This is a genomic window from Microbispora sp. NPDC049633, from assembly GCF_040675265.1.
Classification (GTDB): domain Bacteria; phylum Actinomycetota; class Actinomycetes; order Streptosporangiales; family Streptosporangiaceae; genus Microbispora; species Microbispora maris.
The window spans coordinates 1-57671 of the sequence record NZ_JBFAOO010000011.1 but is presented as its reverse complement, the minus strand read 5'-3'; the positions used below and the strand labels follow the sequence as shown (position 1 = coordinate 57671).

Below are 57671 nucleotides of genomic sequence, written 5' to 3'. Positions count from 1 at the left end.
GGCGTTCCGATGGGCGGTGGAGCCCGACGTCTCCTGGGCCTTCACCAGACTGCGCCGGCCGGTGAAGAGGGAGCCCGCCGCGACGTAGTGGAACTTTGCGCAACGACCCTCCGTTGGCCGAAGTGATGGTGCAGAGTTGGGCGAATCGCACATCCGACGGGGCGGGCCACCGAAAACGGCTCTGTCACGGCACGGTGATACGGGGTAACGTGCGCATTCGCGGTGCAGCCAGGAGCGGTGGAAACGACGGGGTGACGCGGGTGGTCGGCAGACAGGGCAGGGTCACGGGCAAGATCGGGCCCGGCCTTGTCGGCGAGGTGATGGTGCCCATCCGCGGGGGTGTCGAGGCGTTCTACGCCTATCCAAGCCTCCCGGACGAGGAGATCCCGGTGGGGTCGATCGTCGTCGTCGTGGAGTATTCGCCCCCGCGCACCGTCTACGTCGCTCGTGCGGTCGTCTGACTCGCTCCCTCGCTCTTATCTCCCCCCACTACACGGAGGCTCCCATGTCCCCGGAGATCCTGGTCGTGGGCGGTGTGGCCGTTGTCGCCTTCATCGTCCTCATCCTCCTGTTCAAGGCCATCTGGCGGGTGGCCGAGCCCAACGAGGCGCTCATCATCTCGGGCCTCGGCGCCCACACGAAGAACGAGCTGGCCGACAGTCTCGGCTTCAAGATCGTGACTGGCAAGGGCACCGCGGTGCTGCCCGGCTTCCAGACCGCCCGCCGGCTGCGGCTCGACAGCCGGGCCACGAACCTGCAGGTCAACTGCGTGACGCAGCAGGGCATCCCGGTCCAGGTGCGCGGCGTCATCATCTACAAGGTGGGTGACGACTTCACCAGCATCGCGAACGCGGCGCGGCGCTTCCTCGACCAGCAGGACTCGATGAACGGCGCGATCCACGAGCTGTTCACCGGTCACCTGCGCTCGATCATCGGCAACCTGACCGTCGAGGACCTCATTCTCAACCGCGAGCGGCTCACCAGCGAGACCCGCAGCTCCGCGGCCGACGAGATGAGCAAGCTCGGCCTCGTGGTCGACTCGCTGCAGATCCAGGAGATCGAGGACGAGACCGGCTACATCACGAACCTCGGCAAGCCGCACGCCGCGAAGATCGCCGCCGCCGCGCGTATCGCCGAGGCGCAGCGCGACCAGGAGGCCACCGAGGCCGAGCAGGTCGCGGCCGCCAAGAAGGCCTCGGCCATCCGCGAGTCGCAGATCCAGCAGGCCGGCTACCAGGCGGAGGTGGACCAGGCGGCGGCCAAGGCCCGGCAGGCCGGCCCGCTGTCGGAGGCCACCGCGCGCCAGGAGGTCGTCGTCCAGGAGACCAGGGCCGCGGAGCTGGAGGCCCAGCTCGCCGAGCAGCGGCTCCAGTCGCAGGTTCGCAAGCCCGCCGACGCCAAGGCGTACGAGACCGTCACGCTGTCCCAGGCGGAGCGCGACGCGCGCATCGCCCAGGCCGAGGCGGAGGCCAGGGAGACCGAGCTGCGCGCCGCCGCTCAGGCGTCCCAGGTGAAGCAGGCGGCGGCGGCCGACGCCGAGTCGGTGCGGGTGCGCGGCGAGGCCGCCGCGTCGGCGACCAAGGCGACCGGTCTGGGCGAGGCGGAGGCCGCCAAGGCGCGGGGTCTCGCGGAGGCCGAGGCGGCCAGGGCGAAGGGTCTCGCGGAGGCGGAGGCCGCCAAGGCCAAGGGCCTGGCCGAGGCCGACGCGATCAGGGCCCGGTCCGAGGCGCTGCGCGAGAACCAGGAGGCCGTCATCGCCCAGCAGCTCGCCGAGAACTGGCCGCAGATCGTGGAGGCCGGCTCGAAGGCGTTCGGCAACGTCGACCACATGGTGGTCCTCAACGGCGCCCAGGGCATCGAGGAGATGCTGGCCAAGGCGCTCACGCTCGGCGGCACCGGCCTCGGCCTGGCCCGCTCCCTGCTGGCCGGCGGCTCCGCGCCCGCGGACTCCGGCGCGAGCGTGAACGGCGCCGAGCCCCCGGCCGCGAGGAACGCCATCGACACCACGTCCTGATCCCACGGCCCGCGTTCGTCCCCGTCCCGCCGGGACGGGGACGAACGCGTGTATGGAGGGAACATTCGTCGTGAGAGCCGGAGCGGTGTCGCCGCTGCGGGCGGTGGCGGTGGACGACTCGGCCGCTCAGCCGCGGGTGAGGTCCTGGAGGCCCACCACGCGCAGCAACTCCAACCGCTCGCGAGACCGGCTGCCCGGGCGGGCGGTGTAGACGACCAGCCGCTGGTCGTGCTCCGGGCTCAGCAGCACCTCGCAGTCCAGCTCCAGCAGGCCGACGACCGGATGCAGGAAGCGCTTGACGTCGGAGCGGCGTACGGCGATGTCGTGGGCGTCCCACAGTGCCGCGAACTCCTCGCTGTGGGCGCGGAGCCGGCGTACGAGTCCTGCCAGCCGCGTGTCGTCCGGGCGGCGGGCGAGCGTGGCGCGCAGATCCGCCACCGCCGCGCGGGCGGCGCGGTCACGGTCCCCGGGCGGGAAGAGTTCCCGCGCGGCCGGGTCCGTGAAGTAGCGCCAGACGACGTTGTGCTCCGCCTCGGGCCGGGCGGACACGTCACCGTGCAGCGCCCTGGCCATCGCGTTCCGCGCGAGTACGTCGCCGCGGTCGCTCACCACCTGGGCGGGAGTGTCCGTCAGCCGATCGAGGACGAGCAGCAGGCCGGGGCGGACATGCTCCGTGGCCGGTCGCCGGTCCCGCGGCGGCTCCTCGCCGGCCAGATGGAAGAGGTGGTCCCGTTCGTCGCCGGTCAGCCGCAGCGCGCGGGCGACGGCGGCGAGCATCTGGCGGGACGGGCGTGAGCCCCTGGCCTGCTCCAGCCGCGTGTAGTGGTCGGCGGACATGCCCGCCAGCTGCGCGACCTCCTCGCGGCGCAGTCCCGGGGTGCGCCGCCGCGCGCCCTGCGACAGCCCCACGTCGGCAGGGGTGAGCCGGGCACGGCGGCGACGCAGGAAGTCGGCCAGTTCGGTTCTGTCCACATCCCCACCATGCCCGGGACGCCGGGAGGCAGCCAGGGACCGCCCGTCCCCGGATGAGGGCGTCTCTCCCGCCGGCACCCGCGCCGTCGCACGCTGGGAGCCGGCTCGGCGGACCGCGCGGCTCCCCCACGGGGCGCGCACCTGCGGGAAAGCCCGTTACGCGGGTTCGCCGGCGCCACGAACGACCCGGATCCCTCGACGAAGGAAGCATGGTTCGCATGCAGTACCGCACGCTCGGCCGCACCGGTATCAAGGTCAGCCCATACGCGCTCGGCGCGTTGATGTTCGCCACGTCCGTCGGCAACCCCGACCCCGGCGACTCGGCCCGCATCATCCACAAGGCGCTGGACGCGGGAATCAACCTCATCGACACCGCCGACGCCTACGGCGACTCGGAGGAGGTCGTCGGCAGGGCGCTCATGGGGCGGCGGGACGACGTCGTCCTCGCGACCAAGGTGAGCCGCCCCATGGGTGACGATCCCAATCGGCAGGGCGCCTCACGGCGCTGGATCATGACCGCCGTAGAGAACTCGCTGCGCCGCCTGCGGACCGACCACATCGACCTCTACCAGATCCACCGGCCGGACCCCGCCACGGACGTCGAGGAAACACTCTCCGCGCTCTCGGACCTGATCCACAGCGGGAAGGTACGCGCGATCGGGACGTCCGCCATGCCGGCGGGCGACATCGTCGAGGCCCAGTGGGTCGCCGAGCGGCGCGGCCTGGAGCGGTTCCGCACCGAGCAGCCGCCCTACTCGCTGCTCAACCGCGGTGTCGAACGCGAGGTGTTGCCGGCCGCGCAGCGCTACGGAATGGGCACGCTCGTGTGGGGCCCGCTCGGGCAGGGACTGCTCACCGGACAGGTCCGCAAGGGGCAGCGGAACGAGCTCCGCCGCGCCGGCTTCCTCAAGCATGTCAACGACGAGCACCGCATCGAGGCCGTAGAGCGGTTCATCTCGCTCGCCCGGGAGGTGGGTCTGCCGCTGACCCACCTCGCCATGGCGTTCGCCATCGCCCATCCCGGCGTGACCAGCGCCATCATGGGGCCGCGCACCATGAGCCACCTCGACGACCTGCTCGCCGGCGTCGACGTCGCGCTCACCGACGACGTCCTCGACCGGATCGACGAGATCGTCCCGCCCGGCACCGACGTCGGCACACTCGACCAGGCCTACGTGCCGCCGGCTCTCCAGCGGGCGAGCCTGCGCCGCCGCCCCCTCGGCGAACGCACCGCCGCCTGACACCCGGCCACGACCGGGTGGGAGCGCCCGGTCAGTCGAACGACAACTCGGTCGTACGGCGGGGCATGAGCAGCAGCGCGGCGACGCTGAGCACGGCCACGACGACGAGCGCGAGGAAGATGTGGTGGACGGCGTCGTACAGCGCGCCCCGGACGAAGGACGCGGCGGCCGAATGGGCCTGCGCGCCCTGCGCCTTCAGCACCAGGCTGGTGGCGTCGAGGCTGTCCGGCAGCTGTCCCGTGACGCCGGCGGGCGGGTGGGCGAAGCGGTCCGACAGCGTCGCGTTGGAGACGGCGCCGAGCACCGCGGCCCCGACCGTGCTGCCGATCGAGCGGAAGAACATGTTGGTCGCGGTCACCACGCCGCGGCGCTCCCAGCCGACGACCGACTGCACGGCGACCATGGTGGGGCTGGCGGACAGGCCGAGGCCGACGCCGACGACGAAACAGGCGGCCGCGACCTGCCAGATCATCGCGTTCTGCCCGAGCAGCGCGCACAGCACGGTGCCGGCCACCACGACGACGATGCCGATCAGGGCGGTGTCGCGGAACCCGATGCGCATGTAGAAACGGCCGGACAGCGTCGCCGCGAGAGGCCAGCCGACGGTGAGCGCGGCCAGCGCGAAGCCCGCCACCAGCGCGCCCGTGCCCAGCACGCCCTGCGCGTACGTCGGGACGTACGAGGTGAGTCCGATGGTGAGGGCGCCGACGCCGAGAGAGGTCAGGTTGCCGCCGGTCAGCGTGCGGCGGCGGAAGACCCACAGCGGCAGCACCGGCTCGGCCGCGCGGCGCTCCACGAGCACGAAGGCGACGATCATGAGCAGGCCCGCCGCGAAGATCAGCAGGCTGGGCGCGGAGTTCCAGCCCCAGGCGACGCCGCCCTCCAGCAGGCCGAGGATGAGCAGCGAGGAAGCGCCGGTGAGCAGCGCGGCGCCCGTGTAGTCGATCCGGTGGGAGCCCCGCTTCACCTGCTCCTTGAACCGGCGGGCGAGCATCCAGGCGGCCACCGCGCCGAGCGGCAGGTTGATGAAGAAGATCCAGCGCCAGGAGACGTACTCGGAGAAGACCCCGCCGAGCGTCGGGCCGACGACGGCCGACATGCCCCACACGCTGGCGAGGTAGCCCTGGACGCGGGCCCGTTCCTCGACCGTGTAAAGGTCGCCGGCCATCGTCATGCTGATCGGCTGCACCGCCCCGGCCCCGATGCCCTGGATCGCTCGGAAGGCGATCAGCGCGGGCATGCTCCAGGCGATCCCGCACAGCACCGACCCGAGCAGGAACGCCCCGATGCCGAAGAACATCACCGGCTTGCGTCCGAACACGTCGGCGAGCTTGCCGTAGATGGGGACGGTCACGGCCTGCGTGAGCAGGTAGATCGAGAAAAGCCACGGGAACTGGGAGAACCCGCCGAGGTCGGTGACGACCGAGGGAACCGCGGTCGCGATGATCGTGCTGTCCAGCGCCACCAGAGCGGTGCAGAGCATGATGGCGCCGAGCACGGGACCGCGTTCTGACCGCAGGCCGATGCCCTTCGATGTCGTCGTCGTGGTCACGTGGAAGGCTCCCCTGGACGTTCGTGCACGTACGCGGGACCTCCCCACATGAGCGGAAAGGTCCCGGAACAGGGCAACTATCGCAAACCGTCCGGCATTCCTTGCCGAGCGTCGGCCCCACGGTGTCAGCCGCGGCGCTGGGTCTCCTCCAGGTAGCGCAGGACGGCCGTGACCCTGCGGTCCGCCCGGTCGGTGGGCGCGAGGTCGAGTTTGGCGAAGATGCTGCGGATGTGCTTGTGGACGGCGCCTTCGCTGACGACCAGCCGTTCGGAGATGGCGGTGTTGCCCAGTCCCTCGGCCATCAGGGCGAGCACGTCGCGTTCCCGGACGGTCAGCCGTTCCAGCCCGCTGTCGGAGCGGGTGCGCGTGAGCAGTTGCGCGACGACCTCGGGGTCGATGGCCGTGCCTCCGGCGGCCACCCGGTGCAGGGCGTCGAGGAACTCGCCGACGCGGCCGACTCTCTCCTTGAGCAGATATCCGAGCCGGTCGGTTCCGGCGGCGAGCAGTTCGGTGGCGAACGCCTGCTCGACGTAGGCGGACAGCACGAGCACCGCCAGCCCGGGCTGACGGCGCCTGGCCTCCACGGCCGCGGCGATGCCCTCGGTGGTGTGGGTCGGCGGCATCCGGACGTCGACGATGGCCACGTCCGGCCGGTGGGCGTCGACGGCCGCCAGGAAGGTGTCCGGCGAGTCGGTCGTGGCCACCACGTCCAGGGACTCCGCGCGCAGCAGCAGCGCGACCCCTTCACGCAGCAGCGGGTCGTCCTCGGCTATCACTATCCGCACGGCAACTCCACGTCGAGGGTGGTCGGCCCACCGGGTGGGCTGGTCAGGGTGAGACGCCCGTCGTGCGCCTCGATCCGGCTGCGCATGCCGGTGAGCCCGGAGCCGTGCCGTTCGTCCGCGCCGCCGACGCCGTCGTCCTCGATGCGCAGGGACAACCGGCCGCCCGCACGCCGTACGGTCACCGTGGCGTGCCGGGCCCGGCTGTGCCTGGAGATGTTGGTGAGCGCCTCGGCGCTCACGAAGTAGGCGGTGGCCTCGATGGAGGCGGCGCACCTGCCGAGCGCGTCGACGTCCACCCGGCAGGGCACCGCGCAGTTCGCCGCGAGCCCGGAGAGCGCGTCGGCGAGCCCCCGGTCGGCCAGCACGGGCGGCAGGATGCTGCGGACGACCGTACGGAGCTCGGCCAGCGCCTGCTCGGCGGTCTCCTGGGCGCGTTCGAGCATGTCCTCGGCACCCGGCCGGTTCTGGGCCAGCGCGCGGCGGGCCGCGCCGAGCAGCACGGTGACGGCGACCAGCCGGTTCTGCGCCCCGTCGTGCAGGGAGCGTTCGATCCGCCGCAGCTCCGCGGCGTGGGCGTCCAGCGCCGCCGCGCGGGTGGCCGACAGCTGTGCGATGCGCAGGGACAGGTCCATGTCCGCGGTGGGCGCCAGGAGCCGGCGTCCCGGCCACGCCTGCAACCGGGCCATCCCGCTTCCGAGGACCAGGAAGCAGACGGCGAGCCCCAGGCCGAGGAGCGCGACCGCCCAGGCGTCGGCGTCGTCGTGCACGTCCCAGAACACCAGGGTCGGGGCGGGGTCCTCCACGGGCAGCGCCCGCCACCACAGCGGGTACGTGATGTCCTGCACGGCGTCCACAACCAGGGTCAACGCCGCCAGGCCGAGGAACAGGCCGAGCGTGGCGTGCACGAGGAGCCAGCACAGCTCCCGCCGTACGGCCGGATCGGCGAGGGCGGCGCGTACGCCGGCCGGCGCGGGTCCCAGATTTGGGATCTCCGGCCCCCAGCGGGACAACCGGTTGCGCTCCCGCTCGGCGACGGACCGCACGACACGCGGCACGGTGGGCGCCAGGAGCAGGCCCAGACCGATCACGCAGGTGAGCGCGACCAGGACGAGCCACAGCAGACCTGCGAGCGCCAGCAGCGCGGTGCCGAGACCGCCTACGAGGTGTTCGAAGGCGTCGAAGAGGCCACGGGCGCGTGCGGCGACACCCTTCCGGCCGTCTCGCCGGCCGTCTTGCCGGCCGTTTTGCCGGCCGTCTCGCCGGGTGCCGGCCGGCTTCCGCTGGCGCGCCGCCACGATGCACACCCCCTCGGGCCCACGAGCTTAGATCATCCTTCTCGCGGCGGTTGTTCACCGCTGCGGGGCGAGCTCCGGCGCCGGTTCCTCGGCCGGGCGGTAGCCGAGGCGGCCGCGGGTCCCGACGAGCACCAGCACCGCCGCCGTGGTGGCCGCGAGCAGGGTGACGTGGCTCGCGTGCTCGGGGGTGTCGATCGTCGGGAACATGCCCGAGTAGATGATCGACATGAAGTTGTTGACGCTGACGTGCAGCAGCATGACCAGCGGCAGGCTCTGGCCGGTCCGGTTGAACACCCAGGTGACGACCACGCTGAAGACGGTGGCGAAGGCGACGAACTCGCCGATCCTCATCCAGGTGACGTCCGGCCACCCGCCCCACTGGCTCAGGAACAGCGGCAGGTGCCAGACGCCCCACAGCGGGCCGAGGATGGCGGTGGCGCCCAGGGGGCCGAACTTCCGCTGCATGCGGGGCAGGGCGAAGTCACGCCAGCCGGGCTCTTCGGCCAGACCCGTGGTCACCATCTGGAGCACCAGGCTGGGCACGTAGGCGACCAGCGCGGCGACGGGCGGCATGTGGAAGTCCTCGCCGGAGAGCGCGAAACCGGTGACGACGATGGCGGCGGGGACGCCGAGGGCGGCCACGAGGTACCAGACCCAGCCGACCCGCCACTTGGTCATCCGCCGGACCCACCGGCGGACGCCCTCCTTGCCGTCCGCGACCCTGGTCACGATGTACGCGGCGAAGATGGGGCCGAGGTAGGCGCCGGGGAGGACACCGGAGAACTGGGTCGTGCCGAGCAGCGAGGGGAAGTCGAAGTCCCAGACCCCCAGGCCGTTGTTCGACAGGACGTAGGGTAACCAGGCCGCCCAGCTCATGAGGTTGGCCAGGACGAAGAAACTGATCAGCGGGCGGCGGCGGATGAGGCCCCGGATCCCGGTCTCGCTCGTGTGGTGCCCGGCCAGCGGCCGGCTGTCGACTGCCATTTCACTGTCTCCTGTGGAGTGCTCGACTGACAGTGATCAGCACACCAGCCGCGGACCCTCCCGGTCGCTCCCGCGGGCTGCCCAATGGAGGTACAGCCAGGGGTACCAAGCGGAGAACGACCAGGTCAGAGTGGGGAAAAGCCGGAGGCGGTCGTACAGGGCCGCGACGGGCCCCGGACGACCGCCTCCCAGAGGAGCACCAGGGTCAGATGAGGACGTGTGCCTCGGGGTTGCCGGCGAAGCAGAACTGCGCGTTGCGGGTCAGCTTGTAGTCCGCGGCCTGCCAGGTGTGGGCGGTGGCGTCCGAGCCGCGCATGTAGATGAAGTTGTACCGGTCGGCCGAGTAGATCCGGACGCCCTCCTCCTTGCAGCGCCGTACGAGCCGGGTGTCCTCGCCCGCGTTGACCGGCTCGAACGGGAACGCCCGCAGCAGGTCGGCCTTGGCCAGGATCGTCGCCCCCTGGATGAGGTGGGCGTAGCGGTGCTCCAGCCCGGGCAGCCGGAAGATCGTGACGTCCTGCTCGGGGAAGTACGTGTAGTGCGCGCCCTTGCCGACCATCTCGGCGTCGGCGTAGTCGAAGGAGCGGACCAGGTCGGACAGGTAGTGCTCGCCGTAGATGTTGTCGTCGTCCATCTTCGAGATCAGCTCGCCCTCGGCGTGGGCGATGCCGTGGTTGAGCACCTCGCCGAGCGTCCAGGACGGGTCGGCGGTCAGCACCTTCACGGCCGGGATGCCCGCCGCGAGGGCCTTGTCGCGCACGACCGCCGGGTCCTCGGACAGGCCGTGCATGACCAGCACCAGCTCCAGGTTGCGGTGCCGCTGCCGCGCCACCTGGCTGATCGCGTGTTCGAGCTGGCCCGCGCGGTTGGTCGGCAGCACCACGGAGATCGACCGCGACCGGGAGACGACCGGCAGGCCGAGGTCGCCGAGGATCTGGTCGACCCGGTGGGAGAACAGGTGCTTGTCGAACACCTCGCGCATCGCCAGGTGGCCCTGGCGCGCCCGCAGCTCGGGGCTGTTGATCAGGTAGATCGCCCGGTTGTACGCCTCCTCCTGGGAGTGCGCGACCGGGATGAGCGGCCCGAAGGTCTCCTCGATGGCCCGCGACCACCCCGACAGCACCGTGGTCGAGCAGGCCGACAGCTCGAAGACCCGGCGCGCGCACATGGTCGGCGAGTCGATCACCGAGTTCACGTTCAGGAAGACCTTGTACATCTTGTACGCGGCCAGCATCTGCTCGTACGGCAGCTCGCCGACGATGTGCGGGCGGTACTCCTCCGGCCAGGCGTACTTGTCGGCCACGGAGGCGTTCCTGGCGAAGATGTGCAGGCCGAGCGGGCGTACGGGCGCGAGGATCGTCTCCATCTGCTCGCGCCGCTCGGGGTGCTTGTCGCGGAAGTACATCCCCGCGAAGACGATGTCGTACGGCCGGCCCTGCTTGGTCTGGATCGGGTTGTGGATCCGGGGCTGGGCGGCGAACTGCAGCGCGCCGACACGGTCATGACCCAGAACCTCGCGATATTTCGGGATCATGTCGCCGTCGCACGTGTACACGTAGTCGAACAGCTTGGCCGTCTCGATGAAGAAGTCGAAGTTGGGCGGGTCCTCCTTGTTCCAGAAGACCGTGGGGATGCCCTCCTCGCGGCACCAGGCGATCAGGTCGCGCAGTTCCTGCTTGGGCGCGTTGGTCCCGGTCATCTGGTAGCGCCAGCGGCCCTGGTTGCCGTGCCAGGCCGACTCGCAGAACAGCATCTCCGGCCGCTTCTCGGCGAAGATCTCCCGCCAGTCCTGCAGGCCGAACTCGATCTGGTCCCACTCGTACTTGAACGCCATGCGGGAGAAGTCGTCGAGGATCACCGCGACGCGCATGTCCGGCCGTACGACCGGGCCATCGGGCCACTTGAGGCCGGGGATCTTGACCTCGGGGCCGCGAGCCTCCGCCTCGGCGGCGACCTCGATGGCGGACGGCGGCGCCTTCGGCGGCTTCCTGCCGTCCTTCATGGCCTTGCTGAGGTCGCGCGGCAGCCGGACGATCTTCTTGGGCTTCGCCGCGTTCGTCAGCACCTGCGCGACCCGGTAGGGCTTCTGGACCTGGGTGGCCTGGAGCCGCCAGAGGGCGTAGTCGGCGCGGGCCTCCTGGTAGGCGAGCCGGTTCTCCAGATCGCGGATCCGCGCCTCGTACTGCTCGACGTGCTTGCGCTCCTCGGGCAGCCAGTTCACCGGCCCCAGCCGCTGGAAGCGGGGCTCTTCAGGAGTCTCTTCGGTCTCAGCCATACCTCTCCCCTTTACGGAAGGGTCATCGTACGGGGGTCAACGCGGCCTTTATCCCTGTATAGGGAGATTCAGCGCACCCGGCCTTTGGCGGCGGGGGAGAGGCTGTCGCCGCGGAGCCAGGCCTCGATGACGCGGGCGATCCGCGGCCCGGCCGCGCCGTCCCACAGCGGCGGCAGCTCGCCGCTCGGCGTGGCCGCGCCGTCCGCCAGCGCCTTGGACGCCGCGGCGGGCAGCGAGGCGGGCGTGACGAGCCGGTTGGTGCCGTGGGTCACGGTGATCGGCCGCTCGGTGTTGGGCCGGACGGTCAGACAGGGGACGCCCAGCATGGTCGTCTCCTCCTGCACGCCGCCCGAGTCGGTCACCACGAGGGCGGCGCCCCTGACCAGCGACAGGAAGTCCACGTACCCGAGCGGGTCCACGATCTTCAGATGCGGCCTGTCCACGAGCCCGGCCTCCGCGAGCCGCTGCCGGCCGCGCGGGTGGAGCGGGACGACGACGGGCACCTGCTCGGCCACGCCGAGCACCGCGTCCACCAGCTCGCGGGCCGCCTGCGGGTCGTCGACGTTCGCCGGGCGGTGCAGCGTGGCGACCGCGTACCTGCCCTCGATCCCCAGGCGCTCCTGGACGGGCGCGGGGTCGAGCTTCGGCAGCGCCGCGAACAGGCTGTCGATCATCGGGTTGCCGACGAGGTGCACCTTGGCCGGGTCCACGCCCTCGTTGGCGAGGTGCGACAGCGCCTCCGGCGAGGTGGCGAACAGCAGGTCCGACAGCGCGTCGGTGACGACCCGGTTGACCTCCTCCGGCATCTGGCGGTCGAAGGAGCGCAGGCCCGCCTCCACGTGCGCGGTCGGCACGTGCAGCTTGGCGCAGACGAGGATCGCCGCCAGTGTCGAGTTCACGTCGCCGTAGACCACCACGAGCGCCGGGCGGTGCTCGAGCACGACGTCCTCCAGCCCCGTGAGCAGGGCGGCCGTCTGCCGGGCGTGGGTGCCGCTGCCGACGCCGAGGTTCGCGACCGGCTCGGGCAGCCCGAGGTCGGCGAAGAACACGTCCGACATCAGCGCGTCGTAGTGCTGGCCCGTGTGGATGATGCCCTGCCGGATGCCGAGCTCGGCCAACCCCTTGACGACCGGGGCCGCCTTGACGAAGTTGGGCCGTGCGCCCAGTACGTGCAGGACGAGGGGGTTGTCTCTCATCTACCTCGCCTTTCGCCTTTTCTCCAGCCTGGGACAAACGTTGCCTATGGTACGGTCGCGCCGTGGAATCCGAGGCCAACAAGCCACTGAAGGCCGTGTCCGCCGCGTCCGCGAAGGCCGGCCTCGGCGGCTTCCTCCGGGGGTTCGCGAGGAATCCGGTCCTCGTCTCCCGGATCTTCGTGAGCAAGGTCAAGTCCGACCCCATGCGGGTCGCGCAGGCCGCCGCCGACGCCATGCCCGCCGGGGTGCGCCCGGTCGTCGGCCGCGTCGCCTGGCCCGCGGCCCGCTTCGTGAAGGTCAGGACCCGCAAGATCCTGCAGCGCGCGGCCAAGGGCCCGCTGCGGGACGCGAAGGCCCACTTCGACGCCGGCCGGCTCACCGACGCGGTCCAGGCGCTCCAGCCGCACGCCCGATGGCCGTTCGTCCGCCGGAGGATGGCCTACTACGAGGGTGAGAAGGCCGCGCTCGGGCCGAACCCGATCCCGCCCAAGGCGAAGATCATCATGGGTGAGCGGATGCCCGGCCGGGTGCTGCACATGGTCACCAACGCCCTGCCGTACACGCAGGCGGGCTACACCGTGCGCACCCACCGCATCGTCACCGCGCAGAAGGCGGCCGGGCTCGACCCCCACGTCGTGACGAGCTGGGGCTGGCCCATGCTCCAGGGGCACACCGACGCCGAGCCGTACGAGGAGATCGACGGGATCCCCTACTACCGGCTGCTGCCCAAGGACGAGGTGCCGTTCGAGAGCCAGGGGCGGATGATCCGCGGCGCCGCGGACGTGTCGGAGCTGGTCAGGACCCTCCGTCCGCAGGTTCTGCACGCGGCGACCGACCACCGCAACGGCTCGGTCGCGCTCGCCGTGCGCGAGCGGACGAACACGCCGTTCGTGTACGAGGTGCGCGGCTTCCTGGAGGAGACCTGGGTCTCCCGCGACCCGGCGCGAGTCGGCAGCGAGCGGCACAGGATGCAGCGTGACCGCGAGGCGCAGATCATGCGCGAGGCCGACGCGGTCGTCACGCTCGCCGAGACGATGGCCGCCGAGATCGTGGAGCGCGGCGTGCCCAGGGAGCGCATCTTCCTCGCGCCCAACGCCGTGGACGACTCCCTGCTGACGGCCGACTACGACGGCGAGGCCTTCCGCGACTCATTCGGGATCGGCCGGGACGAGATCGTCGTGGGCTCGGTGTCGAGCATCGTCGCCTACGAGGGCTTCGCCACGCTGCTGAGCGCCGCCGCGCTGCTGCGCGACTCGGGGACGCCGGTGAAGGTCCTGCTCGTCGGCGACGGGGCCGAACGGCCCGCGCTGCTCGAACAGGTCGAACGGCTCGGCCTCAAGGACGCGATCCTGCCCGGTCGGGTGGGCCCGGACGAGGCCCTGCAGGCCCAGGCGGCCATCGACATCTTCGTCTGCCCGCGTGAGGACCTGCGGGTCTGCCGCCTCGTCACGCCGCTGAAGCCGGTCGAGGCGATGGCGCTCGGCAAGCCGGTCGTGCTGAGCGACCTGCCCGCGCTCTCGGAGCTCGTCGGCGGCGAGGGGGCCGGTCTGCTGGTGCCGCCGGGAGACCCGGCCGAGCTGGCGAAGGCGCTGGCGGCCCTGCGCGACGATCCGGAGCGCCGCCGGGCCATGGGTGAGGCGGGCAAGGCCGAGGTCGCGGCGCACCGGACCTGGAGCAGCCTGGCCCGCACCTACCAAGGGATCTACCAGTCGTTGACCGAAGCTCGATAAACAGCAGGAAGTCCGATGTGTTGCATCAGGCATGCTTGGTGCCGAGTTGAGATAACCTTTGCCACCATGAAGTGTTGTTTCCGCCCTCAGGCCACATCGTGACAGCCTTCGATCTTACGATCATCGGGCTGGGGTACGTGGGCATGCCGCTGGCCAAGGAGGCCACGGCGGCGGGCCTGCGGGTGGCCGGTCTGGACGTCGACCCCCGCAAGGTCGACGCTCTCAACGCCGGCCGCTCCTACATCGACGACCTGACCGACGCCGACCTCGACGCGATGCTCTCCGGCGGCTTCACGGCCACGCTGGACGCGTCCGTGCTGTCGCGGTCGCGGACGATCGTCATCTGCGTCCCGACGCCGCTGGACGAGGACCACCGTCCGGACCTGTCGGCCGTCGAGGGCGCCACCAGAACCGTCGCAGAGCACCTTCAGGCGGGCACGCTCGTCGTGCTGGAGTCCACCACGTGGCCCGGCACCACCGACGAGCTGGCGCGGCCCATCCTGGAGCAGTCCGGGCTGGTGGCGGGCGAGGACTTCCACCTGGCGTTCTCGCCGGAGCGGATCGACCCGGGCAACCCGAAGTTCGGCCTGCGCAACACTCCCAAGGTCGTCGGCGGCTACACCCCCGCCTGCAAGGAGCGGGCCGCGGCCTTCTACGCCCAGTTCGTCGAGCGGGTCGTGCCGGTCAGCGGCACCCGCGAGGCGGAGATGGCCAAGCTGCTGGAGAACACCTACCGGCACGTGAACATCGCCCTCGTCAACGAGATGGCGATCTTCTGCGACGAGCTCGGCGTGAACCTGTGGGAGGCCATCGAGGCGGCCTCGACCAAGCCGTTCGGTTTCCAGAAGTTCCTGCCCGGCCCCGGCGTCGGCGGGCACTGCATCCCCGTCGACCCGTCGTACCTGTCGTACACGGTGCGCAAGCTCGGCTATCCGTTCCGGTTCGTGGAACTGGCCCAGGAGATCAACGAGCGGATGCCGTCGTACGTGGTGGCCCGCGTGCAGCGGCTGCTCAACCGGGCCCGCAAACCGGTGAACGGCTCGCGCGTGCTGCTCCTCGGCGTGACGTACAAACCCGACATCGCCGACGAGCGGGAGACGCCCGCGATACCGGTGGCCGAGGCGCTCCTGGAGCTGGGCGCCGAACTGTCGTTCTGCGACCCGTACGTCAAGGAGTGGTCGGTCGAGGGCACGGCGGTCCCCCGCGAGGAGGACCTGGCCGAGGCCGTGGCCGCCGCCGACGTGGTGGTCCTGCTGCAGCAGCATTCGGCCTTCGACCTTGACGTGGTCGAGGAGCGAGCCTCTCTCGTGCTGGACACTCGCGGCGTGCTCGCCACGAGTGAACGCGTCGAGCGGTTGTAGGAAGGGTCCCGCGCGTGCACGTGCTCGTCATGACGGTGGTGCATCACCCCGAGGACGCCCGGATCCTGCACCGGCAGATCCGCGCGCTCGTCGACGCCGGTCATGAGGTCACGTATGCCGCGCCGTACACCGCCCGCGGGGTCGTGCCGCGGTCGTTCGTGACGGGTGTGGACCTGCCCAGGGCCGCCGAGCGACGCCGCCTGGCGGCGGTGCGGGCGGCCCGCAAGCTGTTCAAGAGCATGCGGGGCAAGGTCGACCTGGCCCTCATCCACGACCCCGAGCTGCTTTTCGCGGTCGCCGGGGTGCGCGGACGCCCGCCGGTCGTCTGGGACGTCCACGAGGACACCCCCGCGACGCTGTCGCTCAAGCCGTGGCTGCCGGCGTTCCTGCGCCCGCCGACGCGGTTCCTCGCCCGGCTGCTCGAAACCACCGCCGAGCGCCGGCTGCACCTGCTGCTGGCCGAGACGGCGTACGCGGGCCGGTTCAGACAGCAGCACCTCGTGGTGCCGAACGAGACGTGGGTGCCCGACAGGGTCAGCCCGCCCGGGGACGACCGCGTGGTCTACCTCGGCTGGCTGTCGGAGGCCCGGGGCGTCCAGGAGGCCGTCGAGGTGGCCCGCCTGCTCCAGCCGCACCGCGTGGCCGTGGAGCTCATCGGCTACGCCGACCCGCAGAGCAGGCCCCTGCTGAACGAGGCCGTCGCCCAGGGCCTGCTTGAATGGCGCGACTTCATGCCGAACGACGAGGCGCTCAAGCGGCTCGACGGCGCGCTCGCGGGGCTCTCGCTGCTGCACGACGAGCCCAACTATCGCCACTCGATGCCCACGAAGATCGTGGAGTACATGGCGCACGGCATCCCGGTCATCACCACCCCCTCGCCGCGGGCCGTGGAGCTCGTCGAGCGTTACCAGTGCGGCCTGGTCGTCCCGTGGCGGGATCCCCAGGCGGTGGCGCGGGCGGTGCTGCAGCTCAGGGACAACCCCTTCGAACGGCACGGGACCGGCGGCCGGGGCTACGCCGCCGCGCGGGCGCACCACCACTGGCCCAACTCCGCACGCCGGTTCGTCGCGCAATTAGAGGCCTGGGCCGGCGTCAAGAGCTGAACGCCCGGTGAACACCGCCCCGGACGGCCTTCGACGGCGACCGGGCAGCGCGACATCCGGGTAGGCTGGGCACCAGCAAGATCATTTGAACGACGGGCGGTAGTGTCCTGAAAGTGCGCTGGCTCACTCTGATCCTCGGCGTGGCGATTCTCGCCGGTGTCGCATCAGTGGTGATCGTCTTCCGCGACGGGAACACCGGGTCCGGCACCGCCAGCGCCGGGCAGACCACCCCCGCGACCCCGGCGCTCGGGTCGCCGACGCACAGCGAGTTCACCGACCCCTGCGGGACGTTCGAGACCGCCGCGACCACGCCGTACGCCGTGAGCGGCTACTGGCTGATCCCCACCTCCGATCCCTGCACCTGGCGGCGTCAGCTGGAGGCCATCCACCGGCTCGGCGGGGACACGGTCGTACGCCTCGGGTTCGGCCTGTCGCCGCGTAAGACCGACGACGCGGGCCAGGTCCTCGAGGCGTCGACCCCCGAGGGGAAGGACCCCAAGCCCGACGCCAGGTACGCCCGCTGCGCCGAGAACGGGCTCTCCTGCGTGCGGGCGGCAGAGAACGACCTCAAGGCCGCCAATCCCGGCAACGAGATCACCGGGACGTACGTCTACCGCACCGACGAGCGGTTCGGCCCCGGCATCCTCCGCTGCCCGCAGATGGAGCACGAGATCGTCGTGGGGGACGCCGTCTTCTTCCGGCTCGTCGCGCCCGAGGACGGCTCGGACGACCCCACCTGCGACTTCACCTCGCAGGGGCGCGGCTATCACCTGATCCTCGTCTCCGCGGGCGCCAAGGACAGCCTCACCGAGCTGCTCGGCCTCGGCGACCGGTTCGGCATCAAGGTCTTCCCCGCTCTGCCGCTCGCGCCGCGCGACCCCGAGGAGTCCACGCGGGCCGACCCCAGGCACATCGGCACGCTCACCACGCTGACCCGGCGGATCCTGCAGGACTACGGCGACCGCTTCAACGGCCGAGAGTCGCTGGGCGGCGTCTACCAGCCGTTCGAGCTGCAACTGCGGGACTGGCCCGACCCGAGCAAGGTCCAGACGCTCCAGGTGTACGCCGAGCAGCACCTGATCGTCGAGCAGGAACTGCCGGACAAGCCGATCCTGGTGAGCCCGTACATCGACAGCCGCAGACGGGTGAAGTACACCTCCACGCCGAGCCAGGTGGCGCAGGGCTTCAAGGCCCTCGCGCGCACCGGGGTGGAGATCATCGCCCCGCAGGACGGCCGGGGCACGGGCAAGGTCGGCCTGTTCTGGCCGAACTGGAAGAACAAGGCGGTGGACGACGCGCTCAAGCCGGTCGTCGGCGAGAGCACGTACGCCACGGCCTACTACGGCAGCACCCGGGACTACTACCGGGCGATGTCGCTGGCCCGGCAGGAGCTGGTCCAGGAGGGCGCCCAGGTCGAGCTGTGGGCCAACGTGGAGGCGTTCGAGCCGTCCACCTCGACGGAGACCTGCGGCCGTCAGGGCACCCGCGGGCGCACGGACAAGCCCAGGCTCGACACCCAGGTGACGCTCGCCGCGCCGTACGTGTCGAAGATCATCTCGTATATGTGGAGCGACTTCTTCACCTGCGGCTCGCCGTCGTTGTCGGAGGAGATCGCGGCCGACTGGAACCGCCCGATCCCCATCGAGGCGCAGCGGCACGCGCGGCAGATCCAGGACGGCCTGGAGATCCGCGGCTACCACCTCGGCTCGGCCAAGGTCACGCTGAGCTGGCCGGACCTGGACACTCCCAGGGTCGTCGACTCGGCCACGGTCGGCTGGCACGACGCCACGCCGATCCCGGGGCTGCCGGCGGGCACGGAGCAGATCTGGATCCCGGTCGACTGGGCCACCGTCCCCGAAGACGTGTGGATTCGTGTGGAGGTCACCTCCGCCGACGGCAGGAAGTCCGCCGAGCCGGTCTACTACCACAACACCCGCTGACCGGTCGTCTCTCCCAGGGGCGCGGGCCGGGAGCGTTCCCCGTCCGTTCCCGGGCCCGGCAATGTCCGCGCAAGGAACGGACAATGGCGCGGCGGGGCGCCCGTGCGGCCGTCCCCGGCCGCTGATCTCCTTGCCTGCGCCGCCCGGCGGATCTTGCCGCGCGGGCGGAGCGACCACAGGCCGGTCCACACCGGCTTCGAGGTGCCCGTCGCATCAGGGCATTGGACGATCGACAAGGAGACCGCCCATGAACCGACTCCGTCACCTGCCCGCCGGTCTCACGGCGGGTGCGCTGGTGGCCGCGATGGCCCTGGCGGCCCCCGCTGCCACCGCCCAGGCCGCGAGCGAGCGTGCGACCGTCGTCACCGCGCTCGGCTACGACAGCACCGGCTGGACGTACCGCCAGGTGCCCGCCACGACCCAGGTGCCGGGCTTCGCCGGACGGGGATTCGACGACAGCGCCTGGCCGACGGGACAGGCGGCCTTCGGCACCACCAACGGCACCTGCTCGTGGAACAACCAGGCCGGCGTCAAGACGCCGTGGGCGGTCAACACGGACCTCCTGGTGCGGCACTGGATCCACCTGCCGCGGGACGCGCAGCAGGTGCGCATCCAGGGCACGGTGGACAACGACGCGCAGGTCTACTTCAACGGCCACCTGCTGAAGAACGTCACGAGCGGCAGGTGCGTCGCCGGGGCGATCGACGTCGTCGTGCCCGTGACCGATCTGGACTGCTGCAACCTGCTGGCCGTCCGCGCGCACGACGCCGGCGTGGCGACCTACCTGAACCTCCGGGTGACCTACGTCAAGCCCACGCAGGCGCTCTGACGTTCCCGGCGGCACGTCGCCCCGCTCCGCCCGCGCCGGGCCGGGCGACGTCCCGGGGGGACGCCCCGCGTCGGGGGACGCCCCGCGTCCCGCCCGCGTCCCCGGCGGGCGGACGGCCCGAGTTGCGGCCCGCGTCCTGTAGCGTGCTGGGCATGATCCCGCGTATCCCCGTCAGCGTGGATCTCGTCGTGCTCACCGTCAGGTCCCAGCAGCTCAGCGCCCTCGTCTGGCGGCGCGACAGGCCACCGTACGAGGGCCGGTGGGCGCTTTCCGGCGGCTTCATCAAGCTGGAGGAGGACCTGCCCGCCGCGGCGGCCCGGGTGCTGGCCGAACGGGCCGGACTTCCCGGCGCGCCGGTCCATCTGGAGCAACTCCAGACCTACGGCTACCCGGACCGCGATCCCCGCCAGCGGGTCGTCAGCGTGGCCTACCTGGGCCTCGCGCCCGACCTGCCCGCCTCCACCGAGGCCCACATGAGCTGGCAGCCGGTGGCGGAGCTGACCGCGATGGCCTTCGACCACCGCAGGATCATGCTCGACGGCGTCGAGCGGGCCAGGGGCAAGCTCGAGTACACCTCGCTCGGCGCCGCCTTCTGCCCGCCCGAGTTCACCGTCGCGGAGCTGCGCCGCGTCTACGAGATCGTCTGGGGGCGGCCGCTCGACCCGCGCAACTTCCACCGGAAGGTCACCAAGACGGAGGGCTTCCTGGTGCCCACCGGGCGCACCACGACCCGGGACGGCGGCCGTCCCGCGATGCTCTACCGTCGCGGTCCCGCCGTGCTGTTGCACCCGCCCATGCTCCGCACCTGACGCAAGACCCCCTGGCACAAGACTCCTGGCACAAGACCCCTGACTCCGGACGTTTGCGGACGCGGGGAAGGCGCTCAAATTCGGACGTCGGCGCAGAAGGTGCGCCTCACAGCGATCTTTCAGGATATATTCCGGCCTATGCTGGCTGCGGCCCCCCGCATCCCCGATGCGCCGGCCAACCTCCCCGGACCGTCCCGGCTGCGCGTTCTCGACCTTCTGCGGTTCTGCGCGGCCCTCGGCGTCGTCCTCTTCCATTTCGGCGAGACGCGCGCCTGGGGCACGCCCAACGCCTTCCCCGCGCTGAGCGCGGTGACCATGTTCGGCGTGTACGGCGTGCGCCTGTTCTTCCTGATCAGCGGATTCGTGATCCTGATGAGCGCCTGGGGCCGCACCCCCGGTCACTTCGCGGCGTCGCGGATCGCCCGGCTGTACCCGGCGTACTGGGCGAGCGTGCTCGTCCTGGGCGGTCTCGCGGTCGGAGGGCTGATCACCGACCACCGGCCGAGCCTCACCGAACTGCTGGCCAACATGACCATGCTCCAGCACGGCTTCCGCGTACGCGACCTGGAGATCGTCTACTGGACGCTGTGGCAGGAGCTGGTCTTCTACGCCCTCATCGCGTGCCTCGCGGCCGTGGGGATCACCTACCGCCGGTGCCTGGCGTTCATGGGGGCATGGGTGATCCTGCTGGCGATCGCCGACCGGGCGGACGCCGACCTGCTGCAGCAGTTCCTCGTCCCGTTCAGCGCGCCGTACTTCATCGCGGGGATGGCGCTCTACCTCATCCACCGCTTCGGCGGGTCGCTGTTCCCCTGGCTGTTCGTGGCCGTGGGCTGGGCGCTCGGGCTCTACACGGCGCTCGACGGGGAACCGACGGCGGTCCGGAGATACGGACAGGCGCTGGGCTCGGCGCTCGTGGTGGGCGTGATCTCGCTGATCTTCCTGGTGATGATCCTCGTGGCGGTCGGCGTGTTCGACCGGCTCGACTGGCGGTGGCTCACCTTCCTCGGCGCGCTGACCTACCCGCTCTACCTCTTCCACCACCACGTCGGATTCCTGCTGATCCAGTGGCTCCACCCGGTGCTGGGCAACCGCCTCACGCTCCCGCTGGCCGTCGCCGCCGCGCTCGTGGTCGCGTACGGCGTGCACCGGCTGGTCGAGCGGCCCCTGCAACCGCGGATGCGGGCGGCCCTGGACCGCTCGCTCACGGCCGACGCCGCCCGCGTCCCCGCGGCCGGGACGGCGGCGGCCTCTCCCCTGCCCCCGATGCCCGCACCCGCGCCGATGCCCGCACCGATGCCCCCGCCGCCGTACGCGGAGACGGCGCCCGGAGCCGGCTACTTGCCGCGCGGCGGGTAGATCTCGCCGGGACGCAGCTTGCGGCCCTGCAGCAGGGTCGTCAGCGTGACGAACTTGTAGTGCTCCTTCTCCAGCGCGGCGAGCACGCCCGGCATGGCCTTGACCGTCTCGGGGACGATGTCGTGCAGCAGGATGACACCGTCGCGCTTGGCGAGCTTCAGCGTGCGCTCGGCGATCACCTTGGTGTCGCGGGACTGCCAGTCGAGCGTGGACCCCGTCCACAGGATCTGCGGCAACCCCAGGTCGACCATGAGACCGGAGACCCGGGAGTCGGTCGCGCCGTTCGGCGGGCGCATGTACTCGGGCCTCTTGCCGATCGTCTGATAGATGATCTCCGAGGTGGTCGAGACCTCGTCGAACACCTCGCCGTCGGACAGCTTGGTGAGCGAGGGGTGGGTCCAGGTGTGGTTGCCGATGTCGTGGCCCTCCTCGTAGATCCGCTTGGTGAGCTCGGGCCGGTAGGCCACCTTCCTGCCGAGCAGGAAGAAGGTGGCCTTCGCCTTGTGCTTCTTCAGCGTGTCGAGGAGCCCGGGGGTGTAGGGCCACGGACCGTCGTCGAAGGTGAGGGCGATGCACTTGTACCGGGCGCAGTAGGGCTCGGTCTTCTTCTTCGTCTCCGTCCCGGCCTGCTTCGCCTCGGCCCGGGTCACGGCCGCCGTCTTCGTGGTGGCGGCGGTCGCGGATCCGGCCGGGGTGGGGACGACGCTCACTCCGGCTGCGCAGACACCGGCCATCACGATTCTTACTTTCCGCCACATGTCGCGGGATCTTAGTGAAAACCCGGCGAGATGGTTATCAAAGCGGCGACTTGCCGGAAAACGAGCTCCGAAATCCCCCGATGGCGAAGCGGTGTACAGCGGGCGTTAAGGAACCTGAAAGCGTCGCGGGGCAGACTGCGTGCAACGACGCAGGAAAGGAACCCCAGCCATGACCCTCACCCGTTCCCTGGCAGGCATCACGCTCGCGGCCGGCATTCTGGCCCTCGCCCCGCTCGCCACCGCCACGGCCGCCCAGGCGACCGCGGCCAAGCCCTGGGGTCCCTACTACGCGGCCGGGTCGAAGGCCAAGACGAGCGGCTCGCTGACCGCCGCGGCCAAGGCCGACCGGAGCCTGCCCGCGCCGTACGTCAAGGTCGCCGGCAGCGTCACCAGCCTGAACCGCAAGGCGTCCACCTGCGGCTGGGCCCTGTTCCGCGTCAGCTACTTCGACGCCGCCAACAAGCCGCACCTGGCGTACCGCAACTACCGCACCTGCTCCTACGGAGCGAAGAAGCAGTTCGCCTTCACCGTCAAGAACGTCGGCGAGGTCGAGCTCAAGGTCTGCTCCGAGGCCAAGGCCGCCAAGCCGTCCCTCAACTGCCAGTACGCCGGCACCTGGAAGACGCTCTACGCCTATTACAAGTAGGGACGCGTGCGCGGTCCACAGGGGGCGTGCGGGGTGCCGCGCGAACAGGTGCATCTCCTATCGTTAGGGCATGCCTCGATTCCGCTCGATCCTCGACACCATGCCGGCCTACAAGCCCGGCAAGGCCGTGGTCTCCCCGGACGGCCGGTCCTACAAGCTGTCCTCCAACGAGAGCCCCTTCGGGCCCCTGCCGTCGGTGGTGGAGGCGATCGCGCGGGCGGCCACGGAGATCCACCGTTATCCCGACCCCGGTGCGGTCCGGCTCACCGAGACGGTCGCCGAGCGGTTCGGGGTGCCCTACGACCACGTCGCGCTCGGCGCCGGGTCCGTGGCGGTCGCCCAGCAGATCCTCGAAGCGGTCGGTGAGCCCGGCGCCGACGTGGTCTACGCCTGGCGCTCCTTCGAGGCATACCCGCTGCTGGTCGGCCTCTCGGGCGCCAACGCCGTCGAGGTGCCGCTGCGCGACGAGACGCACGACCTCGACGCGATGGCCGAGGCCATCACGCCCGAGACGCGCCTGGTCTTCGTGTGCAACCCCAACAACCCGACCGGGACGGTGAACCGGACCGAGGAACTGGTGCGCTTCCTGGACCGCGTGCCGGAGAACGTCACCGTCGTCCTCGACGAGGCCTACCGGGAGTACGTCAGGGACGTGGACGTGCCCGACGGCCTCACGCTCTACCGCGACCGTCCCAACGTCGCCGTCCTGCGCACGTTCTCCAAGGCGTACGGCCTCGCGGGGCTGCGGGTCGGCTACCTGATCGGGCACGAGCCGGTGGCCGCCGCCGTCCGGAAGACGCTGCTGCCCTTCGCGGTCAACCACCTCGCCCAGGCCGCCGCCATCGCGTCCCTGCAGGCGGAGGACGAGCTGCAGGAGCGGGTCGACAACGTGGTCAAGGAGCGCGCCCGCGTCCGGGAGACGCTGCTGTCGCAGGGCTGGACCGTCCCGCCCACCGAGGCCAACTTCGTCTGGCTGCGCCTCGGCGAGCGCACGATGGAGTTCGCCGGCGCATGCGCGGCCGTGGGCGTCGCGGTGCGCCCGTTCGAGGGCGAGGGGGCCCGGATCTCCATCGGCGACCCCGAGGCCAACGACGTCTTCCTCGCGGCCGCCGCGGAGTTCAGGCGCTGACACGGGCAACCGACGAAGCTGTCTCGCGTCGGCGCCGAGACCCCGCTCACCCTGCGCTGAGCCGGTGAAAAAGGGTCCTAGGGAGCGGGGTAGTACCGCTGGACGAGCGCGTTCGTGCTCCGCTCCACCTGGTCGAGGCCGGCTCCGAGCGTGACCAGGATCCGCGACGCCGCACTCTCGCCGTCGCGGATGAGCCCGAGCAGGATGTGCTCGGTGCCGATGCGGTCGTGGCCGCGCCGCAGGGACTCCTGGTTGGCCGACGCGAGGACTTCGCCGGCCGAGGGGGTGAACGGCATGGGCTCGCCCGGATTCGGACCGGCCTGGCCCTGCCGCACGATCTCCTTGACCCGCAGGCGCACATCCTCGAGGGTCAGGCCCAGGCTCTTGAGCACCTGGGCGCCGATGCCCTCGTCCTCACGGAGCACGCCGAGGAGCACGTGCTCGGTGCCGATGGACGGGTGACCGAACATCCTGGCCTCCTCCTGGGCCAGGACGACGACGCGTCGCGCTCGGTTGGTGAACTTCTCGTACATACCGCCGCTCCTCGCAGGACAGTTCGGCGAACCCGTCCGGGTCCGGGCGGACGTCGTCCGCAGTGGTGACCGAGTTGTCCTGTGACGGTAGTGGATCTCGGTGAATCTCGCAGGCACGCGGCCGGCGGGCGCTGTGACGCCGTTCAGGGTTCGGAGGCCGGCCGGGCGGCCGGACGGCTCCCGGCGCCCGCGGGGGTCTCCTGCTCCGCGGGCCTTCCATCCGGCCGGTTGCGCCGCTCGGTGGAGACCACCAGCGCGACCCCCACGACGATCAGGCCTCCCGCGACGAGCATGGCCGCGGTGACCGGTTCCGACAGGATCGCCGCGCCGAGGATCACCGCCACCACCGGGTTCACGTACGCGTAGGTGGACACGAGCGAGATCGGGGCGTGGCCGAGCAGCCAGATGTAGGAGGTGAAGCCGACCAGGGAGCCCACCAGCACCAGGTAGGCCAGGGCCGCCCAGGACTCCCAGCTCACCGCGCCGAGATGCAGTCGCTCGCCCTGCGCGGCGCCCATGACCAGCAGCGCGGCGCCGCCCACCGCCATCTCGATCGTGCTGGCCACGAACGGGTTGGCCGGCATCGGGATCCGCGGGGACAGGAACGACCCCAGCGACCACGACACCGAGCCCAGCAGCACGACGGCGACGCCTGCCCCGCTGCCCGACGCGCTGCCGCCGTGCAGGGAGAGGAAGGCGACGCCGGCGAAGCCGACCAGCACCCCGGCCAGTGTCAGCACGTGCGGCCGGTCGCGGAAGACAGTCCTGAGCACGATCAGCCACAGCGGGGTCGAGGCGACGAGCAGCGCGGCCAGGCCGCTGGAGATGTGCTGCTCGGCCACGGCGACCATGCCGTTGCCCCCGGCGAGGAGCAGGAGCCCGACGAGCGCGGCGCCGCCGAACTCCTGCAATCTCATCCTGAACGGCACGGCCCTGACGAGCAGGACCCCGCCGAGGACCAACGCCGCCGCGACGAAACGGAGTCCACCGCTCGTCATCGGCGGAAGGGTACGGATGGCGATGGCTATGCCGAGGTACGTCGAGCCCCACACCACGTACACGGCCGCCAAGGCCAACCACACCCGTACGTCATGACCGTTCCGTTCCATGGGTCATGACAATAGAGCGTCGCTTCCGGACGCCGATTACCGGTTCAGCTTCTCCACGATGAGCCGGTAGAGCTGGCGCGGCCGGCCCGGCTGGGGAGTGCGGTTCGGCGGAAGCGGCCACGCGAGTCCCTCGTCAACCAGCGTGCGCAGCAACCGCCTGGCCGTACGCGGGGTCACCCCGAGCATGCGCCCGGCGCCCTCCGCGTCCACGACCGTGTCCCCGCCCTCCAACTTGGCGGCCAGGCGCGCCAGCACCTCGACCCCCTTGGGCTTGATCGGCCCGCCGGGCTGGGGCGGCATCCGGGGCGGCGGCACCAGTGCGCGGCCCTCCCTGTCGACCGCGAAGCCCTGCGGCTGCTTGCCGCCCTGGGTGCGGGCGAGCGCGCCCCTCGCGTGCGTCTCGGCCTCGTGCGTGGTGCGGCCCATCCCCACACCCACCTCGACGGCCAGGCCCAGCTCCTCGCGGATCCTGGCGGCGAACGGCAGGATCCGGAACCCGTCCGTGGCCGTCGCGATCGAGCCCTTGGTGGCCACCACCAGGTAGCTGTGGTCGTCGATCGGCCACACGCTCGCGTTGATCCGGTTGGCCTCCTGCACGAGCAGGCGGTGCAGCGACAGCCGCAGCTCGTCACGCCAGTAGCGCGGCGCGGCCCGCCGAACCGGTTCGCGCAGCGTCGGCACCTCGACCAGCACGACCGTGAGCTGCGACTCCTCCAGCCGGTGGCGTGCGCCGAGCAGCGCCGCCGTGTGCAGCGCCGTGCGTACGGCCGCGGAGGTCGGCCGTATCGGCACCACCGGCACCCCGGCGGAGGTCAGCCGGTCGGCCACGCCCTGGACGCAGGTGAGCGCGCCCGTCGTGGCCCCCTGGCGGAGCAGCCGCTCGTGGAAGGCCGTGATCGTGCCGACCGGACCCGGCTCGTCCCGGCTGTGCACCTCCCCCGAGGAGAGGTTGAGGTCCGCGTACGCCTCGTCGATCTCCGGCCGCCCGAGCACGTCGACGCTCACCCGGCGCGGATCGATTCGCTCGTCCAGCGCCGCCCGCGCGATCGCCGCCACGAGCGCGGCCCCGCCGAGCTGCACGTGCGTGGCGGGCATCGTCAGCACCCCGGCCCGTCGCGCGAGCTCGAAGGGCACCGGGCTCGCGAACAGGCACGCGTCCACACCCGGACCCAGCCGGGTCACCTTGTCCGCCGCCTCCTGCTCGTCCCGGTACGCGGCGGCCACCAGCCGGCAGGGCACCGGGGCAGCCGAGTGCCCCATGAGCATCACCCGCTCGACCAGATCGTGCGACCCCACCACGCCGATGGTGAGGTCGGGTGTCACCGTGCCCAAACGTGACCCGCGCGGAGTGTCTTCCGTGCGCTCCACCAATGTTCGTCCCATCCCACGTCGCCCTCGTTGTTGTGGCTTCTCTTTGGAACGATCGCTGGTTAAGGCCGTAATGTCACGCCCAGATTTACCGGAATACCATTCTGGGTAGTCCCGGCGCTTCCGTAATTCGGACGGTCTCTCCTGGTCAGGGCATTAGTAAAGGTTTCCGGACTCAGCCCTCGTCCGAAGTGGAAATTTCACGCACCACATCTGCGCCGAGCGCCTGCATACGCTGGGCGAGCGCGGCGTGCCCACGGTCGATGAGATATCCGGACCCGATGGTCGTCTCGCCCTCGGCGGCGAGACCGGCGAGCACGAGGGCGATTCCCGACCGCAGGTCGTGGGCCGTCACGTCGGTGCCGCGCAGCGGCGTCGGGCCGTGCACGACCGCCCGGCTGCCCTCGACCTCGACGTTCGCGCCCATCTTGTTCAGCTCGCCCGCCAGCGCGAAGCGGCCGTCGAAGATGCGCTCGTGGATGTAGCTGGAGCCCTCCGCGAGGCAGGCCACGGTCATCAGCGGCGACTGCAGGTCGGTCGCGAAGCCGGGGTAGGTGTCGGTGATGACGTTGATCGGGCGCAGCGGCCGGTCGCGGCGCACCTGCAGCACGGCGCCGTGCTGCTCGAACTCGACGCCCATCTGCTCCAGCTTCCACCGGACCACGCCGAGGTGCTCCAGCGATGCGCCGACCAGGCTCACCTCACCGCCGGTGATCGCCGCGGCCATCGCGAACACGCCCGCGTCGAGCCGGTCCGGCATGACCGTGTGCTCGACCGCGCTCAGCTCGTCCACGCCCTCGACCGTGATGAAGCCCGTGCCGCCGCCGCGGATGCGCGCGCCCATCCGGGTCAGCATCGCGATGACGTCGAGCACCTCGGGTTCGAGGGCCGCGTTCTCGATGACGGTGGTGCCCCGCGCCAGCGCGGCGGCCATGATCAGGTTCTCGGTGCCGGTGTGCGACGGGGTGTCGAGGTAGAGCGGAGCCCCGACCAGGCCGCCGGCCTTGATGTGGATGACGGCCTCGCCCTCGTCCACCATCGCGCCCAGGCGCTTGTAGCCCAGGTAGTGGAAGTCGAGGTTGCGGCTGCCGAGGTTGCACCCGCCGACGCCCTCGATGATCGCCTCGCCGAGGCGGTGGAGCAGGGCGGGGACGAACAGCACCGACCCCCGGAACCGGCGGGCGATCTCCGCGGGCAGGACCGGGCTGGTCAGGCGGGAGGCGTCGATGACGAGCGTGCGCTCGCTCTCGTGGAACTCGACCTTCGCGCCCACGGCCTCGGCGAGTTCGACGGCCCGGCGCACGTCCTCGATGACGGGCACGTTCCGGAGCACCGTGCGGCCCTCGGACGCGAGCAGCGCCGCCCCGATCATCGGCAGTACGGCGTTCTTCGCGCCCTGGATGAAGGCGGTTCCACGCAGTACATTGCCACCGCGCACGCGGTAACGGACCATGGGTTCGACTCCTATGTATGGGGGAAAGGCGGGGGACTCCCGTCAGCCGGCGGCCGAGTCGTCGGCGAGGACGATCGGCCTAGAGTAGCCGCTGTGCCGGGAGTTTCGGGGGTGGAACTACCCCCGGAACGCGGGGGGGAACGGGTCACTTGAGACTACTTGTGTGACCTGTGTGATTCAGCCGCGGAAGCGCTCTCCGGTGAGCCGTTCGTACGCCTCGACGTAGCGGCCGCGGGTGCGCTCGACGATCTCGTCGGGCAGCGGCGGGGGCGCCTCGCCGGACGACCTGTCCCAGCCCGACTCGGGGGACAGCAGCCAGTCTCTGACGAACTGCTTGTCGAACGACGGCTGGGAGCGGCCCGGCTCCCACTGGTCGAGGGGCCAGAAGCGGGAGGAGTCCGGTGTCAGGACCTCGTCTCCCAGCGTCAGCACGCCGTCGGCGTCGAAACCCAGCTCGATCTTCGTGTCGGCCAGGATGATGCCGCGTTCCAATGCGATCTCGGCCCCGCGGCTGTAGACGTCGAGGGTGATCCGGCGCAGCCGCTCGGCCACGTCCCCGCCGACCTCCGCCACGACCTCCTCGTACGTCATGGGCTCGTCGTGCTCGCCCATGGGAGCCTTGGACGACGGCGTGAAGATCGGCTCCGGCAGTCGTGAACCGTCGGTGAGCCCCTCCGGGAGCCGCACGCCGGAGACGACGCCCTCCCTGCGGTAGTCCACCAGGCCCGAGCCGGTGAGGTAGCCGCGTGCCACGCACTCGACCGGCACCATCCGCAGTCTGCGGCACAGCACTCCGCGGCCGGCGAACTCCGCCGGGACGTCGGCCGAGACCACGTGGTGCGGGACGACGTCCTTGAGCTGCTCGAACCACCACAGCGACAACCGGGTGAGGATCTCCCCCTTGTCGGGGATGCCGGGTTCGAGCACGTAGTCGAAGGCCGAGATGCGGTCGGACGCGACCATCAGCAGCAGCCCGTCGGGGGTCTCGTAGAGGTCGCGTACCTTGCCGGAGTGCAGGTGCTTCACAGTCCCATCTTCCCAGCTCTTCACCGCGACTTGAGCAGGGGGAGAGTACGCAGCCGCGCGTCGACGTGGCCGGCCACGAACGGGGGGACGGGACACTCTCGCAGCACCGAGGACCACGAGGAGGTCATGGCCTCGGCCGTCGCCGACACCGCCGCTGTGACCTTTTCCTCGTCGGCGCCCACGGTCCCGGCGAAGCGGCGGAAGTGATCGAGCGTGATGTGGGACGTGTCGTTCTGCTCGCCTACCGGCAAGGTGAGGACATCCCTCCTGAAGGCCTCGTAGGAGGTGACCGAGACGAAGTCGTAGGCCGGCGAAAGCCTGCGACTCCGCCCGTCGGGATACCGCAGCACCAACCGTTACGCGGACATCACCTATCGTCAGCGGTCAGGAGGACGCGGCGGCCAGGGCGATGTCGGAGCGGTGGTGGGAGCCGCGCAGCGTGATCTGCTCCAGGGCCTCGTACGCCCGCGCCCTGGCCTGGGCGAGGTCCCCGCCCGTGCCGACCACGTTGAGGACCCGTCCGCCGTTGGACACCAGCCGGTTCTCCGCGTCGAGGGACGTGCCCGCGTGCAGCGCGTACGCGCCATCGACCGTCACCGGCAGCCCCGCGATCGGGTCGCCCTTCACCGGGTCGGCGGGGTAGTTCTCCGCGGCGAGCACCACGGTCACGGCCGCGCCGTCACGCCACCGCAGCGGCGGGTGCCCGGCGAGCGTGCCGGTCGCGCACGCCAGCAGCAGCTCGCCGAGCGGGGTCTCCAGCCGGTCGAGCACGACCTGGGTCTCCGGGTCGCCGAACCGAGCGTTGAACTCGATCACCCGGGGGCCGGCCGAGGTCAGCGCCAGCCCGGCGTACAGCACCCCCGCGTACGGCATGCCGCGCCGGGACATCTCGGCCACGGTCGGGCGCACGATTTCTTCCATGACCCGCTCGGACAGGTCCTCGGGCGCCCAGGGCAGCGGGGTGTAGGCGCCCATGCCGCCGGTGTTGGGGCCCTTGTCGGCGTCGTAGGCCCGCTTGAAGTCCTGAGCCGGCTGCAGCGCCACCGCGTCCGTCCCGTCGCACAGCGCGAACAGCGACACCTCGGGACCGTCGAGGTACTCCTCGATGACGACCCGCCCGCACGCCCTGGCGTGCTCCAGGGCCTCCTCGCGGCTGTCGGTCACGACCACGCCCTTGCCCGCGGCCAGGCCGTCGTCCTTCACGACGTACGGCGCGCCGAACTCGTCGAGCGCCGCCGCGGCCTCGTCCTCCGTGGTGCAGGTGTACGCGCGCGCGGTCGGCACCCCGGCGGCGGTCATCACGTCCTTCGCGAACGCCTTGGATCCCTCGATCTCCGCCGCCCGCGCCGACGGCCCGAAGCAGGCGATCCCGGCGTCCCTGACGGCGTCGGCGACGCCGGCGACCAGCGGCGCCTCGGGACCGATCACGACGAGGTCGGCGCCCAGCCGCTCCGCGAGCGCGGTCACCGCCGCGCCGTCGGTCGCCGTGACCTGGTGCAGGGTGGCCACGTCGGCGATGCCGGCGTTGCCGGGAGCGCAATGGACCTCTTCGACGGCGGGGTCGAGCCGCAGGGCCCGGCACAGAGCGTGCTCACGACCCCCGGAACCGATGACAAGTACGCGCACCCGTCCATTGTCGCAGTGTTCGGCCGCCTCCCGTTCTCAGGCGTCGGCGCGGACCAGTTCCGGACTGCCCTTTAGGGGCATGCGGTGCTGCCCTGTTTGGGTGGGGATACACACCGATGGCTAGTTTGTTCGGGCTGTTTTTGGCAAGAAGTGCATGATCGACGGCACTTGACGCGGGTACTCTGGAAAAGCCGCCGAGCGGCAATGTGCTAGGTTGGATAGGCTTCGCGCTGTCTCGTGGCGATTGGAGGTGGTCTGGGATGAATTCTGGTGATCCCGTCAGTACGTGCTCGCGCACGTACGTCGTGCGCATTCCCGACCACTCCGAAACTGAAGCCCGAGGGGCAGCTCACGCCTGCATGAAGGGGTGACATCACGTCGCGCGTAGAGCGTGCCGGCTCGGGCGGGAAGGGACCGCCATGCGCTCCTCTCTGCTCTTTCCCCGCATCAACAGGCACACCCGTGTGCTGCCCACGCACATCGGCGCCGCGTCGGTGAACGCCGAGCCCGTCGTCCGCTGCGTGCCGCCGAGCAACTCGCTCGTCGAGTTCGGCGCCTACGTCGCGGGCAAGAAGGTCGCCGCCGGTGGCATACCGGAGGCCGTGCGGCTGGTCCGCGAGCACAACGAGACCAGCGAGATGCCCGACGCGTACGTCTGGGTCGGTCTGCACGAGCCCGCCGCGCCCGAGGTCGAGTGGCTGGCTGAGGTGTTCGGCCTGCACCCGCTCGCCGTCGAGGACGCCATCAAGGCCCACCAGCGACCCAAGGTGGAGCGGTACGGCGACTCGCTGTTCGTGGTGCTCAAGACCGTCGAGTTCCTCGATCACGAGGTGTCGGCGGCGAGCAGCGAGATCATCGGTACCGGCGAGATCATGGCCTTCGTCGGGCCCGACTTCGTGGTGACCGTACGGCACGGCCGCTACTGTCCGCTGGGCGAGATCCGCGAGAAGCTCGAGTCGAAGCAGAAGCTGATCAGCCGTGGTCCGACGGGTGTCCTGCACGCCATCGCCGACCACGTCGTGGACAAGTACCTGCACGTCGCCGACCTCATGCAGGCCGAGCTCGAAGAGGTCGAGGCGGCCGTCTTCGCCGAGGTCAGCTCCCGCGACATCAACAGGATCTACCAGCTCAAGCGCGAGATGCTGGAGCTCAAGCGGGCGGTCGGACCGCTCCTGACCCCCTTCAACGCCCTTCCCCAGCGGCGCAGCATCCCCTCCGAGATGCGTGAGTACTTCCGCGACGTCGGCGACCACCTGTCCCGCGTGTGCGAGCAGGTCCAGGCCTCCAACGAACTGTCCGACTCGATCCTCCAGGCCGCGCTCGCGCGCTCCAACGCCCTCGCGAACGAGGACATGCGCAAGATCTCCTCGTGGGTGGCGATCATCTCGGTCCCCACGATGATCGCCGGGATCTACGGGATGAACTTCGACCACATGCCCGAGATCAAGTCCGTGTACGGCTACCCCGTCGTGCTCGGCGTGATGGTCGTCGCCTGCACGCTCCTGCACCGCGCCTTCCGCCGCAACGGCTGGCTCTGACCGGCCCTTCCCCCGGGACGCGCCCCGAGGGCGTGCCGTCAGCCTCGGCCGCACACGCGCGTCCCGGTGGGCGTCTCCTCCTCCCCGCAGGACGCGCGTACGCCGGATCAGGCGGCGGCATGTGCCGTCGGACGGCGGCACATGCCGTCAGACGGCGCGGCCGGCCTTCAGCAGGGCCGCGGTGCCGGCGACGCGGCGGGCCTGGTGACGGGCCGCCTCCAAGGACACCTCGCCGGGTGCGCCGTCACCGGCCACGTGCGAGGTGCCGTACGGGTTGCCTGACCTGAACTGGACGGGGTCGGTGTAGCCGGGGGGCACGATGATGCCGCCCCAGTGATAGAAGGTGTTCCCCAACGCCAGGAGGGTGGATTCCTGCCCGCCGTGAGCCGTGTTGGAGGCGGTGAAGGCCGAGTACACCTTGTCCGCGAGCTTGCCCTGGTACCACAGCGGACCGGTGGTGTCGATGAACGCCCTGAGCTGGCCGGCCGGGTTGCCGAAGCGGCTGGGGGTGCCGAACAGCACCGCGTCGGCCCACTCCAGGTCGCCGTGGACGGCCTCGGCGACGCCTGCGGTGTCCCGGAGGTGCGCGGCCCACTCCGGTCGAGAGTTGACGGCCTCCGGTGGGGCCGTCTCCGCGACCTTGCGCAGCCGCACGTGTGCGCCGGCCTTCTCCGCGCCCTCGGCGGCGGCTCGCGCCAAGGCGTGCACTGTGCCCGTGGCACTGTAGTAGACGATCGCGACGTTCACGGGTTCCACCATCGGTAGCCCTCTCCTCGGGGTGGGTCTCAGCGGTACGACGACGCACCCCCTCGGGATGTGAGGCGACGCCGTGACCTCACATTCGGGCGGAATGTCTCGTCGAACCGAGTGAGGACGGACGAGACCAAGGGGGCCGGCGACACCATGACGATTCAGTCCGAGCCGGGAGGGCTCGACCCGAGCCTGCGGGTGATCATGAGTGAGCGGCGCCGGCTGCTCAACCTCGCCTACCGGCTCCTCGGCTCCCTGGCCGACGCCGAGGACGTCGTGCAGGAGACCTACGCCCGCTGGTACGCCATGTCGCGGCAGCGGCAGGAGGCCGTCGAGTCCCCCGGCGGCTGGCTGACGACGGTCGCCGGTCGCATCTGCCTCGACCTGCTCGGCTCGGCGCGGGTCCGGCGGGAGCGCTACGTGGGGGAGTGGATTCCCGAGCCGCTGCCCGACCCCGCGGAGTGGATCGACGGTCGGCCGGGCGGTGCCACGGCCGACCCGGCCGACCGGGTCACCCTGGACGAGTCGGTCAGCATGGCGTTCCTCGTCGTGCTCGAGTCGATGACCCCGGCCGAGCGGGTCGCGTTCGTCCTGCACGACGTCTTCCGCTACTCCTTCGCCGAAGTGGCCGAGGTCGTCGGGCGCACCCCGGCGGCCTGCCGCCAGCTGGCCTCCTCGGCCCGCCGCCGCATCCGCGACGCGCGGGCCCCCGCGACCCCGGCGGCCCGGCGCGCCGGCGTCGTGCGGGACTTCAAGCAGGCGTGGGAGGCCGGGGACATCGACGCACTCATCGGCCTTCTCGCCCCCGGCGCCACGGCGACCGGCGACGGCGGCGGACTCGTCAGCGCCGAGCGGCGGCCGGTCGAGGGCGTCGAGCGGATCGCGCGGTTCTTCGCGGAGCGGGCCGGTGCGGTGCCCGGCGTGACGATCCTGGAGCGTACGGTCAACGGCCAGCCCGGTCTGGTGGCCCGGCAGGACGGCGTCACCGTGTCGGTGATGGCGTTCGACGTCGCGGGCGACCGGATCACGCACATCTGGGCGGTGCTCAACCCCGACAAGCTCAGGCCGTGGACGACGGGCTGACAGCCACGGAATGCGGCGTGGGTGCGTACGCTTCATGACCGCAATCATGAGCAATCGGTCATTGCGGTATGTCAGATGATGTTGTTAGGTGGGGGGAGCGGGCCGCTCGACACATCGACCGTTTCCACTCTCGCAGGAGCGTGTCATGACAGAGGCGACACCCCGGTTGGCGACTTTCCCCCTGGCGCGCGAACGCGCCTTCGACCCACCGGACGAACTGGCGCGCCGCCGCGACGAGGCGCCGGTCCAGCGGATGACGTACGCGGACGGGCACGAGGGCTGGCTGGTGACCGGCTACGCCGAGGCGCGCGCGATCCTGGCCGACAGCCGCTTCAGCACCCGCCCCGAACTGCTGCACTCGCCGATCCCCCAGCGCGGCGAGTTCAACAAGGAGCCGCTGACCCCGGGGTTCTTCCTGCGCATGGACGCCCCCGAGCACACCCGCTACCGCCGCCTCCTGACCGGCCAGTTCACCGTACGGCGGATGAAGCAGCTCGAACCGAGGATTCACGAGATCACCGAGAGCCGGCTCGACGCCATGGAGCGCGAGGGCGCCCCCGCCGACCTCGTCGAGTCCTTCGCGCTGCCCATCCCCTCGCTGGTGATCTGCGAGATGCTCGGCGTGCCGTACGAGGACCGGGAGAAGTTCCAGCGCGACTCGGCGGTGCTGGTGAACCTGGACTCGTCGATGGAGGACGTCCGGGCGGCGGTGCAGGACCTGCTCTCCTATCTGCACGGCCTCGTCGAGCTGAAGGCGAAGGAGCCGGACGACGACATGCTGAGCGGTCTGGTCGCGGGCGGGGAGCTGACGACCGAGGAGCTCGGCGGCGTGGCGCTGCTGCTGCTCATCGCGGGGCACGAGACGACGGCGAACATGCTCGGCCTCGGCACGTTCGCGCTGCTGACCAACCCCGGACAGCTCGCCGTCGTGCGGGACGATCCGGCCGCCGTCGACAACGCGGTGGAGGAACTGCTGCGCTACCTCAGCATCGTGCACATCGGCCCGACCCGTACGGCCCTGGAGGACGTGGAGGTCGGCGGTGCGCTGATCAGGGCGGGCGAGTCGGTGACGCTGTCCCTGGGGGCGGCGAACCGGGATCCCGAGCGGTTCGACGGCGGTGACAGCCTCGACGTGACCCGGCCGGCGCACGGGCACCTGAGCTTCGGGCACGGCATCCACCAGTGCCTGGGCCAGCAGCTCGCCCGGATCGAGATGCGTATCGCCTATCCCGCCCTGCTGCGCCGCTTCCCCAACCTGCGCCTGGCCGTGCCGGCGCGGGAGGTGCCGCTGCGCGCCAAAATGGCGATCTACGGTGTGCACCGCCTGCCGGTGCTCTGGTGAGGAAAGTCGCTGGGGGAACGATGAAGATCAAGGCGGACACCGGCCGGTGTATCGGTGCGGGGATGTGCGCGCTCACGCTGCCCGAGGTGTTCGACCAGAGCGAGGAGGACGGGACGGTCGTGGTGCTCGACGCCGAGCCCCCGGCCGCCCTCCGGCCCGCCGTGAACAGGTCCGTCCAGCTCTGCCCGTCGGGGGCGCTCTCCGTCGAGGAGTGAACGCGTGGAGGAATGAACGCGTGAAGGAGTGAACGCGCGCGACACGCTGGGCCGGGTGACGCTCAGCGACTTGACGGGCACGATCCGATGCTGTTGGCTGGTAATCGGCTGTGCAAGCCATTCTTGTGGGTGACCCTGGAGCCCCGTCCCGGCCGTCGAACGGCGCCGGGGCGGGGCTCTTCCCCTGTCCTGGAGACGCTCTGTCTCAGGCTCCGACCGTCCGCAGCGGGGTCACGGGCTCGGGCAGCGGCAGGCCGCGGGCCTTCCACAGGCGGCGCATGCGGTCGGGGTAGTCGGTGACGATGCCGGCCACGCCCATGTCGATCAGGCGGTCGGCCTCGTCGGGCTCGTTGACCGTCCACACCACGACCGGCAGGCCCTGCCGGGCCGCCCCGGTCATCAGCGCGTCGTCGACGAGCACGCGGTCGGGGGACAGCGTCGTCGCCCCCACCGCCGCGGCCGCCGCCGCGAGGTCGCCGCCGGCCTCGCCGAGGCGGATGCCGTTCATCCAGGCGGGAGTCATCGTGTCGCGCTCGACCAGGGCGTAGCGCCGCTCGACCATCGGCCTGGCGATCTCAAGGATGCGCCAGTCGAAGCTGAGCAGGGACGCCCTCGACAGCCGGTCGTGCCGGTCGAGTTCGTGCACGACCTCCTCGACGAACCGGCGCGGGTCGGCGCACAGGTCCGGACGGGTGGGGTCGGATTTCAGCTCGACGTGGAGGCGCACGTGGTCCGCGCCGAGCGCGCCGATGAGGCCGAGCACCGCTCCGAGCGTCGGCATCCGGGTGTCCGGCAGCGGCACCTGCGTGAGCGCGAAGCGGTCGTCCGGCCGCTCCGGCAGCCGTACGCCGACGTCGAGGGTCCGCAGCTGGGGCAGCGTGAGCGCGATGATCGGCTTGCCGACGTAGGGGAACATCTCGTCCCCCGGCGCGGCCATCCCCGTATCGGCGCTGGTCACCGGGGACACGTGCAGGTCGTGGGTGAGCACGAGCTGCCCGTCCGCGGACATGGCGACGTCGAACTCCAGCGCGTCGACCCCCAGCTCCAGCGCGAAGGCCAGGCCGGGCAGGGTGTTCTCGGGCCTCAGGCCCCGGGCTCCGCGATGCCCGTGCAGCTCAACGAATCCATGCACAGCGGCGTACCTTACCGCCTCGGCCGTACGCGGCCCGGAACCCTCCGGTTCCGGGCGCGTACGCCACGAATCATCAGATGAGGGGACGGATCTGGATGGTCTGGGTCCGGCCGGGGCCGACGCCGATGGCCGAGATCGGGGCGCCGCTCATCTCCTCCAGCGCCCTGACGTACGCCTGCGCGTTCGGCGGCAGGTCGTCGAACGTCTTGGCGCTGGTGATGTCCTCCTGCCAGCCGGGGAACTCCTCGTAAATCGGCTTGGCGTGGTGGAAGTCGGTCTGCGTCATAGGGATCTCGTCGTGCCGGACGCCGTCGACGTCGTACGCCACGCAGACCGGGATCCGCTCCAGGCCGGACAGCACGTCGAGCTTGGTCAGGAAGAAGTCGGTCACGCCGTTGATCCGGGTGGCGTACCGCGCGATGACCGCGTCGAACCAGCCGCAGCGGCGGTTGCGGCCGGTGGTCACGCCGTACTCGCCGCCGGTCTGACGCAGCCAGTCGCCCTGCTCGTCGAGCAGCTCGGTGGGGAACGGCCCGGAGCCCACACGGGTCGTGTACGCCTTGAGGATGCCGATGATCCTGGTCAGGCGGGTCGGCGGGATGCCCGAGCCGGCGCACGCGCCGCCCGAGGTGGGGGAGCTGGAGGTGACGAAGGGGTAGGTGCCGTGGTCGATGTCGAGCAGCGTGCCCTGCCCGCCCTCCAGCAGCACGACCTTGTCCTGGTCGAGCGCCCGCGAGAGCACGAGCGAGGTGTCGGCGATGTGCGGGCGCAGCCGCTCGGCGTAGCCGAGGTACTCCTCCAGGACCTTCGCCGGGTCGAGCCCACGGCGGTTGTAGATCTTGGTGAGGATCTGGTTCTTCTCGCCCACCGCGGCCTCGATCTTCTTGCCGAGGATGCCGGGGTCGAGCAGGTCCTGCACCCGGATGCCCATGCGGTAGATCTTGTCGCCGTACGCCGGGCCGATGCCGCGGCCGGTCGTGCCGATCTTGGCCTTGCCGAGGAAGCGCTCGCTGACCTTGTCGATGGCCTTGTGCTGGGGCATGATCAGGTGCGCGCTGGCGGAGATCAGCAGCCGCTCGCAGGAGATTCCCCGCTCGGCCAGCCCGTCGATCTCGCTCAGCAGCACGCCGGGGTCGACGACCACCCCGTTGCCGATGACCGGCACCACGTCGGGCGACAGCACACCCGTCGGGAGCAGGTGCAACGCGTACTTCTGGTCGCCGATGACGACGGTGTGGCCCGCGTTGTTGCCACCCTGGTAACGCACGACGTAGTCGACGTCACCACCCAGCAGGTCGGTGGCCTTCCCCTTGCCCTCATCGCCCCACTGGGCGCCAACGAGAACGACAGCCGGCATGGTCTAACTCCCGCACCAAGACGAAAGCCCCTGACGCAAGCGCGCAGGGGCCTCTTGCACACAGAGACTACCCGAGGGGCATGCCGCGGGTGAACGCGGTCTTAACTCGCGAGACGGGGACCCCGGCCGGGGCTCCGTGTACGTAAGTCCGTCAGTGATCGGCCATCAGTGGTCGGCCGTCAGTGGTTGGCCGACAGGGCCTCCGCGGCGGCCGTGCTGCTGTCACGCAGGAACTGGGCGCAGCGCTCGGCCTCGTCCTTCTCGCCGATGGCGTTCGCGGCCCGGGCGAGGGCGTTCAGGCAACGCAGGAACCCCTGGTTCGGCTCGTGCTCCCAGGGGATCGGCCCGTGGCCCTTCCAACCGGCCCGGCGGAGCTGGTCGAGCCCCCGGTGGTAGCCCGTACGCGCGAAGGCGTAGGAGGTGACGGCGTGGCCCGCCGCGAAGTAGTCGTCCGCCAGGGCGCCCCAGGCCGCGGAGTAGGCGGGGAAGCGCGCGGCCACGTCGGCCGCCTTGGCGCCCGACTCGAGCATCTGCCGCGCCTCGGGGTTGTCCGGCAGCAGGGTGGGCGGCGGGCCGGCAAGGAGGTTCTCGTGCGTTTCCATGTGGACAGTTCTACCTGCCGAACACCCACAGGGGTATGGGCCGCCCGGCGGGAACGGAGATCGATACAAGAATGGATCTTCCGTTCCCGCCTTTTCCCTGGTCCCACGCCCGGGACGGGTGGCACGGTCCCCGGCCTTCGCGGCCGGGGGAGGGCGTCACTTGAGCTTGGTGCCCGCGGACTTGAGCTGCTGGCACGCCTCGACGATGCGCGCGGCCATGCCGGCCTCGGCCGACTTGCCGTACGCGCGCGGGTCGTAGGCCTTCTTGTTGCCGACCTCGCCGTCGATCTTCAGCACGCCGTCGTAGTTGCGGAAGATGTGGTCCACGATCGGGCGGGTGAAGGCGTACTGCGTGTCGGTGTCGATGTTCATCTTCACCACGCCGTACGAGATCGACTCGCGGATCTCCTCCAGGGTGGAGCCGGAGCCGCCGTGGAAGACCAGCGAGAACGGCTTCTCCTTGCCGTACTTGGCGCCGACGGCGTCCTGGATCTCCTTGAGCACGCTCGGGCGCAGCTTGACGTGGCCCGGCTTGTAGACGCCGTGGACGTTGCCGAACGTGGCGGCCACGATGTAGCGGCCGCGCTCGCCCAGGCCGAGGCTCTCGGCGACGGCCAGCGCGTCCTCCGGCGTCGTGTAGAGCTTCTCGTTGATCTCGCCGACGATGCCGTCCTCCTCACCGCCGACGACGCCGATCTCGATCTCGAGGACGACCTTGGCGGCGGCGGTCTTGTCGAGCAGCTCGGAGGCGATCTGGAGGTTCTCGTCCAGCGGCACGGCGGAGCCGTCCCACATGTGCGACTGGAACAGCGGGTCCTGGCCGCGCGCGACGCGCTCGGCGGAGATCTCCAGCAGCGGGCGGACGAACGAGCCGAGCTTGTCCTTCGGGCAGTGGTCGGTGTGCAGCGCCACCGTCACCGGGTACTTCTCGGCGACCACGCGGGCGAACTCGGCGAACGCCACCGACCCGGTGACCATGTCCTTCACGGTGGTGCCGGAGAGGAACTCCGCGCCACCGGTCGACACCTGGATGATCCCGTCGCTTTCCGCCTCCGCGAAGCCGCGCAGCGCGGCGTGCAGGGTCTGCGACGAGGTCACGTTGATCGCCGGGTACGCGAAACCGCCCTCTTTGGCGCGGTCGAGCATCTCGGCGTAGACCTCTGGAGTCGCGATAGGCATGCGAAGTCATCTCCTTCTGACGGTATGCGGCGTGGCAAGTATCCCGAAGGCCGAGCCGATCGGGAAAGCCGGGGCGGTTCAGCGCGCCGGAAAGCCGCGGTCATTCCGCGATTCACGGTTTTCCACAGCTCTGCCGCTTCTCAGTCTCATCTCATCGGGGACAGGTAGGCTCGCCCCGTGGACGTGCTCTTGGACCTTATTGACCCGAAGTGGTGGCTGAGCATGCTCGGCGCCTTCGCGACGATCGGCGTCATCGCCATCGTATTCGCAGAGACGGGGCTGCTCGTCGGGTTCTTCCTGCCCGGTGACTCGCTGCTGGTGACCGCTGGAATTTTCAGCACCGCGGCCGCCGCACAGGGATTCGGGATCGCGCCCCTGTCACTGCCCGCCCTGCTGGTCGGCGCACCGCTGGCGGCGATCGCGGGGGCGCAGCTGGGCCACTTCCTGGGGGCGAAGGTCGGCAGGAGGATGTTCGACAAGCCCGACTCCCGGCTCTTCAAGAGGGAGCACGTCGAGAAGGCGGAGTACTACTTCGAGAAGTTCGGCCCCGCCAAGGCCGTGGTCGCCGCGCGGTTCATGCCGATCGTCCGCACCTTCATGAACCCGGTGGCCGGCGTCCTGGAGATGGACGCGCGACGGTTCTTCGTCTGGAATGTCATCGGCGGCGTCGTCTGGGTCGAGGCGCTGCTGCTGCTCGGCTATTTCCTGGGCAGCAAGGTCGAGGGCATCGACAAGTTCATCCTCCCCGGGGTCTTCGTCATCGTCCTGTTGTCGATCATCCCGATCGTGCGCGAGGTGATGAAGAACCGCCGGGCGGCGGCCGCCGTCCCCAAGGGCCGCCACCACGCCGGCCGGTGATCTCCCCCCTTACGGGCGAATGACCTGCGGGAAGTGCTAACGCACAAGAAGTGACCGACGAGTACTGAGATATGCCTCACAACCGCTACCCTCCCGATTGTGGGACGCCACAGGTCTGATCCCCTCGGTATAGCCAGGCTGGCGCTGGTCGGCCTGGCGGTCGTGCTGCTGCTCGCCGTCGTCGTGATCGGCGCGAGGGCGCTGCTGTCCACGCTCGGATCGGAGGAGCCCGCGGCCGGCGCGTCCGCCACCCCGTCGGCGCAGCCCTCCGTCGAGCCCTCCACCGAGCCTTCCGCGCCCCGCGTGCCCACCGTGCGCGTGGTGTGCCAGGCCGACCGGTGCCCCGTGTTCGTCCGGGTGCCCGGGGGCGACGTGCTCATCGACCGGGACCTGGCCCGGGGCGAGCAGGCGTCCTACTTCCAGCCCGAGCTCGACGTCGTCCTCGACGACGCGAGCACGGTCCAGGTCTTCGAGAACGGAACCGTCAGGTCCCCCGGGCCGCCCGGCGAGCGGCAGGCGTTCAGTGTGAAGCGATCCGGGAATCAGTAAGCGACAGATCAGTGAGGGAGTAGGCGGAGCGATACGGCACACCGGTGGCGGCCAGCGCCTCGTCGCCGCCCCGGTGCACGATCGTCGCGATGCCCACGACCTGGGCGCCGGCCTCGCGCAGCGCCTCCACGGCGGTGAGCACGGACCCGCCCGTCGTGGTCGTGTCCTCCACCGCCAGCACCCGGCGTCCGGCCACGTCGGGGCCCTCGATCCTGCGCTGCAGGCCGTGCGCCTTGCCCGCCTTGCGCACCACGAAGGCGTCGAGCGTGCGTCCGCGGGCCGCCGCGGCGTGCAGCATCGCCGTCGCCACGGGGTCGGCGCCCAGCGTGAGGCCGCCGACCGCCTCGTAGCCCAGGTCCTCGGTCAGATCCAGCATCACGCGGCCCACGAGCGGCGCCGCCACCCCGTCGAGGGTGATGCGGCGCAGGTCGACGTACCAGTCGGCCTCCTTGCCGGAGGACAGCACGACCCGGCCGTGCACGATGCCCTTGTTCTTGATCTCGTCCAGCAGTCTCTCGCGGTCACTCATGAGGCTCAGCGTACGGCCGGTCGCGTCGTGCGGGCCGTACGGGTCGGGCGGCCGGACGCGGCGTGCGACGACTACGCAGAGTAAAGAGGTCTCAGCGGTTTAGCCAGGACACGGACTGCGGAATGTATCGCCGTGCAACTCATCGTAATCGCGAGGTCGCAATGCGTAGAGAAGTCCGGCATACCGACATGGAACTGCTCGAGGCCGTGCGGGGAGGCGACACGGCGGCCTTCGGAAGGCTCTACCGGCGGCACTCGGCCGCCGCGCGGTCGCTGGCGCGGCGGATCGCGCAGGGCGAGGACGCGGTGGAGGACCTCCTCGCCGAGACCTTCGCGAGGGTCCTGGAGGTGGTGCGGCGGGGCGACGGCCCCGCCTCCGCGTTCCGGCCCTATCTCCTCGCGTCGCTGCGCCGCTACGCCGCCACCGGAGTGGCCGACCTGGCCGACGGCGACTCCCTCTACGTGGATCCGGAACTCGCCGGGCTGGAGCGGTCGCCGCTCGCCCGGGCGTACCGCTCGTTGCCGGAGCGCTGGCGCGCGCTGCTGTGGCAGGTGGAGATCGAGGGCGGCAGGCCCGCCGACGCGGGCCCGCTGATCGGCCTGTCGGGCAGGGCCGCGGCCGACCTCACCCGCAGGGCCCGCCGGGGCCTGCGGGAGGCGTACGTGCGGCTGCATCTGGAGGACGGTCCCCGGGCCGAGTGCCGCCCGATCGTGTCGATGATCCTTCGCTATCTCGAGAGCGGGCTGCCCAAGGGGGAGGCCGCCGCGGTCGACGCGCACGTGGCCGAGTGCATCGACTGCCGGTCGGTCTTCCTCCAGCTGGTCGACCTCACGCAGGAGCTGCGGGCCGTCGTCGGGCAGCTGGTCGCCGGGCCGGCCGTGGACGACTACCTCGCCGACCTCGCCACCGCCACCACCACGCGCTCGCGGGCGTACGTCGGGGCGCGGGCTCGGCTGGAGGCGGCCCGCGACCACATCGGGGTGGTGAAGAGCCGCGCGGGCCGCCGCATGAGGAGGGTCCTGCGGGCCGCGCGGGACCGGCGGCGGGCGCACGAGCTGCTCCGAGGGGCGTGCGACCAGGCCCGGACGACGACTCGGCGCGCGTACACGATGGCCGGCGCGCGGCCGAGGGCGGCGTACGGCTGGGCACGGACGACGGCCCGGCGCGTGTGCGGGAAGGCGGGCGCGCTGCCGAGGGCGGCGTACGCCCGGGTGCGGGCGGCGCTGGCGCGGCTGTCCGCACTGGTGCGGAGCGTGCCGACGCCGCATCGGGCGGTGCTGGGAGGCATCGCCGTGGCCGGCCTCGCGACCGCCGCCTTTTTGCTCGTCGCGCAGCCGACGGAGATGCTGTCCGCGGGCGGCTACAGGGAACGCGCCCCGGACCGTCCGCGGCCCGCGGAGGGCGCCGCTTCTTCGCGGCCCGCCGCCGGTGACGCCGGACCCGCGCGGATTCCGTACCCGTACGACCGGCCGAGGCCGCACGCCTGGACGTCCGGGAGCGCTGCCGGCCAGCCGGGCGCGGGCATCGCGCTCGGCATGCCCGAGAGCGCCGGCAGAGCCGCCCCGGATACAGATCAGCGGTCACCGCGCGAGGAGACCACGGGTACGCCGCCCACCCGCGAACGCGCGGGTACGGATCACCCCGGCCGCGAGGGCGGTGGGCACACGACTGCCGGCGCGGGCGGCGGGGGACAGGCGAACCGGCGTCCGGCGAACGGCCGCCCGGTGGGGGAGCCTGACGCGGTCACGGCCCTCCCGCGCCGCGAGCGGGGTTCCGGCCACGCGGACGTTGCGCGGGGCCCGGTTCCCGAACGGCAACGGGTGCGGGGGCAGATCTCCCGGCACCCCTATCGGGAACGTCCCGAGCAGGCCCGTGCCCAGGGCGGCACCCGCGCCGAGGCGCGGGACGGCGCGCGGGCGGGAGCGCGGCTGGAGCCGGGGGCGACTCCTGACCGGCGCGAGGCACAGGCCCGCCAAGCCGCCACGGGACGCACCCCGCTCGCCCGGCCGGGCGGCTCGCGGACCGGGGAGCGCGGCCGTGAGGCCGGTGGGCATGCCCGATCGACTGGCGCGGGCCGGAGCGACACCGGCGCCCATAAGGCCGCAGGCAGCCCGGGGAAGGCCAAGGAGACAGAGAGCGGGAGGAAGGCGAAGGAAGCGGGGAGCCCGGGGAAGGCGAAGGACGCGCTCGCCGTCGCCGTCGATCCGCTCGGCGCACTGCTGCGCGGCCAGCCCGGGCTCGTCGCCGTACGGCTGCGCAACGCGGGCGACGCCGCCACCGGTGACGTCACCGCGACGGTGACCCTGCCGACCGGTGTCCGCTACCTGGGCCAGGACGGGCGTGGCGGGCGGGGCCACGAGGCGAAGCCGGGCGCCCCCGGGCAGGACGGCGGGCGGCAGAACGACGCGATGCAGAACGGCGCGGCGCGCGGCAGCGCGGGTCAGGGGCGCGCGGCGGGTGGGGACGCGGACCGCGCGCGGACGCGGAGCGGCGCGGGCGACGGCTGGTCGTGTGAGGAGTCGGGACGTCTGGTGCGGTGCGCCCGGGGCCCGCTCGCCGCCGGCGAGGTCACGGCGATCTTCCTGAAGGTGGCGGTGGCCGCGGACGCGCCCACGGGACGGGTGTTCACGGTGCGGGTGCGGGCGGGGCGGCTGGAGAGCACCGCCGCGTCGACCGTGGGAGTGCGTGCCTCGGGCGCGGCGGCGCGCTTCGCCGCGGACGGCCGCATCGCCGCGCGAGTCGTCGGTAACGTGCTCGTGGGCTCCGCGGCGTCGTCCGGCCCCTGCGGAGCGGCCTCGGGCGGGCGTGGCCGGAACCCGGGCGTCAGCGTGCCGTTCGACCTCGACAGGGACCCCTCGACGGGCACGTCCAGTTGCGCCGACCTTCACGTGCCGGCTGGTGGCGAGGTGCTGTGGGCGGGCCTCTACTGGGCGGGCGGCGGCCGGGGGGCGGTGCCCGCGCAGGACATCCGGGTGCGCGCGCCGGGAAGGCCCGGATACGCGACCCTGCACGCCGCCGAGGTAGCCCGGCGGGACCTGCCGGGGGGCTCCGGTTATCAGGCGTTCGCCGACGTGACCTCTCTTGTCCGTGCGGTCGGCGGGGGTCGCTGGTGGGTCGCCGGCGCCCCGGCGCGTGCGGGTACGGTCCGGCACTCCGCCTGGGGCCTGGTGGTGATGACCACGGACGGGCGGCAGCCGTACACGCGGGCGGTGGTGCTGGACGCCGCGGCGGTGATCGGGAACGAGGAGAGGGCCCTGCGGCTCCCTCTCGACGGCCTCGCCCCGGACGGCGCGCCCGCGCGGATCGACCTGATGGTCTGGAACGGCGAGGGGGTCAGGGCGGGCGTCGTCACCATGGGGGATCGCGAGGAGCGGCGCCGTCCGGGCGTCCTGGGCCGCGCGGACGCCGGAGGCGTCGCGGTCGACACGCTCCACGCCCTCCTGGGACCCCGTCCCGCGCTGCAACTCGCCACCAGACGGGACCCCGTCTTCTTCGGCGTCGCGGTCGTGAGCGCCCGGACGTGGTCTTGACATCCCCTGACTGGGAGGCCCGGCCGTCGCCGTCCGGCGTGTCCACGGACAAGCGGCTCATATCCGTCCGAGGGCAGCCGTGCGATAACAAATTGGTGGGAGGCGATACCTGGACAAACTGGTACGGTCGGCGTGAACGCTTCCGACCCCAGGGGTGTCGGCGTCCCGATCCCCCACCGGGCGGGCGAGGGCTGAATCGCCGGGAATCAGCCTCGCGGGAACACACGCTTGACTACCCTGAGAGGGCCACGTAGGAAGGGCGGTGTCGCGTGGATCGCTGCGCGCTGTTCGTTGACGCCGGCTACTTGCTGGCAGACGGCGCGATGGCCGTCCATGGGACCCGCCATCGCGAGGCCGTCTCCTGGGACTATCCGAGCCTGCTGCAGTTCCTGACGACCCTGTCAAGAGAGCGGACGGGCCTGCCGCTTCTGCGCTGCTATTGGTACGAGGCGACCGTCGAGGGTCGCCGTACGCCGGAGCACGACGTGCTGGCGGACATTCCCGGGCTCAAGCTCCGTCTCGGCCGCATCCGGCCGGGCCGCAGGGAAGGCGTGGACGCCCAGGTCCACCGTGACCTCATGACGCTGGCGCGCAACAACGCGGTCTGCGACGCGGTCGTGATCAGCGGCGACGAGGACCTCACCCAGGTGGTCAGCGACGCGCAGGACCTCGGCATCCGCGTGACCGTCATGCAGATCGCCACCGACGGCGCGTGGTCGGCGGCACGCACCCTGCGGCAGGAGTGCGACGACCTCATCGAGATCGGCAGCGGCCATCTGCGGCCGTTCGTCACGATGCTCACCGGGGCGGACCCGGGCCCCGGCGCCGGCAACGGGCAGTCCCACGGCAACGGCCTCGTCCCGCATGGCGGAAACGGCTCGCTGTCCAACGGGACGCATCTCAACGGTCCCCAGCAGAACGGGACCCAGCACAACGGGACCCAGCACAACGGGACCCAGCACAACGGGACCCAGCACAACGGGACACCGTCGCAGGGCAGCCACGCCGCCGGCCTCCACGGCGGGGCGGTGACGGGAGCGCACGGCACTCCGCCACAGGACCTGAGCGCTTCAGGAACGGCCTCGAACGCCACCCAACCGCACCCCACGGGGACGCACACGGGGACACCGGGCACGGGAAGCCACAGCGCCGGATCGCACGGCGTGGGCAGCCACGGAAGCGGCGCTCACGGCGCAGGCTTCCAGGGCGCCGGACCTCAGGACATCGGCTCCCAGGGCGCCGGATCTCAGGGCGCCGCAGCGCAGGGCATCGGCTCCCAGAGCGCGGGCGCACACGGGACGGGCGCACACGGGACGGGCGCACACAGCGGCGGGCGATCCTCCGCCGCCCACGCGCGCCCGGCTCTTCCGGCGCAGCCGTCCCCGCCGGCCTACAACGGGTACTCGCCGGAGTCTCAGCAGCCGCCCGCCCCGCCGCGCCAGACCCAGCCGCCCGTGAGCACACCGCTGCCGGCTCCCTCGGCTTCCCCCCCGCCGTCGCCGCCCTCGCAGGCCCAGCCGCCGTCGGGCAGCCCGCCGCCGAACAACCCGATGCAGAGCCAGCAGTACGGCTCCGGCCACGCCGGCTACTCGCCCTCACAGCTGGGGCCGTACACGGGCCCGCAGCCCGCTCCGGTGCCCGTGCAGACCGGAGGCACCACGACGCTCGCCGAGGCGGTCAAGGCGGCGCACAAGGAGGGGCACGACTTCGGCGAGTCGGTCGCCCGCGACGCCCCCGCGCTGTGGCTGGAGGCCGTGCTCGCCCGCAAGCCCCGGATGCCGTCCGACCTCGAGGCCCGCCTCCTGCAGGGGTCCTCGCTGCCGATCGACTTCCTGCTGCACGACGAGGTCAGGCACGCCCTGCGCCGTGGCTTCTGGGACGCCCTCGAGCGCGCCCGCCGCTGACCCGGCGGCCGTCCTCAGCGGGGCGGCCCGTGGCCCGGCTCAGCCGAGAGCGTCGAAGCCGGCCCGCAGATGGGCGACGCGGTCGCTGAGTTCGGCGACCGCGCCGTTGAGGGGCGCGTCGGCGGACTTTTCCGCCAGCTCGCGCACCCGCCGCAGCTCGTCCTCGACGGCGGTGACGCGGCCGGCCAGCTCGGCCAGCACGGAGGCGTGGTCGCCGCCGTCCGGCAACTCGTTCGACAGGCGCTCACGCAGCAGGGCCGCCTGCTCGGAGAGCCGCCGGTTCATCGTGTAGAGCTCCACGAACACGGCGACCTTGGCGCGCAGCACCCAGGGGTCGAACGGCTTGGTGAGGTAGTCCACCGCCCCGGCGGCGTACCCGCGGAAGGCGTAGTCGGGCGCGCTGTCGACCACGGTCAGGAAGATGATCGGGATGTTCCTGGTGCGCTCTCTCCGCTTGATGTGCGCGGCGGTCTCGAAGCCGTCCATGCCCGGCATGCGTACGTCGAGCAGGATGAGGGCGAAGTCGGTCGACAGGAGGGCTTTCAGCGCCTCCTCCCCGGACCGGGCCCGTATGGGCACGACGTCCAGCGAGCTGAGAATCGCCTCCAGGGCGATCAGGTTCTCCTCACGGTCGTCGACCAGCAGGACCCTGGCGCGGTCAGCCATCGATCACGTCTCCTGGGCGTCTCGGGACTCGGGGGCCGGCACGCCCCTCGTGCGTTCTGTGCCCCCGCTGCGGCCGCGCATGAGCCATCCGCGCAGCCGCTCGAGCAGCCGGTCGACGTCGACGGGCTTGGGCACGTAGTCGGACGCGCCGGACGCGATGCTCTTCTCGCGGTCGCCCCGCATGACCTTCGCCGTCAGCGCGATGATCGGCAGGTCGGCGAACTGCGGCATCGTGCGGATCGCCGAGGTCGTGGCCCAGCCGTCCATCTCGGGCATCATGATGTCCATCAGCACGAGCGCCACGTCCTCGTTGCGTTCGAGCTGCTCGATGCCCTCGCGGCCGTTCTCGGCGTACACGACGGTCGAGCCGTGCCGCTCCAGCACGCTGGTCAGCGCGAAGACGTTGCGGATGTCGTCGTCCACGATGAGGATCTTGGCCCCGGTCAGCGGGTCGTCCCCCTGCCAGTCGTGGCTGTCCACCAGCGGCGTGTACTGCGGGACCGGCAGGTCGGTCGGGAGCGGGATCTCCGGGAGGATGTCCCTGATGTGCAGGTCGGGCACCTCGTCCTCGCGGCCCTCCGGTTCGGTGGGCGTGGCGATCGCGCCGCCGTCGGGAGCGGCGAGCGGCCCCGAGTAGTTCGGGGGCAGGTACAGCGTGAACGTGCTGCCCTCCCCGGGGACGCTCTGAACGTGGATCTCGCCGCCGAGCAGGCGGGCGATCTCCCGGCAGATCGACAGGCCGAGGCCGGTGCCGCCGTACTTGCGGCTGGTCGTGCCGTCGGCCTGGCGGAACTGCTCGAAGATCACTTCGAGCTTGTCCGGCGCGATGCCGATGCCGGTGTCCACGACCCGGAAGGCCAGCATGTCCTCCGGCGAGCCCTGCAGCTTCTCGTCCACGTAGGGGACGTCGACGGGCGCGCGGGTCACCTCCAGCCTGACCTCGCCCTCGTGGGTGAACTTCACCGCGTTGGACAACAGGTTGCGCAGCACCTGCTGCAGCCGCTGCTCGTCGCTGCGCAGCTCGTACGGCACGGAGGGATCGACCTGGACCGCGAACGACAGGCCCTTGTCCTGCGCGAGCGGGGCGAAGGTCGCCTCCATGTAGTCGACCAGCGCGGACAGCGACATCGCCTGCGGGTGGATGTCCATCCGGCCCGCCTCGACCTTGGACAGGTCGAGGATGTCGTTGATCAGCTGCAGCAGCGCCGAGCCGGCGTCGTGGATCGTGCGGGCGAACTCGACCTGCTGCGGCGTGAGGTTGCCCTCGGCGTTCTCCGTCAGCAGCTTGGCGAGCACGAGCAGGCTGTTGAGCGGGGTGCGCAGCTCGTGGGACATGTTCGCGAGGAACTCGGACTTGTAGCGCGAGGAGACCGCGAGCTGCTCGGCCCGTTCCTCCAGCGTCCGCCGGGCCTGCTCGATCTGGAAGTTCTGGATCTCGATCGCGCGGTTCTGCTTGGCCAGCAGCGCCGCCTTGTCCTCCAGCTCGGCGTTGGACCGGCGCAGCTCCTCCTGCTGGCGCTGGAGCTCGTCGGAGCGCTCCTGCAGCTCGATCGCGAGCCGCTGCGACTCGGTGAGCAGGTCCTCGGTCCGGGAGTTGGCCATGATCGTGTTGATCGTGACGCCGATGGTCTCGACGAGCTGGGTGAGGAACGCCAGGTGGACCTCGCTGAACTGCCGGAACGAGGCCATCTCGAGGACGCCGAGCACCTTGTTCTCGAAGAGGATCGGCAGCACGACGATCTGGGCCGGGTTCGACCGGCTGAGCCCGGTCTCGACCGTGATCGAGTCGACCGGGACGTTCTCCAGGATGATCTGCTTGGCCTCCAGCGCGGCCTGGCCGACGATGCCCTCGCCCAGGTCGAAGCTCGGCTTGGGAGTCGAGCCCGGCTGGATGCCGTACCCGGCGATGAGGTTGAGCCGGCCGTCGTCGTACAGGTAGCAGGCGCCGTGACTGGCCGAGACGAGCGGGGTGAGCTCGCTCATGATCAGCCGGGCGACCTCCATCAGGTCGCGGTGGCCCTGCATCAGGCGGGAGATCCTGGCCAGGTTGGACTTGAGCCAGTCCTGCTCCTGGTTGGTCTTGGTCGTCTCGCGCAGGGTGGCGACCATCGTGTTGATGTTGTCCTTGAGCTGGGCCAGCTCGCCCGGCGCCTCCACGGTGATCGACCGGGTGAGGTCGCCCCTGGCGACCGCGCTGGTCACCTCGGCGATCGCGCGCACCTGGGTGGTCAGGTTGCCGGCCAGTTCGTTCACGCTCTCGGTGAGCCGCTTCCAGGTGCCCTCGACGCCTTCGACTCGGGCCTGGCCGCCGAGCTGACCCTCCGAGCCGACCTCGCGGGCGACGCGGGTCACCTCGGAGGCGAAGGACGACAGCTGGTCGACCATGGTGTTCATGGTGCTCTTGAGTTCGAGGATCTCGCCCTGGGCGTCGACGTCGATCTTGCGGGTCAGGTCGCCGTTGGCGACGGCGGTGGTCACCTGGGCGATGTTGCGCACCTGGTAGGTGAAGTTGCTCGCCATCGAGTTGACGTTGTCGGTGAGGTCCTTCCAGACGCCCGACACGCCGGGGACACGCGCCTGGCCGCCCAGCCGTCCCTCGGTGCCGACCTCGCGGGCGACGCGGGTCACCTCGTCGGCGAAGGCGGACAACTGGTCCACCATCGTGTTCATCGTGTCCTTGAGCTCCAGGATCTCGCCCTGGGCGTCCACGGTGATCTTCTTGGACAGGTTGCCCTGCGCCACGGCGGTGGAGACGACGGCGATCTGACGAATCTGCGAGGTCAGGTTGTTGGCCATGAAGTTGACGTTGTCGGTGAGGTCCTTCCAGATGCCCGACACGCCGCGCACCTGCGCCTGGCCGCCCAGCCGTCCCTCGGTGCCGACCTCGCGGGCGACGCGGGTCACCTCGGAGGCGAAGGACGACAACTGGTCGACCATGGTGTTCATGGTGCTCTTGAGCTCGAGCATCTCGCCCTGGGCGTCGACGTCGATCTTGCGGGTGAAGTCGCCGTTGGCGACGGCGGTGGTGACCTGGGCGATGTTGCGCACCTGGTAGGTCAGGTTGTTCGCCATCGAGTTGACGTTGTCGGTGAGGTCCTTCCAGACGCCCGACACGCCCTTGACCTCGGCGCGGCCGCCCAGCTTGCCCTCGGTGCCGACCTCGCGGGCGACCCGGGTGACCTCGTCGGCGAACGCCGAGAGCTGGTCGACCATCGTGTTGAGGGTCTCCTTGAGCTCCAGGATCTCGCCCTGGGCGTCCACCGTGATCTTCCTGGACAGGTCGCCCTTGGCCACGGCGGTGGAGACGACGGCGATCTGCCGCACCTGCGAGGTCAGGTTGTTGGCCATGAAGTTGACGTTGTCGGTGAGGTCCTTCCAGACGCCCGACACGCCGCGCACCTGCGCCTGGCCGCCCAGCTTGCCCTCGGTGCCCACCTCGCGGGCGACCCGGGTGACCTCCTCGGCGAACGCCGAGAGCTGGTCGACCATCGTGTTGACGGTGTGCTTCAGCTCCAGCATCTCGCCGACGGCGTCGACGGTGACCTTGCGGCTCAGGTCGCCGCGGGCGACCCCGGTCGTCACCTCGGCGATGTCGCGGACCTGCGCGGAGACGCGGTCGGACATCGTGTTGACGGCCTCGGTGAGGTCGCGCCAGCTGCCCGACATGCCGCGCAGATTGGCCCGGCCGCCCAGCTTGCCCTCGGTGCCGAGGTCGCGGGTGACCCGCGTCACCTCCGAGGTGAACAGCGAGAGCTGATCGACCATGCCGTTGATGGCCTTGCCCAGCCGCCGTACCTCGCCCCGGGCCGCGCGGTCCACGTCGATCCGGCGGGACAGGTCGCCCTTCGCGACGGCGTCGATGACGTCCGCGGCGCCGCTGACCGGGGTCACGATGGCGTCGATGAGGTCGTTGACCGAGCCCACGCTCTCCGCCCACGCGCCGACACCCGGCCCGGGGCTGAGCCGCTCGGTGAAACGGCCCTCCTTGACGATCTCGCGGCGGACCCGGGCCAGCTCGTTGGCCAGGTGCTCGCGCCGGTCCGCCACCTCGTTGAGCAGCAGCCGGATCTCGCTGAGGATGCCGGGCGGGGCGTGGGACACGCGCCGGCGGAAGTCGCCGTCCCGCCATGTGATGAGCGTCTCCAGGAAGGGGACGAGGTCGGATTCGCGGTAGACCCGTTCGGTCCCGGCCAGCTCGGCGTTGGCGGGCGACATTTAGCCTCCTTTACCCCGATCGGGGCTGACGCGACCAAGGCATACGGCCTCATACGGCCTGTCCAGCCGCGGACTCCATGCCAGTCTGTCACGTTCGGCGGGATGCGGGGCCCCCTTGCTTGACCCGAGGTCAGCCGGAAGTGTGGTAAGCACAATGGTGGTGACAACTAGCCCTCGGGCCGTTCTGGCGGCGTCCTTCACGCCAGGCGAGACGGCCGTACCCGAAGCGAAGCGGTTCACGCGCGAAGTGATGACAGCGTGGGCCGCCATGTCGGTGTACCCCGAGGCCGAGCGGCTGGTGGGGGAACTCGTCGTGGAAGCGGCGGGCGCGCCCTTCGAGGTCGTGTGGCTCCACCACGGCGAGTCCATCCAGGTGGAGGTCAGGGAGAAGACGGACGGCCAGAATTTCGGCCCGCCGGCCGACGCCGTCAGCTGGGGTGTCACGTTCACCTCGTCGCTGCGCACCCGCTGGGCCCGTCTGGAACTGCCGGGCGGGGAGCCGGTGCAGAGCGACGAGTGGCTGCTCGAGGCCGCGCACGGCCCGGGCTGGCTGGGCTTCCTCGCGGACGCGAGCGACCTGCTCGCGGGCACGCTCAACCCGGAGATGGTCCCGGCGATCGTCGCGCAGATCGTGGTGCCGCGCCTGGCGAGCTGGTGCGCCGTCTACACCGCGCAGGACGGGTCGGGAGAACTGCGGCCCGCCTATCTCTGGCACGCGGACGAGACCCAGATCGACGCCATGCGCGACGAACTGGAGGAGATCTCGCTGCCCGCGGACGACGACCCCGCCGTGCTGCCGATGAGCGAATGGCAGGCGCTGGCGTACCCGCTGACCGCGCGGGGGCGGCGGCTCGGCGTGATGTGCCTGGGCCGGCGCGACCGCTTCCCCGACGAGGCCATGCAGATCGCCGAGGACCTCGGCCGCCGCGCGGCGCTGGCGCTCGACAACGCGCGTCTGTACGCCCAGCAGGCGGCGGCCAACCGGGCGCTCCAGCGCAGCCTCCTGCCGCCCGACGAGCCCACCACCCCGGGGCTCGACTTCCACGTGATCTACGAGCCGGCGGGGGAGAACAACGAGGTCGGCGGCGACTTCTACGACCTGTTCCCGATCGCGGACGGGGTCTGGCGCTTCGCGATCGGCGACGTCTGCGGCACCGGGCCCGAGGCCGCCGCGGTCACCGGGCTGGCCCGGCACACGCTCCGGCTGCTCGCCCGCGAGGGGTACGGCGTGGCCGCCGTCGTGGGCCGGCTCAACCAGGCCATCCTGGAGGAGGGGGAGCGCGCCCGCTTCCTGACGCTGCTGCACGGCCAGATCACGGTCTCGCCGGAGGGTCTCGACATCCGTCTCGTCTCCGCCGGGCATCCGGAGGCCCTGCGGCTGCGGCCGAACGGCGAGGTCGAGGTCGTCGCCTCGCCGCAGTCGCTGCTCGGGGTGTTCCCCGAGGCGAAGTTCCAGGAGGACAGCCTGCGCCTCACCCCGGGCGACGTGCTGCTGGGCGTGACCGACGGGGTCACCGAGCGGCGGTCGGGCAACCGGCTGCTCGACGACGACGGCGGCCTGGCCAAGCTCCTGGCCGAGTGCGTGGACCTGTCCGCCCGCGCCGTGGCCGAGCGCATCCGCCGCGCCGTACAGGACTTCGCGCCGGTGCCGAGCGCCGACGACCTGGCCATCCTCGTCCTGCGCGCCCCCTAGGTCCTAGGTACGGCCCAGGGCGCGGACGGCGAAGTCGATGGACGCGGCCATCCTGTGCACCCGCTCCTCGACGGCCGGCGCGCCCGGATCGGCGTCGTACCGGTACACGGACGCCTCCCGGCCGTGGGCGGCCAGGGCCCGGACGTAGCGCTCGACCTGGCGGGCCGGGCAGCGCCGGTCGTTCGCGCCCGTCAGGATCAGCAGCGGCGCCTCCACCATGTCGGCGTACGTGATCGGGGAGGACGCGGCGTATCGCTCGGGCACCTCGGCCGGGGAACCGCCCAGCAGCGCCCGGTGCGCCGCGCGCATGCACTCGGCCTCGTCCTCGTACGCCGCCGCGTGGTCGGCGATGGGGGCGGCGGCGATCCCCGCCGTCCACGACTTCGGCTGGGTGCCGAGCGCCAGCAGGGTCAAATAGCCGCCCCACGCCGTGCCGGCGAGCACGAGGCGGTCCGGGTCGGCGATGCGGCGCTCCACCGCCCAGTCGCGCACCGCCGCCACGTCGGCCAGCTCGATGTGGCCGACGTCGCCGCGCAGCGCGTCGCGCCAGGCGGAGCCGTACCCGGCCGACCCCCGGTGGTTCACCCGGATCACGGCGAAACCGCTGTCGACCCACGCCGCGACCTGCGGCCGGAACGAGTCGTCGTCCTGGCCGCCGGCGCCGCCGCCGAACCCCGGCAGCGCGCTGCGCAGGAGGAACACCGTCGGGTACGGCGCGGCCACCCGCTCGGGCCGGGAGACGAGGGCGTGGATGCGCCCGCCCGGGCCGTCCACGTCGATGTCCTCCAGCGGCACGGACGGCGGCGGTGTGCGCCCGGGGCTGAAGACCACGTGGCCGTTGCTCGACCTGACGACCGGCGGGTGGGCGGCGCTCGACCAGGCGTACTCGACGGTGCCGTCGGGGCGCGGCGCCGCCGCCTCGATCACCCCGTGCGGGCTCTGGATCGGGGTGAGGCCGCCGCCGGCGAGGTCGTAGCGCAGCAGTTCGGTGCGTCCCCGCTGGTTGTTGATGACGAGCAGGGCGCGTCCGTCGTCGTACCAGTCCGCGGAGATCTCGCCGCGCACCCGCAGCCAGATCTCCCGCTGCTCGCCGGTCACCGGGTCCCAAACGAGCGGTTCGCGGCGGCCCCGGCGCTCGTGCAGGACGAGCAGGCGCCGGTCGCCCGGGACGGGGGCGAACCTGCAGCCGGTCACGCCTCTGCCCGGTCCGTCGTTCAGCTCGGCGACCGTCGAGCCGTCCGCCCTGATGACCCGTACGGCCGGATGCAGGGCGTCGCCGTGCTCGCTGTGGTTGACGGCGATGAGCGAGCCGTCGAGGGACATGTCCGCGACCGCGGCGTACTCGTCGTGGCGGTACAACGTGACCGGCTCGCTCCCGGGCCTGGCCAGCAGGATCTCGAAGCCGTCCCGGGTGGAAAGGCCGACGGCCGCGGCGCCGTCCGAGGCGAGCGCGAGCCCGCACGGGTGGCCGGGCGGCATGGCCAGGGGCTCGTCCGGGCCGCCGTGGAACGGCTGGCGCGACCACACGCCGTACCCGTCGCGGCCCGTGTCGCCGTCCGTGTCGCCGTCCGTGTGGCCGTGGGGATCGCGGTCGGTGCCGCGGTCGGTGCCGCGGTCGGTGTCGCAGTGGGTGTCGCCGAACCACCAGATCCATCGGCCGGCGGGGTCGATCGCGCCGTACCGGGTGCCGTGGGCGCGGTCGGTGACCTGGCGGATCTGCCCGCTCGACCGGTCCCAGGCGTAGATCTCCCACGCGCCGGAGGCGTTGCCGCGGTAGACGGCGCGGTGCGGCGCCTGACGCGCCCACGTGGGCAGGGTCACCCGCGGTGCCCGGAACCTGGCCTGCCAGCGTTCCTCGGCCTTCATACCGGCCCTCCCCTGCGCTCCTACGGGGTCGGGTTCAGTATGTCCCGCGAGAGACGCAAATGACCGACAAATAGGTGATGTCGGGACATGAGTTGCCGCAAGCGCCGCGCCAGGACAGGTTCAAGCCGGCGAGCTGGGTGCGGCTGGCCACGTTCAGCTTGGGAAACGCGTGGTCGCCCCCGCGATCCGTACCAGGGGTGCCGTGATACCGCGGTCGTGGCCCCGGTGACACCGGCGGGCGAGTCGAGAGCCGTACGACGCGTCTCCGTGTGCCGGCGGCGGGGCCGTGGATAGTGGGACGGTGGACTGGCAGCCGATCTTCGCTCCGAGCATTCCGCTGCTGGAGGGGTTCGTCCGCGGCACGGTGACCTTCCTCGTGTTGCTCGCTCTCCTGCGCCTCGTCGGTCAGCGCGAAGCGGGCGGCCTGGGCGTCACGGACGTGCTCCTGGTCGTCCTGGTCGCCGACGCCGCGTCGGCCGGGCTGCACGGCAAGGCCGAGTCGATCTCCGACGGATTCGTGGTGGTCGTCACGATCCTGTTCTGGAGTGTGGCGTCGACGCCGTCGCGTACCGGTTTCCGCGGGTGGCGGCGCTGCTGAAGGCCCGGCCCAGGGCGCTGATCGAGAGCGGCAGGCTGAACCGCAGGGTGATGCTGCGGGAGTTCATGACCTACGAGGAGGTCCTCTCGCAGCTGCGGTTGCACGGCATCGAGGACATCGCGGTGGTCGGCCGCGCGTACATCGAGCCGAACGGCCTGATCAGCGTCATCCGCGTGGACCGGGGGGAGACCGAACCGGCCGAGCCCCCGGTCACGTAGACGCACGCGGTCACATGGCCGGGGCGGCCAGGGAGACGCACGCGGTCGCGCGGAACCAGCGGTCACGGGGACACAGCGGTCACGGAGCCTACGGGTTCATGGAGACCCGGTTCCTGGAGACCGGCGGGGTCACGGGGACACAGCGGTCACGGGGACACTGCCCAGCGGGTGATGTGGAAGGATGCGGTCACCGGCACCGGGTCGGGCAACGCGCGGATCTTCGCGGCCAGTTCCTCCGGGCGGGTGTGCCAGGCGCTCGGGCCCATGCCGACCACCGCCTCGATTTCGTCGTGGCGCAGCGAGAGCGCGATCTCCTCGGTCTCCTCCCCGGTCCGGGCGAACCGGCCGCCCAGGGCGTCCTCCAAGCGGCGGTCCTTGTCCTCGTCCACGTTCAGCAGGCCGAGCCGTTCGACCAGCGGGCTCAGGTGGCCGTGGCCGGGCGTGACGACGACGAGGGAACCACCCGGCCGCAGGATCCGGGCGAACTCCTCCGCGTTGCGCGGTGCGAAGACGTTGAGCAGCACGTCCACGCGGTGATCGGCGACGGGGATCGGCCGCCACACGTCCGCCACCACGGCGCCGATGCGCGGATGCGCGCGGGCGGCCCGCTTCAGCGCGTGCTTGGACACGTCGAGCGCGATGCCCACCGCGGCGTCGCCGAGCGCCGCGGCCAGGTAGTAGCCGGTGCCCGCGCCGGCGTCGGCGACCACGGCGGCGCCCTCGCACAGCCGGGCGAGGCGGCCGGCCAGTGGGG

49 protein-coding genes (1 of these 49 running past the window's edge) are annotated in these 57671 nt (G+C 71.4%); 24 read left to right on the top strand and 25 right to left on the bottom strand.

The window, feature by feature from the left end:
* The 3 genes from AB0J39_RS05230 to AB0J39_RS05220 form a co-directional block, all read left to right on the top strand.
* Positions 1-88, top strand: partial view of an acyltransferase family protein gene (locus tag AB0J39_RS05230; RefSeq protein WP_363462038.1) — the end only. It extends 980 nt beyond the left edge of the window; 88 of the gene's 1068 nt are visible here — the last part of the coding sequence; the start codon falls outside the window, past its left edge; its stop codon occupies positions 86-88.
* A 172-nt stretch (positions 89-260) separates the two neighbouring features.
* Complete coding sequence (locus AB0J39_RS05225; protein WP_346227853.1) at positions 261-461, top strand: hypothetical protein; 201 nt, start codon at positions 261-263, stop codon at positions 459-461.
* 44 nt (positions 462-505) lie between these two features.
* Positions 506-2014 carry an SPFH domain-containing protein gene (locus AB0J39_RS05220; protein ID WP_363462036.1) on the top strand — a complete coding sequence of 503 codons (1509 nt, stop codon included), beginning with the start codon at positions 506-508 and terminating at the stop codon, positions 2012-2014.
* Positions 2015-2140: 126 nt separating this feature from the next.
* Here AB0J39_RS05220 and AB0J39_RS05215 read toward each other — a convergent pair whose 3' ends face one another.
* A complete protein-coding gene (locus AB0J39_RS05215; RefSeq protein WP_363462034.1) occupies positions 2141-2986 on the bottom strand; it encodes a helix-turn-helix transcriptional regulator in 846 nt (281 codons plus the stop codon).
* A 209-nt stretch (positions 2987-3195) separates the two neighbouring features.
* Between AB0J39_RS05215 and AB0J39_RS05210 the strand changes: the two genes are divergently transcribed.
* Complete coding sequence (locus AB0J39_RS05210) at positions 3196-4227, top strand: aldo/keto reductase (protein WP_363462032.1); 1032 nt, start codon at positions 3196-3198, stop codon at positions 4225-4227.
* Between the two features lie 31 nt (positions 4228-4258).
* Here the strand turns inward: AB0J39_RS05210 and AB0J39_RS05205 are convergent, their stop codons facing one another.
* The 6 genes from AB0J39_RS05205 to wecB form a co-directional block, all read right to left on the bottom strand.
* Positions 4259-5779 (bottom strand): MDR family MFS transporter, encoded by a 1521-nt coding sequence (locus AB0J39_RS05205; RefSeq protein WP_363462030.1) that lies wholly within the window; start codon positions 5777-5779, stop codon positions 4259-4261.
* Positions 5780-5904: 125 nt separating this feature from the next.
* The gene (locus tag AB0J39_RS05200) at positions 5905-6564 is read right to left on the bottom strand and encodes a response regulator transcription factor (RefSeq protein WP_363462028.1); all 660 of its coding nucleotides are present in this window, start codon (positions 6562-6564) and stop codon (positions 5905-5907) included.
* On the bottom strand, positions 6555-7859 hold the full coding sequence (locus AB0J39_RS05195) for a sensor histidine kinase (protein ID WP_363462026.1): 1305 nt from the start codon (positions 7857-7859) through the stop codon (positions 6555-6557). The genes AB0J39_RS05200 and AB0J39_RS05195 overlap by 10 nt, the downstream gene beginning before the upstream one ends.
* 54 nt (positions 7860-7913) lie before the next feature.
* Positions 7914-8843: a type II CAAX endopeptidase family protein gene (locus AB0J39_RS05190; protein WP_363462024.1), complete on the bottom strand. Its 930-nt coding sequence runs from the start codon at positions 8841-8843 to the stop codon at positions 7914-7916.
* Positions 8844-9048: 205 nt separating this feature from the next.
* Positions 9049-11118, bottom strand: coding sequence for a glycosyltransferase (locus AB0J39_RS05185; protein WP_363462022.1), 2070 nt, complete (start codon positions 11116-11118; stop codon positions 9049-9051).
* A gap of 68 nt (positions 11119-11186) precedes the next feature.
* Positions 11187-12314, bottom strand: coding sequence for a UDP-N-acetylglucosamine 2-epimerase (non-hydrolyzing) (gene wecB / locus AB0J39_RS05180; RefSeq protein ID WP_363462020.1), 1128 nt, complete (start codon positions 12312-12314; stop codon positions 11187-11189).
* A gap of 62 nt (positions 12315-12376) precedes the next feature.
* On the opposite strand from wecB, the gene AB0J39_RS05175 reads away from it, so the two are divergent.
* The 7 genes from AB0J39_RS05175 to AB0J39_RS05145 all read left to right on the top strand — a co-directional run bounded on the left by AB0J39_RS05175 (position 12377) and on the right by AB0J39_RS05145 (position 21445).
* Positions 12377-14044 carry a glycosyltransferase family 4 protein gene (locus tag AB0J39_RS05175; RefSeq protein WP_363462018.1) on the top strand — a complete coding sequence of 556 codons (1668 nt, stop codon included), beginning with the start codon at positions 12377-12379 and terminating at the stop codon, positions 14042-14044.
* Positions 14045-14142: 98 nt separating this feature from the next.
* A complete protein-coding gene (locus AB0J39_RS05170) occupies positions 14143-15405 on the top strand; it encodes a nucleotide sugar dehydrogenase (protein ID WP_363462016.1) in 1263 nt (420 codons plus the stop codon).
* Between the two features lie 14 nt (positions 15406-15419).
* Positions 15420-16508 (top strand): glycosyltransferase, encoded by a 1089-nt coding sequence (locus AB0J39_RS05165; protein WP_363462014.1) that lies wholly within the window; start codon positions 15420-15422, stop codon positions 16506-16508.
* A 113-nt stretch (positions 16509-16621) separates the two neighbouring features.
* Positions 16622-18448 carry a DUF4434 domain-containing protein gene (locus tag AB0J39_RS05160; protein ID WP_363462012.1) on the top strand — a complete coding sequence of 609 codons (1827 nt, stop codon included), beginning with the start codon at positions 16622-16624 and terminating at the stop codon, positions 18446-18448.
* 247 nt (positions 18449-18695) lie between these two features.
* Positions 18696-19277 (top strand): hypothetical protein, encoded by a 582-nt coding sequence (locus tag AB0J39_RS05155; RefSeq protein WP_363462010.1) that lies wholly within the window; start codon positions 18696-18698, stop codon positions 19275-19277.
* A 152-nt stretch (positions 19278-19429) separates the two neighbouring features.
* Positions 19430-20086: an NUDIX domain-containing protein gene (locus AB0J39_RS05150; RefSeq protein WP_363462008.1), complete on the top strand. Its 657-nt coding sequence runs from the start codon at positions 19430-19432 to the stop codon at positions 20084-20086.
* Positions 20087-20224: 138 nt separating this feature from the next.
* On the top strand, positions 20225-21445 hold the full coding sequence (locus AB0J39_RS05145; RefSeq protein WP_363462006.1) for an acyltransferase: 1221 nt from the start codon (positions 20225-20227) through the stop codon (positions 21443-21445).
* Here AB0J39_RS05145 and AB0J39_RS05140 read toward each other — a convergent pair.
* The gene (locus tag AB0J39_RS05140) at positions 21424-22179 is read right to left on the bottom strand and encodes a polysaccharide deacetylase family protein (RefSeq protein ID WP_363462072.1); all 756 of its coding nucleotides are present in this window, start codon (positions 22177-22179) and stop codon (positions 21424-21426) included. The genes AB0J39_RS05145 and AB0J39_RS05140 overlap by 22 nt on opposite strands.
* Positions 22180-22372: 193 nt before the next feature.
* On the opposite strand from AB0J39_RS05140, the gene AB0J39_RS05135 reads away from it, so the two are divergent.
* Positions 22373-22849, top strand: coding sequence for a hypothetical protein (locus AB0J39_RS05135; protein ID WP_363462004.1), 477 nt, complete (start codon positions 22373-22375; stop codon positions 22847-22849).
* A gap of 70 nt (positions 22850-22919) precedes the next feature.
* Complete coding sequence (hisC, locus tag AB0J39_RS05130) at positions 22920-23978, top strand: histidinol-phosphate transaminase (RefSeq protein ID WP_363462002.1); 1059 nt, start codon at positions 22920-22922, stop codon at positions 23976-23978.
* 77 nt (positions 23979-24055) lie between these two features.
* Here hisC and AB0J39_RS05125 read toward each other — a convergent pair whose 3' ends face one another.
* From AB0J39_RS05125 to purD, 7 genes are all read right to left on the bottom strand, one after another.
* Positions 24056-24511: a Clp protease N-terminal domain-containing protein gene (locus AB0J39_RS05125; RefSeq protein WP_363462000.1), complete on the bottom strand. Its 456-nt coding sequence runs from the start codon at positions 24509-24511 to the stop codon at positions 24056-24058.
* Positions 24512-24654: 143 nt separating this feature from the next.
* Positions 24655-25620 (bottom strand): EamA family transporter, encoded by a 966-nt coding sequence (locus tag AB0J39_RS05120; protein WP_363461998.1) that lies wholly within the window; start codon positions 25618-25620, stop codon positions 24655-24657.
* A 36-nt stretch (positions 25621-25656) separates the two neighbouring features.
* Entirely contained in the window at positions 25657-26886 is a 1230-nt protein-coding gene (locus tag AB0J39_RS05115) for a transcriptional regulator (protein ID WP_363462070.1), read from the bottom strand.
* 277 nt (positions 26887-27163) lie between these two features.
* Positions 27164-28441 (bottom strand): UDP-N-acetylglucosamine 1-carboxyvinyltransferase, encoded by a 1278-nt coding sequence (murA, locus tag AB0J39_RS05110; RefSeq protein WP_363461996.1) that lies wholly within the window; start codon positions 28439-28441, stop codon positions 27164-27166.
* A 177-nt stretch (positions 28442-28618) separates the two neighbouring features.
* Complete coding sequence (locus tag AB0J39_RS05105) at positions 28619-29467, bottom strand: phosphoribosylaminoimidazolesuccinocarboxamide synthase (RefSeq protein WP_363461994.1); 849 nt, start codon at positions 29465-29467, stop codon at positions 28619-28621.
* A 20-nt stretch (positions 29468-29487) separates the two neighbouring features.
* Positions 29488-29718 (bottom strand): hypothetical protein, encoded by a 231-nt coding sequence (locus tag AB0J39_RS05100; RefSeq protein WP_363461992.1) that lies wholly within the window; start codon positions 29716-29718, stop codon positions 29488-29490.
* A 133-nt stretch (positions 29719-29851) separates the two neighbouring features.
* Positions 29852-31093: a phosphoribosylamine--glycine ligase gene (gene purD, locus AB0J39_RS05095; protein ID WP_363461990.1), complete on the bottom strand. Its 1242-nt coding sequence runs from the start codon at positions 31091-31093 to the stop codon at positions 29852-29854.
* A 419-nt stretch (positions 31094-31512) separates the two neighbouring features.
* On the opposite strand from purD, the gene AB0J39_RS05090 reads away from it, so the two are divergent.
* Entirely contained in the window at positions 31513-32631 is a 1119-nt protein-coding gene (locus tag AB0J39_RS05090) for a magnesium and cobalt transport protein CorA (RefSeq protein WP_363461988.1), read from the top strand.
* A 147-nt stretch (positions 32632-32778) separates the two neighbouring features.
* On the opposite strand, the gene wrbA is transcribed toward AB0J39_RS05090, so the two are convergent.
* Positions 32779-33390, bottom strand: coding sequence for an NAD(P)H:quinone oxidoreductase (gene wrbA, locus AB0J39_RS05085; protein WP_363461986.1), 612 nt, complete (start codon positions 33388-33390; stop codon positions 32779-32781).
* 108 nt (positions 33391-33498) lie between these two features.
* Between wrbA and sigJ the strand changes: the two genes are divergently transcribed.
* The 3 genes from sigJ (at position 33499) to AB0J39_RS05070 (ending at position 36021) form a co-directional block, all read left to right on the top strand.
* Positions 33499-34464, top strand: coding sequence for an RNA polymerase sigma factor SigJ (sigJ, locus tag AB0J39_RS05080; protein WP_363461984.1), 966 nt, complete (start codon positions 33499-33501; stop codon positions 34462-34464).
* A 145-nt stretch (positions 34465-34609) separates the two neighbouring features.
* On the top strand, positions 34610-35806 hold the full coding sequence (locus AB0J39_RS05075) for a cytochrome P450 (RefSeq protein WP_363461982.1): 1197 nt from the start codon (positions 34610-34612) through the stop codon (positions 35804-35806).
* 20 nt (positions 35807-35826) lie between these two features.
* Complete coding sequence (locus tag AB0J39_RS05070) at positions 35827-36021, top strand: ferredoxin (RefSeq protein ID WP_363461980.1); 195 nt, start codon at positions 35827-35829, stop codon at positions 36019-36021.
* Positions 36022-36226: 205 nt separating this feature from the next.
* Here the strand turns inward: AB0J39_RS05070 and AB0J39_RS05065 are convergent, their stop codons facing one another.
* The 4 genes from AB0J39_RS05065 to fbaA form a co-directional block, all read right to left on the bottom strand.
* The gene (locus tag AB0J39_RS05065) at positions 36227-37153 is read right to left on the bottom strand and encodes a glycerophosphodiester phosphodiesterase family protein (RefSeq protein WP_363461978.1); all 927 of its coding nucleotides are present in this window, start codon (positions 37151-37153) and stop codon (positions 36227-36229) included.
* 73 nt (positions 37154-37226) lie between these two features.
* Complete coding sequence (locus AB0J39_RS05060) at positions 37227-38510, bottom strand: adenylosuccinate synthase (RefSeq protein WP_363461976.1); 1284 nt, start codon at positions 38508-38510, stop codon at positions 37227-37229.
* A gap of 179 nt (positions 38511-38689) precedes the next feature.
* Positions 38690-39112, bottom strand: a complete 423-nt coding sequence (locus AB0J39_RS05055; protein WP_363461974.1) for a DUF3151 domain-containing protein — start codon at positions 39110-39112, stop codon at positions 38690-38692.
* 156 nt (positions 39113-39268) lie between these two features.
* Positions 39269-40291, bottom strand: coding sequence for a class II fructose-bisphosphate aldolase (gene fbaA / locus AB0J39_RS05050; RefSeq protein ID WP_363461972.1), 1023 nt, complete (start codon positions 40289-40291; stop codon positions 39269-39271).
* Between the two features lie 177 nt (positions 40292-40468).
* On the opposite strand from fbaA, the gene AB0J39_RS05045 reads away from it, so the two are divergent.
* Together AB0J39_RS05045 and AB0J39_RS05040 are read left to right on the top strand one after the other, a co-directional pair.
* Positions 40469-41149 carry a VTT domain-containing protein gene (locus AB0J39_RS05045; RefSeq protein ID WP_363461970.1) on the top strand — a complete coding sequence of 227 codons (681 nt, stop codon included), beginning with the start codon at positions 40469-40471 and terminating at the stop codon, positions 41147-41149.
* Positions 41150-41248: 99 nt separating this feature from the next.
* Positions 41249-41698: a hypothetical protein gene (locus tag AB0J39_RS05040; protein ID WP_363461968.1), complete on the top strand. Its 450-nt coding sequence runs from the start codon at positions 41249-41251 to the stop codon at positions 41696-41698.
* Here AB0J39_RS05040 and AB0J39_RS05035 read toward each other — a convergent pair.
* Positions 41670-42227, bottom strand: coding sequence for an orotate phosphoribosyltransferase (locus tag AB0J39_RS05035; RefSeq protein ID WP_363461966.1), 558 nt, complete (start codon positions 42225-42227; stop codon positions 41670-41672). The genes AB0J39_RS05040 and AB0J39_RS05035 overlap by 29 nt on opposite strands.
* Positions 42228-42415: 188 nt before the next feature.
* Between AB0J39_RS05035 and AB0J39_RS05030 the strand changes: the two genes are divergently transcribed.
* Positions 42416-45757 carry a sigma factor gene (locus tag AB0J39_RS05030; RefSeq protein WP_363461964.1) on the top strand — a complete coding sequence of 1114 codons (3342 nt, stop codon included), beginning with the start codon at positions 42416-42418 and terminating at the stop codon, positions 45755-45757.
* A gap of 269 nt (positions 45758-46026) precedes the next feature.
* Positions 46027-47661: an NYN domain-containing protein gene (locus tag AB0J39_RS05025; protein ID WP_363461962.1), complete on the top strand. Its 1635-nt coding sequence runs from the start codon at positions 46027-46029 to the stop codon at positions 47659-47661.
* 39 nt (positions 47662-47700) lie between these two features.
* On the opposite strand, the gene AB0J39_RS05020 is transcribed toward AB0J39_RS05025, so the two are convergent.
* Both AB0J39_RS05020 and AB0J39_RS05015 read right to left on the bottom strand, forming a co-directional pair.
* The gene (locus AB0J39_RS05020; protein WP_363461960.1) at positions 47701-48327 is read right to left on the bottom strand and encodes a response regulator; all 627 of its coding nucleotides are present in this window, start codon (positions 48325-48327) and stop codon (positions 47701-47703) included.
* Positions 48328-48330: 3 nt separating this feature from the next.
* Positions 48331-52542 carry a HAMP domain-containing protein gene (locus tag AB0J39_RS05015; protein ID WP_363461957.1) on the bottom strand — a complete coding sequence of 1404 codons (4212 nt, stop codon included), beginning with the start codon at positions 52540-52542 and terminating at the stop codon, positions 48331-48333.
* Positions 52543-52810: 268 nt separating this feature from the next.
* On the opposite strand from AB0J39_RS05015, the gene AB0J39_RS05010 reads away from it, so the two are divergent.
* Entirely contained in the window at positions 52811-54235 is a 1425-nt protein-coding gene (locus tag AB0J39_RS05010; protein WP_363461955.1) for a GAF domain-containing SpoIIE family protein phosphatase, read from the top strand.
* A gap of 3 nt (positions 54236-54238) precedes the next feature.
* On the opposite strand, the gene AB0J39_RS05005 is transcribed toward AB0J39_RS05010, so the two are convergent.
* Entirely contained in the window at positions 54239-56101 is a 1863-nt protein-coding gene (locus AB0J39_RS05005; protein ID WP_363461953.1) for a prolyl oligopeptidase family serine peptidase, read from the bottom strand.
* A 301-nt stretch (positions 56102-56402) separates the two neighbouring features.
* On the opposite strand from AB0J39_RS05005, the gene AB0J39_RS05000 reads away from it, so the two are divergent.
* Complete coding sequence (locus AB0J39_RS05000) at positions 56403-56699, top strand: hypothetical protein (protein WP_363461951.1); 297 nt, start codon at positions 56403-56405, stop codon at positions 56697-56699.
* Complete coding sequence (locus AB0J39_RS04995; RefSeq protein WP_363461949.1) at positions 56684-56917, top strand: YetF domain-containing protein; 234 nt, start codon at positions 56684-56686, stop codon at positions 56915-56917. Before AB0J39_RS05000 ends, AB0J39_RS04995 begins: the two co-directional genes overlap by 16 nt.
* Before the next feature lie 146 nt (positions 56918-57063).
* Here the strand turns inward: AB0J39_RS04995 and AB0J39_RS04990 are convergent.
* Positions 57064-57671: methyltransferase domain-containing protein (locus AB0J39_RS04990; protein WP_363461947.1), on the bottom strand; the 608-nt coding region annotated here is incomplete at its 5' end.

Excerpts from the sequence above, each read along its gene's own strand:
- AB0J39_RS05220 (WP_363462036.1), top strand. The coding sequence starts at position 506 with ATGTCCCCGGAGATCCTGGTCGTGGGCGGTGTGGCCGTTGTCGCCTTC.
- AB0J39_RS05210 (WP_363462032.1), top strand. The coding sequence starts at position 3,196 with ATGGTTCGCATGCAGTACCGCACGCTCGGCCGCACCGGTATCAAGGTC.
- AB0J39_RS05190 (WP_363462024.1), bottom strand. The coding sequence starts at position 8,843 with ATGGCAGTCGACAGCCGGCCGCTGGCCGGGCACCACACGAGCGAGACC.
- AB0J39_RS05185 (WP_363462022.1), bottom strand. The coding sequence starts at position 11,118 with ATGGCTGAGACCGAAGAGACTCCTGAAGAGCCCCGCTTCCAGCGGCTG.
- wecB (WP_363462020.1), bottom strand. The coding sequence starts at position 12,314 with ATGAGAGACAACCCCCTCGTCCTGCACGTACTGGGCGCACGGCCCAAC.
- AB0J39_RS05155 (WP_363462010.1), top strand. The coding sequence starts at position 18,696 with ATGAACCGACTCCGTCACCTGCCCGCCGGTCTCACGGCGGGTGCGCTG.
- AB0J39_RS05150 (WP_363462008.1), top strand. The coding sequence starts at position 19,430 with ATGATCCCGCGTATCCCCGTCAGCGTGGATCTCGTCGTGCTCACCGTC.
- AB0J39_RS05145 (WP_363462006.1), top strand. The coding sequence starts at position 20,225 with ATGCTGGCTGCGGCCCCCCGCATCCCCGATGCGCCGGCCAACCTCCCC.
- AB0J39_RS05140 (WP_363462072.1), bottom strand. The coding sequence starts at position 22,179 with ATGGCCGGTGTCTGCGCAGCCGGAGTGAGCGTCGTCCCCACCCCGGCC.
- AB0J39_RS05135 (WP_363462004.1), top strand. The coding sequence starts at position 22,373 with ATGACCCTCACCCGTTCCCTGGCAGGCATCACGCTCGCGGCCGGCATT.
- hisC (WP_363462002.1), top strand. The coding sequence starts at position 22,920 with ATGCCTCGATTCCGCTCGATCCTCGACACCATGCCGGCCTACAAGCCC.
- AB0J39_RS05125 (WP_363462000.1), bottom strand. The coding sequence starts at position 24,511 with ATGTACGAGAAGTTCACCAACCGAGCGCGACGCGTCGTCGTCCTGGCC.
- AB0J39_RS05120 (WP_363461998.1), bottom strand. The coding sequence starts at position 25,620 with ATGGAACGGAACGGTCATGACGTACGGGTGTGGTTGGCCTTGGCGGCC.
- AB0J39_RS05115 (WP_363462070.1), bottom strand. The coding sequence starts at position 26,886 with ATGCTCATGGGGCACTCGGCTGCCCCGGTGCCCTGCCGGCTGGTGGCC.
- murA (WP_363461996.1), bottom strand. The coding sequence starts at position 28,441 with ATGGTCCGTTACCGCGTGCGCGGTGGCAATGTACTGCGTGGAACCGCC.
- AB0J39_RS05090 (WP_363461988.1), top strand. The coding sequence starts at position 31,513 with ATGCGCTCCTCTCTGCTCTTTCCCCGCATCAACAGGCACACCCGTGTG.
- wrbA (WP_363461986.1), bottom strand. The coding sequence starts at position 33,390 with ATGGTGGAACCCGTGAACGTCGCGATCGTCTACTACAGTGCCACGGGC.
- AB0J39_RS05075 (WP_363461982.1), top strand. The coding sequence starts at position 34,610 with ATGACAGAGGCGACACCCCGGTTGGCGACTTTCCCCCTGGCGCGCGAA.
- AB0J39_RS05070 (WP_363461980.1), top strand. The coding sequence starts at position 35,827 with ATGAAGATCAAGGCGGACACCGGCCGGTGTATCGGTGCGGGGATGTGC.
- AB0J39_RS05060 (WP_363461976.1), bottom strand. The coding sequence starts at position 38,510 with ATGCCGGCTGTCGTTCTCGTTGGCGCCCAGTGGGGCGATGAGGGCAAG.
- AB0J39_RS05055 (WP_363461974.1), bottom strand. The coding sequence starts at position 39,112 with ATGGAAACGCACGAGAACCTCCTTGCCGGCCCGCCGCCCACCCTGCTG.
- fbaA (WP_363461972.1), bottom strand. The coding sequence starts at position 40,291 with ATGCCTATCGCGACTCCAGAGGTCTACGCCGAGATGCTCGACCGCGCC.
- AB0J39_RS05035 (WP_363461966.1), bottom strand. The coding sequence starts at position 42,227 with ATGAGTGACCGCGAGAGACTGCTGGACGAGATCAAGAACAAGGGCATC.
- AB0J39_RS05030 (WP_363461964.1), top strand. The coding sequence starts at position 42,416 with ATGGAACTGCTCGAGGCCGTGCGGGGAGGCGACACGGCGGCCTTCGGA.
- AB0J39_RS05020 (WP_363461960.1), bottom strand. The coding sequence starts at position 48,327 with ATGGCTGACCGCGCCAGGGTCCTGCTGGTCGACGACCGTGAGGAGAAC.
- AB0J39_RS05015 (WP_363461957.1), bottom strand. The coding sequence starts at position 52,542 with ATGTCGCCCGCCAACGCCGAGCTGGCCGGGACCGAACGGGTCTACCGC.
- AB0J39_RS05010 (WP_363461955.1), top strand. The coding sequence starts at position 52,811 with ATGTCGGTGTACCCCGAGGCCGAGCGGCTGGTGGGGGAACTCGTCGTG.
- AB0J39_RS05005 (WP_363461953.1), bottom strand. The coding sequence starts at position 56,101 with ATGAAGGCCGAGGAACGCTGGCAGGCCAGGTTCCGGGCACCGCGGGTG.